The organism is Brucella daejeonensis (assembly GCF_014199265.1).
GTDB classification, from domain to species: Bacteria; Pseudomonadota; Alphaproteobacteria; order Rhizobiales; family Rhizobiaceae; genus Brucella; species Brucella daejeonensis.
The window spans coordinates 1-53322 of record NZ_JACIJG010000002.1 but is presented as its reverse complement, the minus strand read 5'-3'; the positions used below and the strand labels follow the sequence as shown (position 1 = coordinate 53322).

Genomic DNA, 53322 nt, shown 5'->3' with positions numbered 1-53322 from the left:
CATAAGCGAGCATGGCATCGCTGATGCCAATGACCGCCGCAGCGTCGATCGTCACGAAAGAGCCATCAGCACCCTTCCATTGCGTCGTAAAATTGGGATCGTTCTGCGCTGCGACCCGCGCGCCGGATATCATGGTTTTCGACCGGTCATCCGTTGCGACCGTCAAGCCGTTGATTTCGATCCCGCCTGTTTCTTTCAGCCAGCGTTTGTTCGCCGCATAATCGCGTAAAGCGCCGAGCGCCTGTGCCTGCTTCATCTCAGGCGTAATCATCAGAGCTTTATTGAGCGGCATTGTCTTCACCTTCTGCGATGGGTTCGGGTAGCGGCGGCAAATCTTCGGGCGGCGGCGGATAGCGGCCCTCCGGCAGCGCAATCGGCCCGTCGCTTGTGACGGTGATCGGCGCTGGCGCCTCGAAGTAGCCCGGCATGAGGTACGGCAGGATCACAGTAATTTGGATTTCCTCACCCACGCGGGTCACACTGCCTACGATAGACGGATTGTCGATGGCTTCAGGCGGATATTCACCACCGTCTGGCAGATCGGAGAAATCTAGTTCGTCGCCGTTGACGATCAGGACGTTGCCACGCTTTTCAAGCGATAGAATAGCGGTGGAATATTGAGGGGAAAATGAAATCTCGAACATTAGAACCACCTTCCGATAGCAACCAAGCGAGCCGTCAATGATTGAGAGTATGAGAATGGCAAAAAAAACGCCACGCCACCGGATGTTGTATTGCCGTTTGCGACACCACACCAAGCATTTTCTGCGTTCGTGCCTGCGAGAACTAGCGGCGCTTCAATAAAGGATACGGGATAAGTCCAATCTGTTCTACCTGACTTAAATACTGATCCCGTTGCCGTCCAAGTTGAACTCGTTGCAACGCCCGCCCGATAACAAATCTGCGTCCTGTCCGGGAAACGAACATAGGAGCCATTGACATTTGAACCGTAGAGAGGCGTCAAAAGACGCCATGGCCCCCACTCCCCGGTACTACTCCGAACCCTTATGTAAACTACAGGTTCAGAGTTTGAAGTTGTTTGGTAGCGGGTGGCGATCTGTCGACACGGATTATTGGAACCGGAAAACATTCGTTGTGTTTCAACGAACCATAGTCCGTTGTTTTCGGGAAACCCTGCGCCGCCAGCCGTATAGGTATAAAGACCGCGGTTACCCGGAACGAGGTTATTCAGGTTGGTATTTACAGACGAGGGATGATAAACCCCGTAGCTATCCTGCAACATGTCGGCAATTGCGTTGCCGGTTAAACCCAACGTATTGAGCCACGCGGCGGCATCAGCATCATCCAGCACCGTTCGCGAAAACGGGGACAGATCAAACGTTCCGGCAGTTCCCGCACCTGTAAACATGATGCCTTTGTCGGCGGCGCTCGTCAGTCCGGCTAGCGCATGCAGACTGCCGTTCGGGTCTTGGATGCCGAACGAAGATGTGTCGACAAGTTCGTACTCGCCTGTTGGACCGCCGACAGGAGCTTTCCCTTCCTCGACGCCCAGTTCTGCAAGATTGGTCAAAACACCATTGCCGAGCATTTCAATGAGCGTCGTCGTCTGTGCCGTCACGCGGGCACCATCGGGCAGATAGCGCGCCCGGTATGGTGCATCGGTCATGCTTGTGCCGGTCCAAGGCTCGGCCAGCGTCAATTGCGTATTGCTATCGACACTCGCGATCACGGCGGTCAGGTTCTGGATTTGAAGCGTATCGCCTGCACGGAAATTCCCAACATCAAACAGCGTGCCCGTGCCGGTGACGGTGGTTGATCCATTGGCGAGCGAAATCGTCCCAGACGTGTAGTCAGGCAAAACGGCCATGAGTTATCCTTCCTGCGCTGTTGACGCAGATTTTCAGATTTCAATTGTGGTGAGGGTCAGCGCTTCCAGACGAGAGCGCGGGTTAACCACGTACCGCCTTGGTATGTGGTGTTCCCTAATGTTCTTCTGGCTTGCACGGCATAGGTGTTATTGCCCTGAACGGATGTTGGATCGATGAACAGACCGTTGCAAGAAGTGTCGAATTCCACGGCACCGATGTTGCCACGACTCGCCCCATTATCTTCGGTTATAAACACATTTCCTGTAGTTACATTTATAAAACGCAACTGCGCATTGGCAGAACCGCCACCACTCGGAACAGTCGAACGGAAGTGACAAGAAGACCGAACTTCGACAAATGCTGTCCCGGCTTGCGGGTTATTTGTCACCATCGTTCCGATTGTCGTCCAAGATGTAGGAACGCTTGTTCCAGTTGAAGGAAAGCCTCCGTTATTATTATAGTTTTGTGTCACATTATGAAAATCGAGATTGCTGGTTTTTACCTGAAGGTCACCGATCTTGGCCGACGTGATAGCGGCATTCGCAATTTGGGCTGTGCCAATCGACACGTTGACGATCTTCGCCCAGTCCATGACGAAGCCTTCTCCGTACATGACATTGTTCTGGATCACGAACGGCTTGTAATACTGACTGCCATTCGAGAACACGATCTGCTCAGCCATCAATGCGATGCGCGCCTGAGTGCTGGTCACGTCGAGGAACAATCCAGCGCTCTTATAGCTGTCGGCTGTCCCGCCACGCACTTCCATGCCAATGCGGGAGTTCCATCCACCCGGAGCCACATAAGTCCCCATTCTGAATGTCGCACTGGCGCTAACGTCATTGACGGTCGAGGTCAATGCCGTGATGGCATTGGCCTGCGCAGCCACATCACCTTTTACGCCGTCCACGCTGGCTTGCAGAAGCTGGACTACGCTCGCGCCGGTATTATCCCAAAGCTCGGCGTTGATCCGCGTGAGCTGCTGGCCGATGGCACTATTCGGCCCCGTTGCGACGAAGATATCCTCCTGCCACTGTGCTCGCGCCGTGCCGAACGAACTGCTCAATTCACGGCGGATGGCCTGCCGGTCAGCATAGTTGCTGTTGTGGTTGTCCGCCGTGGTCGTGGCCAGTTCCTGCGCTTGCCTGATAATCTCCCGCATCTGCGGACCTATCCAGCCAAGGTAGCTTTTCAGGTCAGTATCTAAGCCCTCATAATCGATGGGACTCTGGTCGCCCCTAGCATCAAGAGTGCGAAATGAGACCGCCGCCGCCCACGCGACCGAGCGGCCATTATCGACGCGCAGGCGGGTGCGAACGAACCAGTCCGTCAGCGAAGTCAGACCTTCCACAATGGGCACATTGGTCACGTCCCACGTCACAAATTTCGTGAATACCTGCGACGGGTCACTCGCCGGCCAATACTCGATATCGACCCCGACGACAGAAATGTCATCAATCGTATCCCACAGCAGCCGAACGCCAGGCAGTTCGCCCTGACCGTCAGCAACCACGAGGATCGGGATGACATCGAAGTTTTGGACCTCTGCCAGATACTGCGGTGGCGGCACAACGATGATGTTCGGCGGATTGGTTTCGTATGCCGTTGGATCGAATACGCCGTTGCTAATCTCTTGCAGCGCAATCGAGATATCGCGGGCACCATCCGTATTGATGCCGCCAAGCTGGCGGGTCAGAACCTGAAACGTCCGATCGCCATACTTGGAGCTGTTCCAGCGTACCCACCGGCCTTCCTTGATCGTGTCGAGGAATTTAGGGTGAACGACAATTTCCGCCGATGCCTGATAGCGTGCACCACGAATGGCAATGTCTGCCAGCCGGTCCACCTGCCGCACGTCGGTGACAGCCGCGTAAGGAATTGCGCTGGCAAGCGTTTCCCGATCTTCGGCCAGGGCGTCAGCGTCAATACGGGTTGCTGCATCCTTCGTCTCGTAAAAGTCATCCGGTGAGATGTACGAAGCGGCAACGGTATTAATGAGTTCTGTGCGCTTGCGCTTGGCACTGAAACGAAGCGGTGCACCACGTTTGATATCGTTATCCGTGACCGTCGCGACAATGGCCTGCGGAGCGCCAGCAATCGGAAACTCGCCGTCAACACGCTCCACCCACGAGCCGCACATGGCCTCAAGGATCGGTGTCAGGTTGGCGTCGTGGTTTGCGCCGGGTCCATCCTTGGCAATCGCGTGGGCACGATACCGCTTCGAACCATCTGGCATCGTCTCATCACAGATGTTCGCCGCCTGGGTATATTCCGCAAGCGGTAGGCGGCCTGCACGAACCGCCTTGCCAACCATGCGCTGAGTGCCGTTAAAGAAACCGCGCTCCAGATTGTAAATCTGAACAGGCGGATTGTCCGAATATTCCCACGTGCTCTGGTCATCCCAGCGATGCGAGCCAGAACCGCCCATCGTGCTGTCCTTGCGCCAGTCGTAAAGCGGAGCGCCAACAACCTCGAACAAAATCTTGGCCGGTGAGGTCAGGCCGTCGCCGTTCTTGCGAAGCTCGGAAAACACGATTGCATAGGCAACACCGGCACCACGATGGTTGACAGTCCATCGTCCAGCGGGACGGGCTTCATTGATCAGCGTCGGCTCGGCCTGCTGATCCATTGTACCGTAGTAGAATTTGACCCGCACATTGTCGTGGTCGTCACCACTCGTGCCTTCGTTCGGCACAAGCCAGTAGCCGTCGGCGTCCTGCTGGACGAGATCGCGCCATTGGCCGTTATAACGAACACGCGGCACGGCTGTAATGCGAAAGCTCGACAGAACGAAAACGTCCTGTATAAGTCGCCCGCCGCTGCCGTAGCTATTGCGATAGATGTGATGACCTTCTGTCGCGCACGTGCCGAGAATGACAGATCGCGGGATATTCGCACCATATTGCGTTTCCAGTTCCGAGGCGCGGCTTTGCGTCTTCGGCGGAAACAGCGCATTGACGGCATATTTGAGCGCGATACCGAACGCAGTTTGCGCAATACCGGCGAGGATCGGGCTTGCTGCGGCCCATGCGGCCACGCTTGATACAAGCCCGCCGATAGCGGTGAAGATAGGCGCAAGAAATGGCATCAGCACATCCCATGGAATAGGCGCAACAAAACAGGCCCGCGATTGCGAGCCGTTAAGCGCATCGAATTGTCAGTATGATCAGTCGCCTACCTTGTAGGCTTGTTCGATCTCTGTGATCGGGAAGAATGTCAGCCCGTGCGGCTGCTTGACCGCAAAACCGGACCCACAAATGAACCCGGCGGTATATTCGCCATTGATGATCATCACGCCGACATCCCCACGGCGGGCGGCAAAACGGTTCACGGGTTCAAGATCAAGATACTTCTCGAATACGTCCCGGACGTTCTCGCATCCATTCTTGAGCATCTTCCGGGCGGCGCCCTTTTCCGTTTTGTACTTGCCGCGGAACTTGGCCAGTGGGTCGATACCGGTCACGGCAAATATGGCGTCGGCAGCGGTCAGCAGGCAATCGGACTTACCCCATTCCGGTGCGATATCGATATGGGCTGTAGCGACGTCTTCGAGTGCCCGATCCCAGCCAGGAACCCTAACCGAATTTAATTTTGAAGAATTCATTCTTAGTCCTCGCTGCGTGCTCGAAAAGCATATCTCCCGGCAGAACAAGCTGTTGGTCCTCGTGCGAGGCGTAGCGGTAGCCTTCGCGAAAATTATCGATGGCACCGGTTTCGATCTGGGCCTCAAGCCAGACATCATCACCTTCCTCCCGGTGATCGATCACGTCCACGTAGCCGTAGAATGTCGCCTCGGCGTGGAGGAATTCGTTCGTATCCGGGTCGAAAAAGAAATCATACAGCGTGACGGGGCGGTTCTTGTAGTCTTCCTGCTCGATAAGGCCGAGTTTGTCCGGTGTCAGGCCGAAATCAGCATGTGCCGGCAATCGCATGGTGATAGGCCGTGCCGACGTTCCGAGCGCATAAGCTGGCTCGTCAATATCGATCAGCGTGTTGCCATTATAGGTCAGCCCACCATAGACAACGCTGCCCTTGCCCGAGAAGAACCCATAAGTGCCCGTGCCGAACTCAAACTTGACGGCAGATGCGATCTTTCCCCTGCCCTCATCGAGCAGTTGCTGTAGGCGTGATGGGAAAGCCATATGGCCTCCTATATATCTGGAGCACTCGACTCGCGCTTGAAACTCGGCTTTGATGCTCGCGTTAATAACGGGAGGCTTGGAATGAGTGAAAATCTGTTGAAGTCACTGACTGATGTCACCAAGGTGCTGGCGGAAACCGCTGAGGCGTCAAGCACTGAAGTCAATGCAAATATGGTTATGCTGGTCGCACTTTACACCGTTTTGCTCAATAAAGGGGTAATTTCACTCAGCGATGTTGAAGCTATCTCCGGGCTAGGGCAAGGAAACGAGCAACTTTCTGAGAGAATTAAAGCGCGTATTGATATCATCAAAAAGAACGCGAATATCTGACCTTAGTGCATCAACATCAAAGGGCGGGTTCATCCCCGCCTTTTCTTTCTGTTTCATCTTTTCTTCCTTCATTTAGGCACCTCAATAAGCTGGAACGACGCATCGGGGAACTTGCCATCGCCAATTTCCCAAGTCTTCGGCATCAGCCGCATGTTCATCACCGGGTTCTTGAAAAGAACCGTCGCGCCGACGGTGATGTAGGACGGTAAGAACGGCTCGATCTCCACCTGCACGCTCGTGCTGGCTGCTGTGGCATCAGCAACGATGCGGGCGATGAAGTTGTAATCGCCGACCGTAAAGCCGACCAAATCGCCGTCCGTCAGTTTCAATCCGACAACCGCACCATTCAGGGTGAGCGCATTGCCGTTGATCGCAGCCAGCGTCGCGGTGCCAGTGATTGCCGGATTGTTGGCATCACCCCAGTAAGCTTGCGGGATGCAAACATGCTTCGGGGTGTAGTGCACCGTAACCTGACCGCCCCGGCATCGATCAATGAACGCCTCGAGCTTTTGGCGGTGCGCATTCGACATTGCCTTTATTTTCGCAGTCCACGTCCAAAAAGGGTCTCCGTTCTCGAGCGCAGAAATCGCCCGATCCCCGTACTGAGACATGGAAACCGGGCGGTTAAGGACGGGAAATGTCGGCTGGTAACGAAGACCGGTCGGGAGAAGTTCAGCCATTACTTCGTATATCCTCTATCATTCACCTGCCGCAGATCTCGCGCCGCGCGAACCGCCCCACCCTTCTCGTAAACAGCCAGCCCCTGCTTGACGTTGCGCTGCGAGATGCGTTCGACCTCGGCCTGCCAGTTGCCGTCGCGATCCACAAAGACACGAACATCGGCAATGCCGGCTTGGGCCTGCTGCGTCGCCGCAGATGACCGCAGGATCGGCATGGATGGCGCGCGCAAAGGCGAGCCGCCGTCCTTAAGTCCGATAACACGCCCGCTGTTGATAGCTTCCAGCAAAGCACGATTGCGCTTTGTGGCTGCCGCATTCACGACGAATTCCTCGTCGCTCAACATCGCCGGGATTTTGTCACCACGTGGACCGCCAGGACCGCGAACGATACCGCCGCCTGCGCGCTTTACCGGTCCACCGTTCTTGCGAAAGATGCCGCCCAGAGCGCCGAATAGGTTGAAGCCGCCCTTATCAGTATCGAAGATGTTCGCGAGGCCGATATCGATTAGCTTTTGTGCAATGCGGCCAAGCGCGTTGGCGAACACGTCCGCAGCGCTGGCGCCATTTATAAAGTCGTTAGCAATCCCGCCAACCAGATCCTTTTGGAAGGCCGCCATGTCTTCAGCGGTTTCCCGAATGCGGTTTTGCGCCTCAGCGAGTTTCGCCGCCTCTGCACTTGCAAGTGCCCACTGGTCCGCCGTCTGCGCAATCTGCGCTCGCAGCTCAGGTGTGAGCGCAACACCCGCCTTTTGCGCCGCATTAAGCAATTCCTGCTCTGTGCGCGCCTTCTCCATGGCATAGCCATAGTCGTTGATCAGTGGGTTAATCTGGCGTTGTGCTTCCGTTTCCGCAACAAGGGCCGATGTGCGGTCGGTTACACGTTGCAAACTCTCGTCGAACCGCTCAGCTGGGGTCTTCTTCTTCCTGCCCTTCTTCTTGTCGTCTGGTGTAGTTGCGATGCCGCCGCCGTAGCCCGATGGGGTTGAGGCGAGGATTTCTTGAGCTCGTTTATGCTGTTTTTCTAACCTATAAGCAGCATCATCCGCAGCCTGAGCTTCCTTTTTAGCGACCGCGGCCCAGGATTCTAGCGGCGAAAATTCCAGCCCCCATTCACGAAGGGCCTGCATTTTAATAAGCAATTTGTCAAATGCGGCATCTGCCGTAGTAGCGGTTGCTCGCGCTGTCTCAAGTTGCAGGCCGATCTGCTTTACCAGTTCAGCTTGATATGCCTTCGACGCCGAAGCCGCACTTTTCAGCGCCTCCTCGTTCGAGTTTATCGCAGAACTAAACGCCTTCGCCGCCCGGTCGCCCGACGACATGTTGTTATAGAGCAAATAAACCGCTCCGGCCGCGGCACCGGCCAGAAGCCCTATCGGGCCGAGAGACGCGCTGAACGCTGCTACAACACTGGTTCCGGTGCGGAGCGCGGTCAGGAACGAGCCCAACGCAACAACGGCCTGACCAAGTCCGACGACGACGCCAGCGATTGCCCGTCCGGTGAATGCGGTAATCAGAACAGTCGCAAAAGCTGCGACTACGTCGGCTATTTCTTTGAAGTTGTCGGCTACGTACTGCAGCGCCTGAACCAGTTGCCTACTGGCGCCCGCTGACTTGTCAGCGTTTCCGATATAAGCGGTAAACTCGTTATTAATCTGCGTGAAGGCGTCAGCAATCGTTGCGTTAGTCGCTTTGAATTGCGCTTCAATACCTTTCTGTGCATTCAGGATAGCCTTGAACACGCGATCAGACGTCAGCTTCCCATCAGCGCCCAACTGCTTCAGGCCAGCAATCGACACCTTGAACTCGTCAGCAATCGCCTTTGCAATAACCGGAGCGTTTTCACGCAGGGATCGCAGTTCGTCACCTTGCAGCACGCCCGATCCGAGCGCCTGACCAAGCTGTAGAATGCCAGCAGCCTGTTCCTGAGCCGATGCCCCGCCTGCCTTAAAGGCTTTTGAGACCAACGACGTTGCCAAAGCAATCTCGTCTTCGGACTTGGCTACTGCGGAAGCCGATCTGATCAGCCGAGCATACAGGTCAGTATAGGCTTCAAGACTTGTCCGTGCCTCATTGGCACCGTCCTTCAACTCATTCAGCGAACGTGCACCGACACCAGCAGCCGTCGCAGACGAACGAATGAGGTTTCCAGCCTGCGTCCAAGCATCCGCATACTGCATCAACTCGCGCGTACCCAATGCGGCAGTAATGCCGGTCAAAGGTGCTGCGAGGTCCCGCATCGTACCCTTGCCGATATTGCCAAGCGCCGCGTTTATGCGCTGCACACTGGCATCTGCGGACTTCTCCATCTGGCGCATCTGCCGCGTGAACTGCCCGCGCTGACGATTGATAGCGTTCTCCAATCGCTTGAAATCGGCAGAAAATTGAACGACAAGAGATTCAAGGTTAGTGGCCATAAGGGGTATCCGATGCGGTGGGGAATTGTTTTAGTGAGCGGTCTGCTTGTGGCGACGGGGGCGCACGCAGAAAATGTAGATCCATCGGCATACACGCCGTACACTCAAAAGGCCTACCCAAAGACATTTAGAACGTGGGGTAAGGCAGGGGTAAGCAAGATCAACAAGTATATGAAGATTGGTGCGTACCGAGCAGCAGAATCACCAAGATGCGACACAGTTGAAACGGCCGACCTTTCCGACAACCGCAGCTCGCCGCCGAACAACATTGTAATTTTCGTGGATTGCGCCAACGGTGAACGCTTCTATTTCACCTCGAAAGAACTGGAGAACAGCGGGTCAGCGCAATCCCAAAAGCAAAAGACTGAGCATGTCGGCGATTCTGCCTACAGTTCTCAATGTGAACATGCGATTCAACAGGAGCTAAAATTCCCGTCCTCAATGGATAAGAAATGGTTCTCGACCAATGTATACCGCGCGCCGCAGGGAAACGTCGTCGTGACATTTGATTTTGATGCAAAAAACGGGTTTGGCATCAATTTGCCCCAACGAGCGAGATGTGTGTTTGACGACCGGGGAATGCACCCGGTCGAAATTGTGAACAGATGAAGTGAGCGCCTAAGCGCTCACCCGATCATCTCTCCATCTTCGCCAATGCGTAACCGTCTGATAGGTCGCGCCAGTCACCTGCGCTATCTGGCGGTTTGACAGATTGGTTTCGTCGATAAGTTGCAGGATTTTATCGCGAAATTTAATTCGCTTGCCGCGATACTGCGGCCCCAGTGCAACTTGTTTGACCGGCTCGTGCTCAATCTGAACTGCCGCTGCGTTCTGTATAGCTGGCTTTTCAGCTCCGATCACCATGCCAATGACGGCAACCGAGTTGCGTGCGGTTCCACCGAATGGTGATTTAAAGCGCTGCCCCAATGCGGTGCGGGCACCAAACGGTTTGAAGTTGATAACTTCCGGCTCGACATCTTGGATGCGAACGCGGCCATCGTGCTCAATAACAACTGCCCGGCCCGCTCCATCGTACTTATTGATGTCAACCCAGACAGGTTCGCCATCAATAATCATAGCGCAGACGTTCTGCGGCTTTGGAGCAATCGTGTCGGCAACCGATTCGAGTCGGTCGATATTGCGCTTGAGCTTGATCGCGTCGTCAATCTTTGTCGATGTGCGACGATCGTGCTCGCGGACGTGGACTGGTTTCTTGGCGACGTACGACCCCGTTTTGCGGATGGCAGGGAGGACTTCGTGGGCCAGCCATCGCTTGAACCGTTCCGCTGCCTCCACCCGACTCGTGAACACTAGGCGGTAGATGCCTGGCTCGTTCACACCCGTTGCATTCTGGCGGTTTTTGCCAAGGGGGTCACTAACGATGACCCCCTTCTTTTCATCTGAATTCAGGCGCGTTAGCGCCTGCTTATGATTGCTCAAGCCAAGGGCGGCGCAAACGTCTTTGCCGACGAACCAAGGCTCGTTGTTCTCCACAACAACGCGCACATGATGATGCTCAAAATTGAATGGCGTGATATAGCTGTTTCTAGCTTGTTCCATAGGGATTCATCCTTTGGTCTGGTTAGGCTTGGTGAACGTGTTCCCGCACATCACCAAGCCGATAAGCATTTAAAGCATATGCCCTATATGGTGGCTAGTCAAGACTGCCCATATGCTCTATGTTGCCTATATGGCCAAAGACACTCAATACCCTGTTCGCAAGCTCGCCTACTTCAGCGAAGATATGGCTGAAGCCATCGCAGATTTTCGTTTTAAAAACCGTATCACTTCTGAGAACGAAGCCATCCGACGTCTCATCCATACCGGCCTTGAAGCGCGGCCAATTTTGCTGGATATCCAGAAGATGCTCGTTAAGCTGCGCCCGCTTGGTGGCGAAAGCGAACTCGACGAGCATATTGAAGCTATTCAGCGGGCGTTAAAGCCGGAATGACCAAGCCCCCGCCAAAGCGGGTCTTTTTGTTCGGTCACGCATCCATATCGTGCGTGATTCGCGTGTTTTATGCGGAAATTATTCTAGATGCGTGTCAGTATAGTATTTCCGTATGTGGTTGGTTTTATTATATTTTTTCTAAAAACATGTTGATACGCAACTATTTTGATGTGCCGAGGCTTGCCCTTTTCACAATGCTTGATGACATATTTGACTTGTTATGTAATGGGTCGCTCAGCATTTGGGAGCGGAGTGGGTAAATGCAAATATTTTGCGATGAAAGCGGGGGGTGCGATAGGGGAACATTAATCGTAGCTTCTGTTACCATTGACCCGATCATTGCTGATCGATTTGTGAAGGATTTCAAGAAGAAACGGCGCGTCATTGGAGAAATAAAGGGTAGCAGCTTCAACCATGATGACCGCCTATACTTTTTTGAAATGCTTGACCGGATTAACGATGCCGCCAGCGTTATAGTTGGATGCACAAAGACCGTTGACGCTGGGGCGTGGTTGATAAAATCACGACATGAAAAAGAAATATACGAAGAACTAATATTTCAGTCATGTTCTACCCACTTGAAACAAAATGCAGCGATTTCAACGATTAGACCTGATGGCGGCAAATATGCCGCCAACGTTATGCGACAAATGGAAGTAAACTTACAGAGCCGATTCACGGATACATTTAATTCCGGTTTTTTTGTACAGTTCTCCGAGAGTCACAAAACAGCAGGTGTGCAAATTGCGGATGTTATTTCAAACACTGCATATAAGGAAATAGCCGGCGGCAATTTTGATCTAGCAGAAAATCCATACTGCGGAAATATGTGGAAGTCCGGGCGGATCAGGTTCCAGCACGTAGACCTTGGAAAAGATCGGCCTGTGTGGCTGTCAGCTGCAGAATAGAAAAAGGGCCGCACAACGCAGCCCTTTAAAAAAAAGCGTCGGCACGTTACCGTAATTCCCGCTTCGAGTCACTAACGGTGCCTCGGTGGGCCCCTCCTGGGCGGGCGGTAGGCGCGGCCACCTCAATTGGTGATCACTTTCCTTGACGCACTCCTTAGATATTCCACGGAGCACCTTTCGTCAACGTAAATGTTGTAAAAAACACAACGCTCCGCCCCTACCCCTCGCTCACCCACGCCCAAAGCTCGTCTTTTTCCTGCTGGCTCAGACCACCATCGTCAGTTGAGTTAGCTTTGACGTAACCGTCAACGGCAGCCATAAACTGCCACATGGACATTCGTCTTACTTCTTGCGGCGTGAAGCCGAGCGCCGCACCGTTGCCGTAGACCGCGGCAAATCTGACTTTTCCGTTTGGGAGGCTGTCGAGTTGCTCTCCGTCTGATTTGCCGCCGCCCGCTCCCCCACCGGCTCCTCCGGAACGCCTTGAATGCCAGCCTGCAGGATGATGGTCGCGAAGACGATATTCTCGGCAGGCGGGCGCTTTTCGACGTAGGTGCGCACGAGTTTCGTGGCGGTGGTCGGCTCCAACCCTCCACCTATCAGTCCCTGCCGGATAACATGAGCAATATCGCCGACGCGGCACTGTTTGGTGAATAACCGCTCCAAAATGACCCAGGGGCCAGCGTCGCAAGCCTCCTGCAAGGCTTCCAATTCACCCCAACCGAGGCGGAAGGTATAAGTACCATCCGCCCAGTCTAGTTCAACTTTCGCGTCCCTGCTCATTACGAGGCCGTCGGAGCAGAGGTGCGGACCATCTCGCCGTCGGATTGCAGCGACACATTGAGTGTAGCCCGCTCGCCGTTGTTGGCGCCGATTTCGAGGCTCTCAGCGTGCATTTTGCCAGTATAGGTGTAGGTCGTGGCAGGAAACTCGATTTCAACCTGTACCGGGATGGAGTCGATGCTCTCACCTGCATCCAGCCAATCCTCAACGGATTCTGAAGCTAGCACGCCTTCGCCGCTAATGCTCATTGAGAGCGATGCGGCGTCACGACCGATCCAGTCGACCTTGTCAGGATTTTCACAATCCGGGATCGAGACTTCATTGAGGTTCTTGGTTAGCGTAATCGATCGCTGGGTAAAGCCACATGGTGCTTTATACACGATCGGCGTTGCGTCATTGCCGATCTTAACGCGGACCTTGCCGCCTTTGATCGTCGTAGCTTGAGCCATTGCGGTCTCCATACGAAAAAGACCACCCAGAGGGCGGCCTATAGATAGATTTTTGGGGTGGTCGGCGTGGAGGCTCTAGGGCTGCTCGATGATCGCCGTGTAACGGATCGACGCATGATTGATCGCGCCGTCCTGTATGTAGTCAGTTCGCCAGTAGTCGAATGTCACGAGGGCATTAGATGCCAAAGCAGGCTCCCACCCTCGCGTTGCGAGACGCACTGCGTTTGCGATGTCGCGCATCTGCTTTTTGGCTGGCTCAATCGACCAGACATCCAGTTGGAAAATGATATCGTCAGCGAAAATGCAGTCGGCGTTTGCCTGTTGAGCGCTCGACGCGCCGATGCTGACATACGGAAAGATCGAGGGTGAGACCTGACCTTGGTCATTCGTCGGCGGGTTATCGTAGCTGCGCTGACCAATCAGTGAGACAAGCGCGGGAAAGCTGCGCAATCGCTGAATAATTGCGCCTTGAAGTTCTAAAACCGGGTCCATTAGCGGTCCGCCGCAATCTGTTTGGCTGCCTTGGTGATAGCGCGAGACACTCGAGCCCTAGCGCTACGTCGCTTTGCACGAAAACTCACAAAGAAGAACGGCTGTGCCTTTGATCCGGGATTGAACGTACCTGGATACATGCCGCCATTCACGTGCGGAGCGCTGCCGAACTCGACCAGATGCGCGTAACGCACTTTGGAATTGCCGGCGTAAATCGTGATTGTCAGCTTGCCGTCATTCGACGTAACGCTGCCGATGCGCTGGCTATATTTTGGGGCTGTGCCCCACGTCCAGCCGATGCTTTCCATCAGCTCTCCATCATCAACGGGAACCAGGTTTTGCATCATGTTGACGATTTCCTGCGCGCCTTGCTCCATCGCTGCTCTGACAAGCTTTTCAGCGGCTTCCGGGAACTTCTTTAATTTGATCTGCAGGCGATCCAGACCTTTAATCTTTGCCGCCATCACGTTTCCTCGCCTTCAACAACAAGCATTTCCAAATAGGCATTGCGCTCGTCAGGATTGACGACAGTCTTGATTCCGAAAACCCGGTTAGGCTTGTCCCCAGTCTTCCCCGCCCTAGCGTCGTAAGCCCGCCATGACGCCGTTACCTGCCTTGCCGCGGTGCTGCCGCGAATGGTCAGATTGTACGGCTGCATGGACTGCATTCGTGCGGCCATGAGGCTTTCGGAATTGCTGCCGTATCGCGGTTCCAACCTTCCCGGCACGGTGAACTGGTCAACCCACTCACCGCGAGTACCGCCCCATTCATCGCTTATCTGTTCGCGACGCTGAAACGTCAAACGGCAGTTCAGGCTGCCGGCACCTGCGCGCTTCGCCATGCTTCGGCCTCGTCTTTCGTAGGGGTTGGAAGTCGCTCGGCTTTGCCAGCGGCAACAGCGCGATTAGCGCAAGGTGTGGTCACTAGCCCGACGTAGCCCGCCGGGTAGCGGATCGTTACCGCAGGCTTGGGGATGAAGTCGTAGGTGGCTGTGAAGTGGAGCCAGGGCATTATTCTTCCACCGGCAGCGTGCGCCACACCCGATATGGTGCCAACAGCGCCCGAACGTGACGCGGCAGAACGGCATTGCCTTCGGCATTCATGTCAGGTTCGCGGTTCTCATACAGATCAGCCGCAACCAGCAAGATCGCTGCTGTGATGGGCGGGGTTAACTCAATGCCATCAGGCAAGGTGGGCGTCGCGCCGTTAGCCACGATCTCACGGTCGACATATTCGATGACGATTGCCTCTGCCGCAGCCAGATAGACTTCAAGTTCGGAATCTTCGTCGTCATGAAACACTCGAAGGTGTTTCTTCAATAGCTCCAGGTCAACCAGTGCCATCGCCACCACCCTCCGGCGGCGTTTCAGACTCTGGTTCTGGCTCGGGAGCCGGATTTGGATCGACGATTCCCGCCCCGATGTAGCTCGCCACCCGGCGCTTGCGTGTCTTCGTGTCGGCCATCGCCAACCTCCGTAAACTTCTCGACATAACCAAGCGCCAGAAGCGGTCCGGCTTGCCAGTTTGGCAGATCGGCGACCATACCTTCGTCCAATCGGCCGTAATTGCCGACCAAGGTTTTCAGCGCTTTGATTTTCATGATTTCCTCGTTAAAAGGGGCGCCGAAGCGCCCCATCAGCGATTAAGGAGTTACAGGCGGATTGACGTCGCCGGTCACGAAGGCCTCTGGACGGTAAACCGCCAGCGCGAGACGCTCTTCGATACGGATCGTGAACATGTTGTTCTCGAAGTCCTTATCGTTCTCGCTGGACAGAAGCACTTCGACGCCCATTCGGTCGAAGATCTGCGCACCGAGATTGAACGCGCCGGTCAGGAACTTGCCCGCAGAAATTGCCTGGGTCTGAACGACCGGCAGATTCCACAGCGAAGGACCGATCGGGGACTGCGCATTCCCGACGATGTAGTTGCCGCCAAGATCCTTGGTCAGCTCAATCTTGGTCCAGTCCGTCGGATGCAGAACGAAGCCGCTCGCCGGGTACTCGGCCAAAATGACCTGCAGGATTGCCAGTCGCAGGCGGTCGATTGCCGTTTCGTTCTCCGGAGTGAACGCCGGAGCGAAGGCAGATGCCTGCGGGAGAATGCCGTGCAGGTTCTGACCAGTACCGTCACCGTTCAGAAGCTGGCCTTCTTCGACGAACTTAAGCCCGTACGTGCCGCGAGCGTTGATATAGCTTGCAAGGCCCGGAGCATCATCGAGGATCTGACGGCTTGCCTTGAAGATATGGGCCAGCGTGCGAACAGGCGTGGTTTCCATATCGAAGGTCAGGTCAGACTTGGGCTTCTGCGTGCCTTCAGCGACCGGCGCAGCGCTGTTCGTAAAGCCTGTTTCCTTGACGAACTCGACACTTGCGGCCGAGGTCTGGCCCGGCGCAATAAGATCGCGGATCGTCAGCTGGCGATTAGGCGGGGCAATGATGCCTGGCACGCGCTGTCCAGGGACAAGCGAGGTTCCAGCCGAACGACCGGCACCGACAGTGGTATTGCCGGAGGTAATGTCAGCGCGCTCCATGCCAACACGGATCGAACCGCGCCATGCGCCGGACACGTCGGTCGACTTGAACTTTTCGGACGCCACGACGATATCGCCGACGTCCTGCGGACCCTGCGCGACGTCTTCACGTTCACGAGCGGCGCGCTTTTCCAGCTCACTGATGCGGGTCGTGGTGTCGCCAAGCTCGGAGAGCGCCTTGTCGACCTTGCCGGTCAGCTCGGTGGAAACAGTTCCGTGCTGCTGGAGCTGCGTGGTGAAATCGGTCGCAAGATTGCCGACCTTTTCCTTGATTGAAGCCAAAGACTGGCCAAGCTCGCCGATCTTCTCGGCAAGAGAAACTTCGGACATATGTCCTCCTGATACTAAATGGTGAAAGTGCGTGTTTCGGCTAAAAGCCGTTCGAGGGCCGCCGAAACAGCGGCGTTTTCCGCATCAGCATCAGGTTCCCCCTGATGTTCCTTGAAGTAGAGCGATGCGGCCCGCTCTGCCTCCGAATTCGAAAGACCAAGAAGACCCTTCATGCCGTTCTCGAATTCGCGTTTGGTGATTTCTTCGCCGGAGGCCATTTTGTTGGCCAGCAATTGCGCGGCTTCTGCCTTTGCGGCGTTGGACGCCTTTACACGGCGGACATATTCCGGCTCGGTGTTCGCGCCCAATCGGGCCAAGGTCTCGTCAAGTGTGGCAATACGGTCTGCCATTCCTCTGTCCATGAGCGCTTCTGCATAGAACACCCTCCCCTGACCAAATCCGTCTTCGACTTTGGATTTCGTGACGCCGCGCCCATCGGCAACGCTCTGCAAAAAACGGCCATAGGAGCGGTTTACGCTGTCCTGAATGTAGGCCAGCGTGTCCTTGCCAAGCGGTTCGGTCTCGTTGCCTTCGACCTTGTGCTTGCCCGCCGAAATGTAGGTGCGCTTGACGCCAGCCTTTTCCAGTGCGGCAGAAATATCGTCGTGCGCCGTATAGACACCGATCGACCCCGCACGTCCTGACGGCGTGACAACAATTTCGTCGGCAGACGAGGCGATCCAGTAGGCGGCGCTCGCTGCGAGCGAATTGACCTGCGCTATGATCGGCTTTTCACCGCCGCGCAGTTTGCGAATTTCCGTTGCGAGTTCGTCCGTGCCTGGTACCGAGCCGCCAGGACTATCAATATCAAGAACAACCGCCTTCACATCCTCGTTGGACAGCGCCTTGTGTAGCTGACGCTTGATGCCGGCATAGGACGTGCCACCACTCATCGCGGAGAACAGGTCCATTCGGTCGGCCAATACGCCGTAAACCGGGATCACAGCGACCTTGCCGTCAATTTCGGCGATTTCCTTTGCGCGAGCATCAGAAACAGCCGCTGCAAATTCAGCTGTGACGAGCTTGTCGCCCGCCACACGTGCCGCAAGCACATCAGCCAAAACGGCCAGTTTTTCGCGCTGAATCGCCCACGGTTCGGCCTCGAAGGCCGTCAAAATGTGTTCGAATTTCATGATTTTCCCTTATCCAGCGCTTGGCTGTGTATCATCCAGCGGAGGCTCGCCGTTGTGTCCGACCATGGACAGAGGCTGCATGGTGCCATTGACGATCAATTCGTCGCCGCCATCCATCTTTGGCTTGTTCTCGTAAGCTCTGGCCTCGTTCGGCGTGTAGATGCCGTTCTGAACCATCTTCTGCAGGAACTCCGCCCTCGCCTGGCTATCGCCGCGAAGCAGGCCTTCCATGTTGAACTTTACGACGGTCGTTTTGCGGGTCTTTGCATCAAGCAAGTCGCGGTAGATTGCCGATTCGATGCTTCTCAGCATGGGAGTGAGGCAGGTCTTGGTGAACTGCAGGATCAATTGTTCGATCCCACTGCCCCAAGTCGTCGTGCCATTTGCGGCATGGCCAATCATGACAGGCGGCACTCCGAAAATGCGGCAAATCTGCTCGACGCTGTACTGCCGCGTCTCAAGCATCTGCGCATCCTTGGGATTGATTGTGATCTGCGACGGGGTCAAACCCGCCTCCAGTACCGCGATCCCGCCTGCCTTGTCGGCACCGGCAAATGCCTGCAACGATTCCGCAATCTGCTTGCGCTGATCGGGCTTCAGAACCTGTTCTGACGACAAGACGACCGAGGCCATCATGCCGTTTTTGAACATACGGCCAGACGTTTTTTCGCCAGCCATGGCGTTGCCGATCACATTGCGCTGCGCGGCAATAGGCGAAAGGCCACGATCACATCCAGGCATGACCAATCCGCGGACATGAAGCATGTCTTCTTCGCGGATTTTACGGACACCACCCTTCTTGCCGTTTTTGTACTGCTCGGTGACCTCGTAATAGCGGTTGTTCCGGTCATCCCGCTTCACATCAACGCAAAGCGGATTGAACGGGTTCAACGCTACCAGGCGACCGCCATTTTTCTTCTTCTCCGCAAAGAAATTGCCATCAAGACAGAGGCAAAGGGCAGCCATACCCCAGAAATCTGACGCACTATCGTCCAAGTTCGGCAAGTCGTGCAGCAGTTCGTACAGCGGATTCTCATAATCGACGTCAACGCCATCGCCCTTGTAGACATTGCAGGGCAGCGTTTTTACGGCATTCGAAATCAGGTTCACGCACGCCCAGACAGCATCAAGCTGCATGGCGTGCTCATAAGTGACCGTCTCGCCGCTTGTCGTCGACATTCCAAAGAATGCGCGCCATGGGCCGGAAAGAAGCCCGAAAGGCTTCCCGACCCAAGTCAAAAGGCCCATGGGCACTCCTACCAGGTTATAGTGATCATGTTGTTGACGAAGTCGTCGATGTCGGCTGGCTCGATCGGTGTATCCATCGCCACACCAACCGCCATTGCCAAAGCGACAGCAGCGTCGATGCGCACTGATGCCTTCGTCTTGACGAACCATCGGTTGTCTTGCGGGTCATGATCGAAGGTGGCGCCCATCAGGGCGGTCATAAGTACCGGATTCCGCCGCAATCGAATGCGACCGTCGATAATCATGTCTTCGAGCGCCAGAACCGAGCCCGGCATCCACAAGCCTTGCGGCGGCGGTAAGCCAGCAGCTTTCGCCGCTTCTACCTTTGCTGGCTCGGGACGTGCCCGAACCTTACCGCCCTGCGGGTGTGCGACATGTTCAATGTCCAACCCGAGCGCTTCGACTTCCTCGCGGAACTTGTCGTAGGCATATCGGTCGTAGGCGATGGCCTTGATATCGAACGCCTGATCGAGTTGCTGGACCCGAGAGGCTACGAAGTCATATCGAATTCGCTTGCCGGGCGGGGCATTCAACCAGCCCTGCTTTACCCAAAGCGCATATGGCGCCTTGTCAGCCTGTTCTCGCGCTTCCAGCGTATCGGCTGGCGTCCAAGCCTCAACCCACGCATCAAACGTCGGCAGATTGACGGTAGATCCGTCTTCCCGCTCCATTTCCTTGAAGCCAGTAGGAACAACACACGCGAGCACAGTCATATCCTTGCTACCGGACAGGTCGACGCCCATGAAAACGGGTTTGTCAGCGTGTTCAACTTCAGGATCGAAATCGTCCATTACGCTTTCGACGGTCTCGCGCGGCATCCATGCCTTGTCGGCATCGGTCCAGCAGCAGAAATGTAGGCGCAGAATGCCGTTCAGCTTGCCCGGCATTTGCTTTGCCTGCGCGACAACACCGGCCAGATATTCCTGCGTCAGGATAACGCCCAAAAGCGGGTTAGCCTTCTTCCAGCAGGTTTCGTCCTTGAGCGGATCGTCGCCCTTGTCCAGCGCGCAGACGTAGGAAAACGTCGTGTCATCGATCACCTCGCCGACATAGGTAAAATCCTCATCCGGCGTCTGTGTCCCTGCTGCAACCTTGACGGCATGCTCGTGCTCTTCCCAGCAAATGCTGTTTCTGTCGCTGCCCGAGTTCGTAATCATCAGGAGCAGAGGCTGACGACGAAACTTGAAGCCGCGCTCAAGCATTTCCATCGTCGAGCGGTCAGGATGCTCGTGCACCTCGTCACAAAGCGCAAAATGCGGACGCGGACCAGAGCCGGACTTGCCGGAATCCTTCGAGATCGGACGAAAAAACGATTGCGACTTGTGATGCGCGATATTGAATTCGCGCCCGATACCGCCGCTGAACTTCAGTCGTTCGACCAGCGCAGGTGCTGCGCGCACCATTTTAACGGCGTCCTGGAAGAGAATTCCCGCCTGTTCTTTCTTGGCGGCCGCAGCATAAATCTGGGCGCCGGCTTCCCTGTCGGCAATCAGGCCATACAGACCGACTCCGCCAGCAAACGGTGACTTACCGTTGCCTTTGCCCTCTTCGATGTAGGCGCGACGAAAGCGGCGCGAACCGTCGGCCCGTTTCCAGCCGAAGAGCGACCCAAGCTTGAAAGCCTGTGAGGCATGCAGCTTGAACGGCTTGCCTTCAAACTGGCCTTCGGAAAGCTTGAGTCGCCCTTCAAAGAACCGAAACACGCGGTCGGCAGCATCGTCGTCCCAATATAGCCCGCGCTCGTGCCCATGTTCGAGATCGTCGAAATGGCGGCGGCAGGCATTGCGAACGTGAGGGCCGGCAACTTCTCTGCCATCAATGACAGCTTGCGCATAAGCGCTCACACGCTCAAGCGCAGGCATATCAGTCAAGCAAATCATCCTTTTCCTCGCCCTCGTCAGGTGTCGCCACCTTGGAAGCATCAGCAGGCGTTGCGCCCATCTGGCCAAGCATCTGGCGAAGCAGATTCATCGCCTGTACGCCAACTTCCTGTCCGGCCATGATGCGGCCCTGAATAGTCGAGGCCATGCCGACAAGCGTGCGGTGCGATTCATTCAGCCACGGCAGCTCTTTCGCGAACAACTTCCAGGCTGACTTCGCCTTGATTTCGGCACCGTCCTTCAACCAGACGGGAGGAGCGCCAAGCGGGCCGTTTGCGGCGGGGTCTGCGCGGTTTTTGAAGCGCTGTGGGTCTTTCTTGTCTCGCCCCTCGACTTTGGCCTTGCCGAGGGGATTTCTCGGCTTTGCCATGGAATGAAATCCTTATGGGGTCATATTTTCAATTGCGGATGCGTGCGCTGTGGGTCCCCGCCGGTCCGGGGCGGACGGCCCTCTGGATTTTTCGATGCCCCCCGGAGGCGGGGTCGAGAGGGTGACCCTCCATGATATCACATCGGTCGATGGTCGTCAAGCAAAATGTTCAAAAAAGTGATATTTTTCAACATTTTTTCGACTTTTCTTCATGCATCACTTTAATCAATCGGCCATCCTGACGCATCGAAGGTGACGATCTTTTGACCTAGATCTTCTCGTTGACCGCGAGATGAATGGCATGACTTACACGTGCTAATGAACGGTCCAGACCAAAATTTATTGACGTCGCCTTTATGCCCACCATCGGTGTGATGCACTTCGGTCGCAACTTCCACAATCTCACGCTCCAAGCACCATTGACATAATGGATGTTCAGATAGTTGGCGTTCGCGCAGTCTAGCCCACCGAGTAGTCTTATACAGCTTTCGGTACGATGACGCCTTATCGCTGCGTCTGTCTACGCCCATGTCTTGCCTTGAATTACTTGGGCTATCGTCGACGACGCAACTCCATATCTATTTGCCAATACCGAATAAGACGACCCTGTTTGCTCTCTGTCTTGGCGTATATCAGAAGCCAATCGTTCATTGAGGACGTTACGTCGCCGGTTTCTCGATTGTGTGCGTTTATCTGCCCACCTGCAATTGCTCGGCTCGTAATTCCCATTTGGATCAATACGATCTAATGTAGCGCCATCTGGGCGCTCGCCCATATCCGCAAGAAAGCAATCAAAACCCGGTAGACCACTTTCGCCATTCAGCCATCTGTCGCAAACGGATATTCCTCGACCGCCATACTGTTGATAGGCAGGGTGTTTCTCATACATGGTACGGCGTTTCATCGCCATCCAAGATGAATATGTAGGTGACGGAGGTTTATGTTTCCAAGTGTGACCATGCCTCCGTAGTGTGTCGCCAATTTTTACATTGGCTTCCTCCGACAGGCATCCGCAACTTTTGGTATTTCCGCTCCGCAGGTTGCTTCCTTTGGCAATCATCTCACTGCCGCAGTCGCACACACAAAGAAATCTCGATCCCCTCCCGTTAGAGGGAAGCATCTCCTTTGCTACAAGTCGAGAAAAACGCAATCCGGTAACGTCTATGATTTTGTTTCCCATGGCTTGACTCCATTTTTGGGGATTGACCTCAAGTGAAAACAGCGGGGAGCCGTCGCTCACCCGCTGCCAAACATCTGCAAGAGGTCAAGAATTGCAGATGCCATTCTGTTTTTGATTGGTTGCGGCAGGTGGGATTTGCACCCACGATCTCCGGTTTATGAGACCGGCGAGATAACTACTTCTCCACTCCGCATGAAATCAGCTGGCGGGGAGCCACGTTCGCCGTGCTGTTACACACGGTGTAGGCTCAACCCGCCGAACCAGCAGCCGGAGGAGAAACGGCGCTGGATGAAGGCAGCAAACGAACGACCCTGCAGTGGCCTTTTCAGCATCCGGGTGTCCATGGTTATCCCGACCACGATGTGACGGTCACCGTCCCTGCGCATAATGCAGGCGGATCGCGTTCATCCGTATGATGATGCTGCGTTTGCTGTGGAAGTGGCAAGGAACGGCCACGAACGAACCGCAACCTTCTCAGCTATGCTGCCTTGCCGATAGTTACGCCCGGTTCAGCGGTTGCACCCAACTGCAACATGACCGAGCGTCCGTCGCCTCGCGCACGGAACAGTGCGGGGCAACCGCATAGCGGTTGAACCCCTTCACTATACTCTCCGTGAGATCGCAAAAAGCGGCGCTTACGCCGCAACTTTTTTTATGGCGGCCATAAGATTGTCGTTTGCGGCTATCAGCCGACGCTTTCCTCGGCGCTCTTGCGTCCGCTTGTGTCCTTGGCCTCCTATATCTGCCATATTGTCCGCCGACATAGCTGCGTCCAGAACTTCCCTGTCCTTATCTTTCAACTCCTGCAGGGCATCAAACCAGACTTTCCTGTCAATCATGGCAGAAAGGGTATCCTCCCACGATTCACCGCCACCACTGGCACATGTTGTCTTGCGCATGCCCAAGAAACTGTCAGCGACGCGTGGCGATCCGCAGGGCAGGCCTTTCGGATAATGAGTATAAGTCACCTTTTCCATATCGGTATTCGCGTAGGCTTCTGCCAACATCTTCGCGGATTCTTCTGACGTGTAGCTTTTGCCGTTACGCCGTTTGCCAGACGGGATGTATCGGTGCGGTAGGGTTCCCAGCACCTCCTCGAAATATTGATTGCTGGCCTTGATGTCGCGATGATCGGGCGATGATCCTGATTGCAAATCAGATTTGTCCCGCGTTTTCAGCATGCCGCCAGTGGGGACGCGTATATCTGCCTGAATAACATCCCCGTCGATGCCTAGAACATATCCTTTTTCCGTCTGCGCCCCGTCGCTGAATTCAAGGCGACCTATGGCAACGATCTGTCCCTTGTCGTTACGCACCACGGGGCCGGACTTAACACTATCCATGATTGCCTGCACTGATGGCGTAACCAGCCTCTTGCGCTCGAACCCCATTTCAGCGACTTCTTCAGGATCATTATCGTTCATCGCCGGAGCTACAGACCAATTTGTCTGCATCGGCTCGTATTCACCATCCGGTCGATTGCGATAAGCCATCAACATCTTAAGCTGGTCTGCGATAGACCCGTGTCTAGAATTTTTCCCCATTAGGCGGCGTCCTCGAAATAATCGTGGGTTTCGTAATATTTCCAACCGGGCGCTACAGCCTTCGCTGCTCCGCGCTCTGTCGTGTGCCACTCGACACACCATGTCCCTGTCTGGTGTCCGTTTTCATCGCGGGGAACTTTGGCGGCCACGAAATACTTCTGTCGGTCGTTGCCCTTAACCCGCAAGAAGTATCCTCCAACCGGTTCCATGCACTCCTCCGCCATAAAACGTCTCATATGGGACGACGGTAAAAAGCGCTGTGTGCCAACAATGGCAAACTCTGACGGTATATTATCGTTCGCTACGATCATAATCATACTCCTCGTGTTTTGGTTTGGTTGGTTAGGCGGCCTTGGTGGTGTGCGTCTCTGCCAGCCACTCCAGAACCGCCGTAACGGCGCGCTCAGCGGCTTCTGTCGTTGTGGTGGCCCGAATGACCAGAACCGTGTAGCCCAGCCGCTGTAGGGCAGCGTGGCGGTCTTTCTGGGCCGGCGACAGTCTTCCCTGCCCGACCTTGTTCTCGATCATCAGCAGGCGACCGTATTCGCCGTAGATGCGGAGGTCAGGTTCGCCGCTGGTCATTCCTGTTGCGATTGCCTGAGCCTGGGCTCTTGGCCCGCGCTTGCTGGCGTTCATGTCACCCGCCAGCAGGAACTGGCGCTGGTACTGTGGCAGTCGGCGCAGGCTGGCTACTTGTGCCGCCTGTAATTCCCATTCGAGCGGCAAGGCGGGCTTGGTAGTAACGCGGCCATTGCGGGTGGTAATCTTGACGCGAGCGCCGTTGATGCGGACGGTTTGTGTTTTGGTGGCGGTCGTGGTCGTAGATGAAGGCGCGCGCGTGCGGTTGCGTGCCATGTGAGCTCCTCGTGTTTATTGCGGTATGCCGTTGGTAGCGGCAAGAGGAGTGTGGAATGCCTCAATAAATGTCGTGTTAATGGCCGACATAGCCCGGCAAATATTTTGGGCCATCCTTGAATCAGGTTGTATTCTGGAATTGGCAAAAATCAGGAAGAGTGCGCACTTCTCAAAATTCGAGAACTGCGCGCCGCGCGCTTTGTGCGTAAGTTTCTATATAAGAACTCTTACGCACCAAAAGCAGCGTGCATCTGCGAACTTCTTTTAGGGTTTTTCGAGAAGTGCGCAAAAAGAAGTACGCAGTATCAGAAGTTGTATTTTGATTGTGACAGCCGGTTGTATGGAAGGGCTGGAATCTACGATCCAAAGATCTAGAAGCATTATTTTTTTGCCGTGTATTATGTCAGTCAGAGATTCGATTCGTGCTCCGGGATTGCGATGAAGTCTAATGACGACCTGCAAGATATGTTTAAACTGCGAAGCATTTTCGTGCCACATGAAAGCAAACGGCGCGATGACCTTTTTCGGTTAAACAAACGATTGATTCACTATACATCTGCAGCCGCAGCCATTTCGATCATAAGGAATGGCAACGTTTGGATGAGAAACGTGCGATGCATGAATGATTTCATGGAAATCGAACATGGTTTCCAGCTACTGCAGCGGTCAGTCTCACCCCCGGTCGATACCGAGGCTGAAAAAGGACTTATTGCGGTAGGGAAAGCTCTGGATTCTATATTCACTGAGCTTACGTCGGAATGCCTTAAATGGTTCGACGGATGGCTTTTTCAGTTACGAAACAAAACTTACGTTACATGTCTTTCGGAGCATGACATTACAGAAAATGATTATGGTCGCCTTTCCATGTGGCGTTCTTACAACGCAAACCAAGTCGGAGTGGGTTTGGTAATTAATCCTATCCCATTGTACAGCCTAAATGACAAGTTCGGCGCGTTCAGCTCACCGGTATACTATTTTGATGACGGAAAACTACGCGATGTACTCTTCACCATTGCCGAAAACATCGATTCCAATCGTGTTTATCTGAGCAAAAAGGACCGAGAATCTATAAAGGGATACGTTTGTTTGCTACTTCGTGGCGTAGCGATGTGTACTAAGCACCCAGGTTTTCACGAAGAAAAAGAATGGCGTATCATGCACACAGAGAAATTGGATGAACGTGGAAACTTGGGCCTAGACGTTGAGTGTATTTCCGGGATTCCACAACCAGTATACAAGATTCCTTTAACTGATGACGTTTTGAACGGGACTACAGGTATCTCTATTCCCGATCTGCTAGAACACGTATTGATCGGACCAACTCAGTTCCCTATTCCGGTTTGGGATGCCATCGTACTAGAGCTGGAAAAAGCTGGCGTAAAGGACGCAGACAAAAAGGTCTCTTATTCAAACATCCCCTTACGAACTTAAATAATGGGAATTTCACGCCGATTATCTCATTGCTCCTTTCGCTACGAAAAAAGCGGAGCCTAAGCCCCGCTTTTCTTTACCTTGCGCTGCGTAACCGGCGCGCCTAAACCGCCCTCACAAACGATGTCGTTTTCCGCTGCACCGGGTCGCGCTCCTCGACCTTTGCCAAGAAGCCTTCCTTGAATAGCGCCTTGGTAATGAGGCCGGTCCGCTTCTTCTGCACCTCGTCGTCGATGTCCAGCCCAAGCGCATAAGCCACGGCGTGCCCAACCCAATCCTTGGCCTGCGGCGCCTGCTTATACATGCCGCCGTTTACAGCGCCGCGGATTGCGTCTTTCTGTTTGTCCGTCAGTCCTTCGGCCACTTCCTCGCTGGATGGCCAATGCCATTCGGTCACAACAGGCGCATGGTCCTGCGGCTGCGTCAGACCTCGACCGTTGCCCAGCGCCACGCTTTCGATATGCCTCCAATCCAGCCGATGCGACAGCGGTGTAAGATTTGACTTGCCATATGTGATTGAGAAATAGCCGAACCGATCCATGCCGGGAATACCGGCCTCATTCGCTTGCCCTTCCGACATTCGGTTCAACACCCGCACCGAACGCGCTGCGCCAATCAGCGCCACGGCACCGCGAGCATCTTCGACGGTTGCTTCACGGTCGCTCACCTTGCGCAGGTGGTGCACAATGTCGATGGAGCAATTCGTATAGTCCGCGATCTGCGCCCAGAGCTTCGCGACCTTGTCGATTGCACCGTTGTCATTTTCATTGACCTGGTGCGTCGAAACAAACGGATCGACGATCATCACGTCAATACCATTGGCAAGGATGGTTTCGGCAACTGCCTCGACGATCGGCTCTTGGATTTTAACGCCTTTCTTGTCGTCGATAGCAACGACAAGCTCTTGCTCGCGGCCACTGTCGAGGAACAAATGACCGTCGATGTCCTCCGGTTTGAGATTGAAGTGAATGCACGCGGCCATGATGCGTCGCTCAAGTTCGTCGCGCGGATCTTCGACGTTAAAGAGCCAGACCTTAAGTCGACGCGGCGGCTTCACGCCGTTCAGAGCCTTGCCCGACGCCATGGCCAGCGCTTCCACGATGCTGTTCGCGGTTTTGCCAAGCCCACCCGGCGCAACGGTCACAGAGACGTACTTGCGGATGAAGTGCCGACCGAAAGCAAACTCGCGGCGGGGCAGTGTCGACGGGTCTTTCCACTGGAACGGCGTGGCTGCGAGGATAGGTTGGTCCGTGGGGTCATCTTCGACGGGCGGCGCCTCTGAATCGTCGTTGTGCGCTTCGGGTTCACGCTGCTCATCAACCTTCGCCCGTGCATTATCGAGCATACGGGTGATGTCCACGAGCTTGGTATTGTCGTTGACCGCTTCCGGCGCCTGACGCGGATGCATCTTGCCAGCCTTTAGCCCGTTGTCGATTGTCTTGCAGCAACGCGGGAAGTCCCTGCCCCAACCACGAGCCACATCCTGTAGCAAGGCCCGCGCTTCGGATTCCGACAAAGCTCCAGCGCCGACGAACGTGCCCATCCGGAACGCAGCGTCGTTCAGACGATTGTTGCGGTTGCCCATTGGTTCCATGGCGAGGTCGTCCAACTCGGACTGTACCGCGCGCTCGACATACCGATCGTTGATCGTGCCCGAGACCGATGGTGCCTGGTACATGGTCGTGCTGTCGTATGACCGTGGCAGGACAAGCTCCAGCAGCCAGTCCGGCGCATCGACCGGCTCCATATCGACCAGCCAGCGGTAAGGCTGGCCAACAGCAGGCACGCTGCCAGCCGCAATGACATAGCCACCGTCGCCGCGAACATCGATGCCAGCACCAAGTGCGCCACGGTTGCGAACGCCAGCCTTGTGTTTGAAGAAATAATGTCGGCCGCCGCTCGTGGTTTCAGCTGTGAGCGTGGCAGGCAGAGCACCATGCTCGGCCTCCAATGCTGTTAGGGTGTCCGGCCCGCCGTGCTTCGGGTCAATGTCCAGCACCCACGCGCCAATAGGCGCGCCGGTCGGTACGCCGATCATAGCACCGGGATTGCGGCGCCAAAGCTCACGCACAATGCGCTCATTCAGCGTCGCACCGCGGAAACCATTTGAGGTCAGCGGAGTTTTGGTGGCGAGAATTTCAATGATGCCGTCTTCGTCGACGAACTCCTCGTCGGCGGCACGGCACGGGAATACAGGCCAGATGCGTGCCATGTAGGACAGGGCAACGTCGAGCATGGGGTCGGTATTGAGTTCCTGCGAAATTTGCATAAAGTCTCCCTGAGAAATAGGGGGGATGTATGTTTCTTGACGGATCGCTTCAGCCATTGTCGCATAAGGCTGAGCTTTCACTGGCTTTTTTGAGAAGCAAGCTTATCCAGCACTTCAGCGATATTGATGGTGCATTGGTTGAGCAGCGGATTTTGGTGCATGACAAACCAATCCCACCGCTACCAAGAAGCCAGAAAGCTATTTACTCATTCCACTTACGGGATAGCTTGATTACATTGAAAGTGGGCCAAGCAAGTCAAAGGAACCAGTCGCGTTATAGCTATCACCATTATCACTTAATCCCATCTGTACCTAGTACTCTCGCTAGGAGTATTTGCGCTGCGTCACCACTCGACGGCGCGCCAATCACCCCTGAGAATGTTAAAGATTGGATCTGGACTAACACTGTACGCATTGACTTTTTACTTCCTGACACAACACCCCAAAGAGTAATGAATATCCTCGAAGCGGCACTCATCGGAGAATGGGCGCCGCTTTACGAAGGGAGAAGAGGTGCGTAGAGCTTCACGCTACACGACTGTTATCAGTATTATTGTCGTTGGCGGGCATTATCTCGGTCTCTAAGTACGCTTCGATGAACGCATGCGCTGCGGGCGCAACGATTGCATTGCCGTAACCGCGCAATCGTCCCACTCGGGCGGCAGCCCCATGAGCCAGCGGGAATGTGCCGGGTTCAACTGGCCGCCACTTTCCATCCCGGCAGAAGAGCCAATCAGCATCTCGCCAGTGGCCGTTAGTCGGGCCGGGCTGTCTGCCGCCCATGCTTGTACCTGCATATTCAAGTCGGACAGGCTCACCCCCATCGACTGCGAACCCCGTGCCATACTCTCGCGCTTGCGCTCCAGAAATCGCTCCGGCGTCCCGTTCGCTTGCTGTACGACTGGCGTCGCCCATCCCGCTAGCGCACCCGCATGGTTCAAAGTGATGTTCGGAGTTGTGAAATCCGGTGACGGATGGCGCAAAGCATCCGTCGTCGTGGTCGTGGGCCAGCCCGCCAAATTCGCTTGCCTCGGCAACTGGTCGAACCGATCCTTGCCCGTGTCCGAACGTGGACGAATGTCCGCCCCGCTGTCCTTCCAGTCCCGCGAAGCGGGCGTCACCCACGATGCCAAAGCCGCATCCGATGTCAGCGCGCCACCCGCTTGGTTCGGCCCGCCGTTCGAGCCGTCCGACGCCCTCGGCGTATTCCAACCTTTTTCCAACCCAATAGAGCCGCTGTCTGATATGCGGCGCGCCGAAGCCCGCAGCGCAGGTATCGACCGCCCCGCTGGCGTAGCCCGATCCTTCCAGGTCAGCTTGTACAAGGTCGAGCCAGCCAAGTCCGTCCTTGCTCGCAACCTGCTCGCCAAAGACGACTGGAGGGCGGCAGTTTTCAATAAGCCAGTGGAAGTGCGGCCATAGGTGCCGCTCGTCAGTAAACCCTGCTCCTTTGCCTGCCGCGCTGAAAGGCTGGCATGGGCAGGAACCGGTCCAGACGGGGCGGTCGTCTGGCCATCCTGCTCTACGGAGCGCATATGACCAGACACCGATCCCGGCGAAGAAATGGCATTGCGTGTATCCGATAAGGTCGGAAGGTCGAATATCGACAATTGAACGTTCATCAACATCTCCCGGTGCGATGTGGCCAGCCTTGATTAGCTCGCGCAACCAAGCCGCCGCTTTCGGGTCAAACTCGTTGTAATAGGCTGTCATGGCTACCTCAGAATGGAGCTTCACTAAGGGCCGCACGCATCCCTCGCCCGCAGCCTTCCCACGCGGCTTTGACGAGCATCCGTGCCTCTAGTTCGTCCATGTCCTTAAGGTCGGTCTTTCCCAACTCTTGCAAGTATTCCCCAACCGCCTCGACGCCCTTATCAAGGGCGCGCAGCTCGTACGGATCCAATCGCCGCCGATGTCGGATATGTTCGGCAATGTCGGCACATTCCTTGCACAGCCAGCGGATCGGCTCGCGGTCTGCTTGCACGCCGAGGCCTACGGCGTGTCTCTGGCAAACAGCACACACATCGTCAGGCTGCATTTGCAATCTCCGCGTTGTTGTCGTTGGCTACGTCGAAGATGTTGTCTTGCCGGTTATCAAGCGCCGCGATGTTCCGCACCGCCTGCGAGAAGTAGGACGGCTTTAGCTCGAACCCGATACCCTTACGCCCGGCAGCAACCGCGCCGTATACCTCGCTACCGATTCCGAGAAATGGCGTCAGAACGACGTCGCCGGGATTGCTCCACAGTTCGATGCAACGCTCGATAACGTCCAACTGCAAAGGCGAAATGTGCTGTTCGTCCTTCTCGTCGCGCGCTGATCGATATTGCAGGGTGCGTGTCTGGTTAATGTCCATCCAGACCGGCGATGCATAACGCTGCCAGACTTCAATCGAGAACCACTTCTCTGCCCTCGCCCGATCTTCGCCAGATGCCAGCCGATCCGCGAGTGCCGTCGGTTCGTTGCCATAGCCGACATAACGATCGAACATGCCATCAACCGGGTCAGGATTATCGCCCGGCTTACGGAACATCAGCATATAGTCAGCAAGTCCCTGCCCGCTGATCGTGCTATCCTTGGTGATCTGCTTATGCAGAAGACGGATGGATTTCGTGCGCTGCTGCGCGACAACTGGATCTTTCCAGATGCAAACTTCACTGTGGAAGATCCAACCTGCATCTTCGTATGCGCGCACCACTTCACCGCGGAAGTCGCGCATGCCGATATGGCCATGTCTGATCTTGCTGGTTGGCAACTGCATGCAATGCACTGCGTGGATTCTGCCCGGCATGGTCACGCGTAGCAATTCTTGGATCAGGTAGGCGTAGTGCTCCCAAAAGCCATCGCCATCGTTGTTGCTGATGTCTCGGTCGGAATTACTGAACCGATAAAGGCCCTCGAAAGGCGGGCTATGGATGCCGAAATGCACCGTTCCCGTCGGTACTCCACGAATGAGCTCGCAAGCGTCGCCTTCATAGATGGCGTAATTTTCAGTGACGACTTGGCTGACGGCTTTCACCGCGGCGGTTTTCGTTTCGATAGATTGGTCGGTAAGTCTCTTGCTCATGAAATTCTCCTCGTGTCGGTTAGTGGGCTACGGCGTTGGTGGTGAGCCACGCCGGTATTTGCATAGGCTGTTGCGGGTTGTAGTTCGGCTTGTCGCGTACAGCGCCCCGAACAGCCTCGCTGGATAGATCGGCCATATGCATGACCATCGCCGCAGCCATTCGTTCGGCGTCGGCTTCCTTGCGGCGCAGGTTGGCGACGATCGCGCCTTCGGTTTCTGCCGCGATAAAATGGACGTTCACAGGCTTGGTCTGACCGAACCGCCAGAAGCGACGAACGGCTTGGAAGATCTGCTCGAAGCTGTCATTCAGGCCGACGAAGCCGGTATCAGCGCAGTGCTGGAAGTTGAGGCCAAAGCCACAGATCGAAGGCTTGGACACTAACACTCGCGCCTTGCCGGATAGGAAGTCAGCAATCTTGCGTTCCTTGTCGTCGTCCTTGTCCGATCCAGACAAGTTGACAGCGCCCGGTATAGCCTTTGCAAGTGCATCAGCCTCGCTATTCAGATTGCACCACCATACAAATGGCCTGTCATTTGGCGTCAGACGGGCAGCAAGCGCGACGCGTTCGCCTACGCTGTCTTTCCTCGCCGAAATGCGTTCCTGCATCGTACGGGCTTCCATAGGGAAAAGTAGCCCTGTCTCGACGCTCGGCGCATATTCCACCTGCACCGTATGCTGGTCATATGTCAGCGGCGGCAGATCGTATCCGGTGTTGTCATAACCAAGATCGGAAGGCCTGCGCAGCATCACAGACCATGACGCCATCCACTTCCAAAACTCGGTTTCAGCATGGCCCTTCAGACGCCATTTCTGTGTCTCGCCGCCATCGTGGATGAAGAACGTGGCCAGCATGTCGGTATATGACATGACGCCGAGAAATTCCGCGTGGTTGCCAAGCTCCATAAAGTCGTTTGGTGCAGGGGTGGCAGTCGCAGCGAGACGAAATGGTATTGCCGCGCACTCCTCAATCAGTCGATTGCGATACTTTCCGTCTGTGGACTTTAGGATTGAGCTTTCATCGATCACAACGCCACCAAATTCTTCTAGCGAGAAATGATCCATCTTCTGGTAATTTGTGACGTTGATGCCCTGCCCAACGTCCGACTGCGATGCAACAATACGCGCCGGGATGCCAAACTTCGCGGCCTCGCGGATATGCTGTGCTGCAACTGCCAGCGGTGCGAATATCAGCACTGGCTTGCCGGTGTAGTCCGAGACATGCTCGGCCCATGTCAGTTCCATTAATGTCTTGCCGAGACCTGTGCCAGCGAAAATAGCAGCACGCCCACGGCGCAAAGCCCACCGCACGATATCACGCTGATGTGGCTTTAGCGTCTGGCTTAGTTCCGGAATGTCGGTCATCCCAGTCACAGGATCGGCAATAGCCTTCCCTTGCAGGAAACGCGCGTAGGCGTCCATCCTCATCTCCTCGTGTTTCATGGTGGTAACCCGCCAGTTGGTGGCTGGCGGGGTGTTGGTGTTAAGAGGCCAGCCAGTAGCCCAGCCATGTGAGAGACGCAGCAGGCCAGACCAAAGCCAGAAACACCGCCGCGACAGCGGCATTTGCGCCTAACTTTGCCAGAACAATACCTAATGCGATTGGCACACCAATGATGTACGCCATCACCATTCCGCCGAGGACGGTATCGCCGCTATCCATGGTTTGCACTCGTCGCAATCTGCGGATCAAATTCCCCATATGCCCCGACGTACCAGTTATAAGAATTTGGTACGTCTTCGATATATCCAGATCGAGTGAGCCACCCCGCAAAACCGTGCTCGTCAAGTTCATCCCATTCATCTTTCGGGACAAAACCGGCCCTATATGCATCAACGACCACTTGCTGGTCGAAGTCTTTAAGGACGGTGAATGGGCGCGTAGTCCACTTGTCGCTCCATTCACCGCCGCAAAAAGCAAGGATGGTTCCAGCTTTAATGATAGCCATCAAGCAGCTCTCCTATTATCGCCGCCTTCCTGCACAGCAGCAATCGGGCTGTCGGAGATGATTGCAAGATGAGCCTCACAATATGCCACCCGCTTGTGCGCCTCTTTTATTTGCCCCTCCCAATGTTCGCGTTCTGAGGCTTTACGGGCTACGGTTTCTTCTGGCGTTTCTGGGCGATCATATGCGACTATGAGTTTGGGTGTGCCGTCGTATTCATCGACTTCGATATACGCATCGCCCCAATACTCTTGCGGGATTTCAAGGCGCGCCTGCATCAATTCATTAATGAGGTCATCAAGTTTTCGCGGTATGTATCCGTTCGGCGCATCGCCAAAACCCCAGTGGCGGACGACTTTCTCTATTGTATGGTCCATCACCTGGCCACCCGCTCGTCCCAGACCTTAAATCCCGGCACCTGACGCATACCGGCGCGCACTGTTTCTTCGGCCATCGACTGCACCAATTCCTTGAAGCGCTCTGGCGCTCGGCCATATGCCCAGTCGAGTGCCTTGCCTTCATCTTCCAGCGTACAGCGCCAGATAGTGCGCAGCCCGGTGCCGGTCGTTGCTGACCGATCTTCGCGCTTGGCCCATCGGTCGGCTTTCTTGGCCTCGGCAAGCAGCTCTTCGGCTTTCTCGCGCTCTTCGAGGTTGCCTGCGCTGGCGCGGATGGCTTCCTGTGCTTCTCGCGCAATGCGGTCAGCCTCTTCACGAGCGGCGCGTGCTGCCGCTTCCTTCTCCGCGGCAACCTTATTGCGCCATGGCGTGAGCAAGGACTGCAACGTCTCCTTGCCGAGAACAACCTTGCCTTTGACAGACTTTGTATTGCCGATCAGCTTGTTGTAGCGGTCCTGAATTTCTGTCTTCGCATCGTCATGTGGCTTTGCTTCATCCTTGCGAGCCTCGTCGGCGCGCTTTCCGGCCTCATGCAACTTATCGTGCAGTTCGGTGATCGCATCGGCCAACTGTTGATTGTCGATTGCTTCGCCGTCCGCGAAATTCTTAGCCTCATCGAACAGGTCTTCGATTTCCTGTTTGATGGTCTCGTACGCAGTAAGTGGCGGTCTATTGTGACCAACAGGCGCCGGGTTATACGGGTCGTAATTGTCCGTCATTGTTGCTCCTCGTGTTTCAGTGGTTGGTTTTGTTGCGATAAGCAGCGGTAGGTAAGTTAACACGCCTCACAGCGCATCCCGTTAACGGGGTGTCAAAATGGTATTTCGTCATCCAGCATTTCGGCCAGCCCAGCAGATACCCGCCCATAGTTTGTTGCCGGCACATTGTCGTTGCTCGCCTCCGGTGTGTTGTCGTTCGCAACGCCCGCAATAGCGTCGACCACTTCCCAGTATTTGCCGTTCGGCTTCACTACAATCTCTGCGGTTGCCAGCAATTCGTTCTGGCGTTCCATGAATTCCAGCACTGTTTTGGGGAACGGTGCCTGACCGCCGTGCTTTCGCCACCACCTGTCTGACTTCGACTTAAAGAAGCCGGTATGAGCCGGTCCCAGCCATTCGTTGATCGGTGACATGCCCACCCAATAAGACACCTTCACACTGTCCTGCTTGCCGCCCTTGCCTTCGTGGTATGCGAAGGTGCGGCGCTCCACCTGGCGGGTGCTGGCGTTGTCCTTCGACAACATCGGCACGTCTTCGGCCTGCGCAGATATCTTCGGCGTTTCATCGACCGGGAATTCATATCCGCAGTCGGGACAGGTATGTAGCGAGGCGTGAATAAGCGAGCCGCAGCCGACTAGACCACGATCGTCAGGCTCTTGCGGGCATTGCTTCACCGGCGCCTCCCCGTCGCACCTCTTCATCCCCGGAGGCGTGACCGCATCAATCGGACCGTGCTTGCGGACGACGCCTGCAAAGTCGAGAAACAGGCAGTTCTCCTTGCCGGGATAGAGGCGCAGACCGCGCCCCGCCATCTGGACATAAAGGCCCGCTGATAAGGTCGGGCGACAAAACGCGACCAGATCGATGATCGGCAGGTTCGTGCCGGTCGTAAGCACCGAGTTGTTCGTCAGAGCGCGGATCTTGCCAGCCTTGAAGTCAGCCAGAATCCGGTCGCGCTCACCGGTTGGGGTGTCGCCGGTCACCGTCTCACAGCTAAATCCCCGGCTGCGAATTTCATCCCGCATATGCCGGGCATGTTCGACGCCACTGCAAAAGCAAAGCCAAGCCTTGCGCTCTGCACCGGACGCCGTACCATACGTGACGATCTCATCGACCACCGAGGCAGTGATGTCGTCCTTGTCGATAGCAGCCTGTAGCGCATTCTGCTTGTAATCACCGCCCTGCTTGCCAACGCCGGACAGGTCGAAGGCAGTCGCCATGCCCTTTGAGATAGGACGGCAGAGATACCCCTCCTCGATCATCTCGCCAATCGGCTTTTCAAAGCAGATGTCGTCGAAAAGCGCGCCGTCACCTTCCGTCAAAAGCCCCTCGCCCATTCGATAAGGCGTAGCTGTGAGTCCGACCAGTTTCAGGTCTGGATTGATGGCGCGCAGACCTTCGATCAGCTTGCCGTACTGTGTTTCCGAATTGCGCGGCATCAGGTGGGCTTCATCGACCAGAACGACGTCGATGTGGCCGATCTGCTCCGCCTTGTTTGCGATCGTCTGCACACCACCGAAAACAATCTGTGCCTTCGCATCCCGCCGGCCTACGCCGGCCGAGAATATTCCCGCTGGGGCGAATGGCCAGATGTTCAGAAGCTCCTGATAGTTCGAGAGAATGAGCTCGCGAACATGCGTTACGACAAGCACGCGCATGTCCGGCCAACCTTCGATCAGTTCCTTGCAGATCGTTCCGAGCACTAAGCTCTTGCCGCCGCCGGTAGGCAGGACAATAAGAGGCGATCCCTGATTGTCGCGCCAATATTCATAAAGCGCATCCACAGCGGCACGTTGATAGTCTCTAAGCTGCAACATTGTTTAAACCCGCCTTTATCTTATCAACCGCCGCAGGCACCTTGGCCGCCATTTCCTTTGACATCATGGCCATGTGGCATGACTTCTCGCTGATGTTCCGCACTTGACGCAGATGACGATACGCCTCCGATCTGGACAGGGTGCCCGATCTCCATAGCGGGTCAAACGCGGCATGCGCCGCCTTCCTCGCTTCGTGGGTGGCGGCATCAACTAACTTCTTGCCGCCCCAACTCCACAGACCGCAACAGTCGTTTCGCATGCCCCATATGGTATTTGTTTGCAGCGCGGGCTGTCCGCATATTGGGCACATTACTTTCACGCCGCCCTCGCTTTCTTGGTGTTATCGTTGGCCCCATCGATCCACCGAGTGCCGTCGCGCAATTCATACGTAATCGTTTCGGCGGCCTCGTCGACGTCGATCTGCTCGCCCGGCACCAAGCACGGGAGCGTCAAATGGGCAGGGCATGCATCTTTTTGCTCGGCCAGCGACAACGGCTTGTTAAACCGGCCGCAAGACCATGCACCGCCCGGTTCTGGGCTGCTGAAAATGCACGTCCGGCAGTTTGTCCGCGGCCATGCACCCTCGTGGCAAATCGCGTGGTGCTTGCACCACTTGCACGAAAAGAACTCCGGGTTGTCGCTGATACGTGGCGGCAGATCGTTCGCTTGAATAATGCGTTCGGCCTTCGCCAGTAGCCGCGCCACATATGCCGCGTCGTAATGCACCCGCTCGGTGTATAGCTCGTCGTTGTCCTTACAGACGGCGAGATAAATCGCCCTATCACGCCCTCGCGCATGCATGTAGATCTGCATCTGCCCAAAATGGAGCGGCTTACTTTTCTGGACTCCTTCCTTTTTCAACGCTGTGAAGCTTTTTAGGTTGTGCGACTTGATTTCGCCGACATGCCAAGTCTTTGGCGATTCAGGTAGGCCGAGTATTTCGCTGTCGAGGTAGCCACCAACATGGCCGTCGCACAGATCAACGCGGATCTGCCGACCATCTGGGCCATAATCAACGACTTCGCATCCGATCATGCGAAGGTTTTCAATCCAGCGCGTTTCTTCAAGGTTACCTGTTTCGAAGATGCGTAGCGTTCGGCCGGGGATGGATTCATGCGGCGTTGTCCATCGAAAGTCATAGAATAGCTTGCGGCTGCATTCTTCCGCCACCTGAGAGGCGGGAATTGTCTTCCCGTCTCTCTGTTCGTTGGCAGCCTCGTAAGCTGCGTAGATGGCCGACACCGTGGATGAGGTGGGCTTGGGAATGGGTGCCATTATTCGTCACCACGAGCCAAAGCGTCGGCATATTCCTGCGCATCGGACTGAAAGTGGAATGCACCAGAACAAATGCGCGACCGATACCCTTCGCTTGTCACATAAGTTTCTAGAACCCGAAATGGACGCGGGGCATCTTCTGGCGAAACCTGTTTGACGACTATGAAAACGCTGTTGTGTTTCATGTTAAATCCTGACTGGCATCAGCACGGCGGTCCACTCGCCCTCGCCCTTGACGATGGCAGGCGAGCCTGCATCGCCGAGAGCAAAGCGCACGTTTGCTTCATCCAACGCGCCAAGCATGTCGTTGACGTACCGGGCGTTAAAGCCGATTTCCAAAGGCTCGCCCTCGAATTCAATCGAAACTTCATCGCTAGCCTTGTCAGCCAGCATCAGTCGCAGCACATCGCCGACTGCGAATTTCACGGCTCGCGATTTGTCATCCGCAACCGCGGCGACACGCTCGACCGCCTTCATGAGTGCCTGCCGATCAACGGTAAGCACGTTGCTATTGCCGGTTGGAATGACGCGCACGTAGTCGGGGAACGTGCCGTCAATCAGCTTGCTCGTGATCACCGTCGAGCCAGAGGTGACGCGCACCTTGTTCTGGGACAGTTCGACCGTAACCGCACTTTTCGGCAGCAGGCCTACCAGCTTTCGCGGCAGGATCACGCCGTAGTTCAAGTCGCCGGCAGGGCCGACATTGCGCATCAGCCGGTGCCCGTCGGTTGCGACAGCAACCAAGCGGCCGTCAACGGCATGCAGATAAACGCCAGCCAGATAATAACGTGTCTCGTCCGTCGAAATGCAGTGCACACACGGCGCGACAAGCGTAGCCAGATCAAGCTCAAGCGTCGTGTCAAACTTACCGGCGCTGAAGGACGGAAAGTCTTCAGCGGGCAAAACGTCGAGTTTATACCGGCTGCGACCCGACGCGACGGTAAGGCGGCCTCCACCGCTAGCTGCATCCAGTTCAAGGGTGATGTCTCCCGTCGCGCGCTTTGCAATGTCCGCAAGCATCTTACCGGGAACTGTCACGCTACCGGGCTGGCAGTCGAGCACCGGCAGGCTGGTCGTTATCTCGACGTCCAGATCGGTGCCTGTCAGGCGCAGCTTGCCGTCCTCGACTGCCAAGAGCACGTTGGCAAGAATAGGAATCGTGTTGCGGCTTTCGATGGCACGGTTGACAGTTGCCAAGGCGTGCGCGAGCTCTGAGCGGTCAATGCTGACTCTCATCAAAATCTCCTCGTGTTCGGTGGTAGAAGGCGCGGCTGGCAACCGCGCCTGTTGTTTAGCTTAACCCCAAGGGCGTTTCTTGCCTGCCGCAGCAGCCGTTGGCGCCGGTTTGTTACTGTTAGCCGCAGCCGGTCGGTTGTCATTGGCCGGGCGGGCCTGCGCTACAGGCTGGTTGGCATCGATCGAAGGCTGGGGGACGTTACCTTCGTCAGGAAAGTAGTATTTTTTTATTTCCGCGCGAGCCGGGTACTGGCCGTCTTTTGAGGGCTTGCCGAGGCCAATCTTTGCCGTGAACGCTTTGAAGTGCAGTTCTTCGGAATCCTCGACTTCCGAAACACCAATTGCGCGGCAAAGGCTCGCGAACTGGCGCTGGCCGATCTCTTGCGCCTGAGTGCTTTTGTTTTCGAGGTTGTAATTGTTGAAGAGCTTGCGCTTCGCGTACTCTTCCGGGCGAATAACGACCATCGTCGTCTTCAGGATGGTGCCCGTGCCGTCCTTCGTGGCGGCCACTTCACTGGCCTCGATTTCAAGCTCATAGTCGCCGTTCGGCAGTTCCGAGTAATCGGACTGCGTCGTGTCGTGTTTGGTTGCGTCAAATGTTGAGCCAAGTCTGGCCATCTATAAAATCCTCGTGTTGTTGGTGGTGTGGTTCAGTGAGCCGACTGTGGCGGCTCATGTTCGACGATCCAGTCAAGGTCGGCTGGATATCGCCAGTCCTGCATATTTTCGGCGTCGGACAGCCATAGTGATGGCATACCGTCAATCATCTCAACCCGGCAGACCATATAGGCCACATCCCATGACTTGAGCCTTACATGGCTGAAGCGCTTCGGAATGTTCGCAGCGCGGTCCTTTGGCGATAGCCAGGTCATGCCTTCGCCCGATGAATAGCTGGGCGGAAGAACCCGCCGATAAAGCCAAGCGAAGCGCCGATCTGCCACATCGCAAGGCCTGCCGCGTTGATGCCAACGGCGGCAAGGAAGGCGTGGATTGTTTCTGCGAAGAGCAGACCAACGACCCAGCCGACGAACGCGCCGCCGAGAACGCCGATCAGCGGAGCGAAGAAAAGAATGGCTGCGATTGCTACAAGGCCAGCTAGATCTTTTTCCATTAGGCGACGTCCCTCTGGTCGTTGTCGTTCGAAACCGGCCAGTACTTGGCAATGTCGGCAAAGCCCTGCCCTTTGCGGTAAACGACGCTGTCCGGCATCGAATAACGGTTCTTGGCGTTGAAACCCGCCGCCTCGTTGAAGTGCACCTGGCGCTCTTTGCCGCCTTCCGCGTGGCTAACCTTCGTCTGGCGCGCCACTTCTTTTTCCTTGATGGAGATGCGGTAGTTCATGAACGCGACAATGTCGGACTTCTCACGAACCAGTGCATTCGACCTTTTATGCAACTTAGGCTGGTATCGACTATATGGATCGGTAGTCGGGCTGTCGAAGCGAACGATTTCAGGGTGCGCCAGCATGACGACATACATGCCAGCACGGGATAGCGCCGACACCGCCGCCATGAGCTCGTTCCATTCGGTGTCGGCTTCCACGTAGCCTTTCCCGAACCCGGCCTCCTCGATGCTGTTGATACCGAGGCGGGCCGAGGTCGCACGCCAGACAAGAGGTTCCAGCCCGTCGAGGCTGTCTATAATAACGGTGCGCCGGTCGTGTTCTTCAGTCAGCAATTCGCCGATGACGTTCAGGAGGTCGTCGAAGGATTCAATCGTGCCGGGCGTTGCCATTTCGATGTCAGACGGCGGGCGCTCGCCTTCGGTTGCCAGATAGATCGGGTCAGGGAATTCTGCCGCGAGCGACGTTTTGCCGATGCCGTCAACGCCGTAGAGAAGGATCACAGGCGGATCGTTTCTCTTGGTCGACTTCAGGCTTGAAAGAGATAGAGCCATAGGTCTCCTCGTGTTCAGTAGGTGTGGTGGGTAACGGTGATTGCGGCGATGACGGCCGCAAGTATGAGCCAGCCTACGAGCCATGCCGGCGGGCTTGTAAGCAGCCATGTGCTTGGTGGTCTGAGGGGCATCATTCAGAAACCTGACGCACCATCATGGGCTCCTGATTCAGCGCGAGCGGCTGATCGGAGAACAGATAGTCGCCAGCCCATTCGACATACGCGTTCGTGTCTGCTGTGAAAAAGAATACGCCATCGGCGTTCTTCCCATATGCCCCGTCGAAGTCAGGCTGTTCCATAAGTAAGGATTGCCGACCGTCCATCGTTCCATTCGGATCACGAACAGCTTGTTCACTGCCCATGAGGTAGGCATTGAGCGAGGTAACCTTCCCCCGGATTGGATACGAAGCGACGACACGCCCGTATGACAGCAGGTAAACGAACCCGCTCATATTTTGCTGGTTGATGCGCTCCAAGCGCTCAGCCAAATTCTTTCGTTCCAGAGAAGTCTGCAGCGTTGGTGCCGGGATGTCTTGGATAAGACGGGCTTGGTTGACCTCTACGGCCCGGTTTTCGATTTGCTTGCTCGTTGGCGCTGCTGGCTCGCAGCCAGCAAGCATCACCGCGGCTGCTGCCACGATCATGATGTGCGTCTTCATGATTTCTCCTCAATGAATAGATGGAGGTAGGTCTGATGTGCGGAATAGGTCGCGGTTCGCCATCTGCGTGCGCGCATTATATTCAGCGACCATGCTTGCTCGTTGACTACGTAAACCAATCGCTATTGCGTTGAGCCTGTTCCACTCTTGGCGATCTTCGAAACGCCAAGATGCACGATCGCCGGCCGATTTTTCGAAGCCGACCCGGCCGCTTTCTGCAGCGATAAGTTTTTGATCGATGGCAAGGACGTCATGATACTGACGTTTAAACCACTCGTAGTTGGCGATAACATTGTCAGCATCGATCGTTTTCTCAACAATCCGCCCTGCTTGATGAATGGGGTTGAGGACGAAACTAACCGCCCATCCCGCTACGCTTAGTCCAGCGACAATGACGATTGCCGACAGGCCAATTCCGAACAGTGTGCGCCGAGGCCGCTCTTGCAGTCGTTGCTCCAAGTTCACGCCGCACCCCACAGATAAAGCAGCCCGTAGAACGGCAACAGCAGGTTCCAGAACAGGAAGGCTGCAATTATCGTGGCGATTGCCAGCGCGAACGCTGCAAGCGCCAAGGACTGTCCGATGCGTCCGACACCTGGCTTTCGCCCGGGATCAATGTGCGGCATGTCAGCCGTGGCTTTTGTGGCAAACGAGATCATGCCATCACCCATGTATAGAAGCCGACTGCCAGTGCGACGGCCACTACAACGAGCAGGCCGTGAACGAACTTGTCACCAAAGCCGAGCGTGGTTTCCGGCTCATACAACGTGTCGCCGTCCGCGTAGTCTTTGGGCGCATAGTTGCGCGTGTGGCTGTACGTGGTGGAGGTCATGCGGCCTCCTTAATTTCGTTGACATGCGCAACGACGGGTTGCTTCTTGCCGGTATCAACCCAGACGTAATCGCCATATCGGGCCAACTCGAAACCATAGCCTTGGTTGATTTTAACAAGCCGTCCTTTTGCCAAGTGCAGCTGTGAAGGGTCGGCCTTGGACACGTCGATAAAAACGGTTCCCGCCTGTTGCTCCGCAACCGGTTGGTTGTCATTGCTGGCTGGCTCGTCGACCCATTCGGCGATGAGGTCGCCATCTAAGGATTCGCTACTGTTGAACATGTACTTGCCATCGGTGCGGTAAAGGAACTTCTCGCCAAGAGAAAACCGTTCAGCACACCCATTTCCCACTGCCGGCCCAACTTTGCGTCCATCGCGGGTACGATAGAATTTGCCGGTCTCGATGGTGAGGGGTGCTAGAGCGAAATACTCGGCAAGCCAGCCATCAGCCTTGCCGTTCTCTTTACGGATTCTAATATGATCCCCATCCACCCGGATCACGGTGGAAATGCTTCCCTTCTTGATACTGTAGGCGCTGTCTTTCAGTGCAACAACCCGATCACCGACCTTGAAAGCAGGCTTGCCGGTTGCGTCAGCAACTGGCAGGAGTTCGAATTCATCATCAGGACGTAGGCGACTATTGCCGTCGTTATCGACGAACATAATCAAATCGCCGTCTACTGCGGTGATCGTAAAGATATCACCAGTCTTAAACCCACCAAATGGACAGTCTCGATGCGATCGTACCTCGTCGCCTTTTTTCAATCTCATATTTTCTCTCCTTTTTGCTGTATGCAGGCAGCGAATCCCCTCTGGGCTTCGTAGCGTGATCGGCCGCCCGGGTTTCCGTGGGCTGCTTAAGCAGTTCCCCTCGTCTTGGTGTTTTTCGTAAGCTTCACCTTCTTGGTGAAATCGACCGGGATGACGTTGTCCTCTTCAGGCTTGTCAGCCTCGACGCCGCCGCCATCCTCTTCAAAATCTGGCTCGACTTCGAAGCGCGAGACCTCAAGTTGCACAAGGCCCGTGCCGGGAATCATGAAACGCACAGTCAGCCAGCGGAAGCTGTCGCGCTCCTCGATGATGATGCCCTTCCACTTCCAAAGCCGATGGACGACGATTTCGCCGGGTAAGTCCCAGCATTCACCGCAATCGCAGGTCATGCGGCACCTCTTTTCGGTGCGCGGTGGTAAGTGACCGGCGCGCTGGAAACGTAGCGGCCGTCCTTCAATAATGCGTACTGCCGCGCCTCAGCTTTTTGCGCAGCCGTCCGGTAAGGCTTGCGGTTTGTCATGTCCCGCTCGCCAGTTCGTGTGTATTTCGTTTTCAAGATGGCCTCCTCGTCGGGAGGTTGGTCGTCGGCCCCGTCATCCTCGCGGTCGGCCTGCCTCAAAAAGGCTAGTGGACCGTGCCCGTAAATGGCCCGTCCAGAATGGTTATGCGGGGCAGCGAGACATAAATGTCCATGCATCCTCCCGAATAACCGCCGTTAAAAGTTGTGCGCCGCACAACGGTCTTCTCTGTTGGCTCTGGCGCCGGTAGCGTGGGCGTTCTTTCCGAAAGTAACGACCAGGCGTGGCCTCTTGTGATCCCCATCAATTCCGCAATCTGCCCAAATGACGCGCCCCTCTTACGGTGCGCGGCGGCAGTTGCCTGCAGTTCGTGCCTTGATGATTGCTGCATGTCTCCTCGTGTGGTTGGTAGGTGGTTGACAAGCGCCGCTGGCAACGGCATCTGTCTGGTTGCGTGGGGTGGTACTGGGCAAGGAAAGCTGGACTTTGGAAGCGGGCTTTAGCCCCTCCTCGTGTGGTTTGGTTAGTACGGGCGGGACGTGGTAACAGGTGGTGCTGACCGTAAAGCGTCCCGCATATATTACCCTGCCATCTGGCGCAGGGCGTTTCCCTCGTGTTTGGTCACATGCCAGATCATGCGTTCTGCTGGTGAGGCAGAATGGACTAGTTCGTCCAAATCTTGCCTATGCTAGAGAATGCATCCTTGAAGCGTTCGCCATTGGGGCCGAAATAAAAGAATGATTGTCCCATCGCTGGCGAGTTACCGTTTCTGGTTCTACTTTCAAACCGGATACGCCCGCGAGTAATGCACATAGCTTGGCATGCAACTTGAAGATCTTGGTGCCATCCAGTGTCACCGCTATTATTGGTGAGAATGATAGCTTCGGTCACACGACCAGAAAACACTTCACCAATAGCCTTGGCAACGAAGTTTTGAATTTCGGGATTAGAGTACGGAGGGTTCATCCATACAGTACCAATCCAGTCTTTATCCAAGCCGCTGTTGTCTTCCGTATAATAAACTCCGGCCTTTACGGTTTTCTGTGCAAATTCATTGCTGGCGGGATCTATATCAATCTGACCCATAACTTCGCGCGCCATTTCAATGTATTTGGCGGGCGTGTACCATTCGTTGTCGCCGGAGAATGAATTAAGGCGGGTGTTTATTTCGCGGCCGAGCGCGGCTTTCGTTGGTTCGTTTCCGTCCGATAGTATTTTCTCGATTGATTTCTTTACGATGCCTGGGTCCCGCGATTCAGCATCGCGAACGGAACGAGCAGAGTGGATCTCGTCTTTGCGTATCCCCAAATCAGATAAAGTCGCTTGGTGGTTGGCGTCTGCAACCACCTTTCCCATCCACCTGACAGATTGCTCCCCTACTTTCGCGACTTCACCTCGTTCCTGCGCTGCATCATATTCATCAGCCAATCGCCGCTTCGCCATGGCCTCGATTTCTAGTGCGTCAGCTTGAGCGCGGTATACAGCGCCTATCACGTCCTCATATGCGCCCTTCGCCTTGGCGAATCGTGCGGTTGCCTTCGCAGCATCGTATGCAAGGCCGGCAGACGCTTTCGCCTCCAGCACCTCCGCTGCTGTGGTTGCGGCGGCAAGCTGGTTTGCTGCCTTGAGTACCAAGGCCGGGAGGCTACCAGCAATAACTTCGTTGCTGGCGATATCGTTTTCGCTGCGAAGTGCAAGCATGTTCATGCCGCAAGCCTTTCTGCCGCAACGTTGTCGTTGGAAACTTCAAAGAATACGGGAGCCGGAACTTCTCGGCGCGTCTTCAAGTCGCGCACACCAAGATGGCGCGGGTTGATATCGAGATAGTCTCCGAAAAGCGGAAAAACTTCGAATTGTCGCGACAGTTCTCGACCGTAGGTCAGGAACAAAATGATGCGGTGCGCAAATTCTGAATTGTGAATTTTTGTCTGCGGATATTCATACCGGTCTTCTAATTTAAAGACGCCATAATCGTATGATGCGCAGTCAACCGTATTGTGATTGTTATTTGTAGCGCCGAGCCATTTCCACGGAGAGTTGTCGCCGCCGGAACGGTCTACAAGGCGCCAAAAATCTCTTTCAATCCCCGCCTTTGCTACGGTTCTCTTTTTCAAAAGTGTCATGGAAATCTCCTCGTGGTGTGGTTGGTGGTATTCTCAATTTATCCTAGTGCCCGCTTTTCGACCAATCAGCGCGGCCACACGCAAAACCGCCAACCGCATTTCAGCGGTCAGCGCTCCTCGTTGACTATGGCGGGTATTTTTCGTTGACGGCGAAAAGCGTTCTGGTCGAATTGGTCATGGGGTCTCCTCGTGTTTTCTGGTCAGTCAGTCTTGGGTTGGTACTATCTGTCCGGTCGCGGAAGCTCCGGCTTCTCTTTGTGCAACTCATTCTCCTTTTCTGGGTCCGCTCTTCTTTGGGGCGGTTGATGATTTCAATATGCGATAAACACATAAATAAGTCAACAAAAATTATTTGATAATCGCAAATGATTTTCTGTGCGGATTATGCGAAAAGGCCATATGAAGAAAATTGACTGGTCAGACTGGATGGAAAAGGCGCGCAAGTTCGCGCACATGACGCAGGTCGAATTGGCTGACAAAATCGGGCTTAGCCAAGACAAGATCAGCAATGTTAAGCGTGGAACTCGCAAACTATCCAGCGATGAATCGACACTTATATCTCAGGTGACAGGATATCCCCTGCCCGGAGAAAACGCGTCATTGAACGTATTGGGGTATGTAGGCGCTGGCGCTGCAGTCCACCCGATCGACGATGGCGACCCTTTATATTCATTGAATATCGAATACCCACTACCACCAGGTACCGTAGGGGCCATTGTCCGCGGCGACAGTATGTTCCCCATATTCGAGGACGGGGATCTGGTCGCCTACTCTGGCGAAACTGTATTACCAGAAGACGCGCTTGGGGAGACTTGCATCGTACAGGTTTCCGACGGCCGGCTATTAATCAAAACAATCCGCCGAGGATCTGAAGATGGCCTCTATACCCTTACCAGCTACAATGCTCCGGATATCATTGATGTGCCAGTAGATTGGGCGCGGATGTTCTACAGCCGTATTTCTCGAAGGGTTTGGCGCAAGTTTGTGCGTTAATTCTTGCCCTTATGGACGCAACTTGCCAATCTGGCGCCGTTACAACCATAAGGGGTTATAGGAATGGGGAATTTTCCTGATCTGCCGCCACTGGATAGAATACCGGCAATTATCGGTGTGCATCGGCTGTTATTGCAACACCTTTACGCTAATGCGATCCATCGCGGACTACTGAATCAATCAGACATTGATAAAATAATTGGGTCCATTAAAGACGACGCGATTCGGCAGCTTGCCGAGGGGTTCTTTGATCCATTTAAAAAAGTCGACAAGTGACTCATTCATCTCGTCGATATTGAGAGGATCAGCATCCGGCCCGCGAAAGTGGGCCGTTTTTTTATTGTCAATTCTCTGCATGTCATTTCTCTTTCTATAGCGCCCGCACCATTGCGTGGCATGATGCTATTATGCGGTATTCAAAACTGGCCGCAACAATTTTTATTTGATTTTCGCATTTTTAACGCTTGACGCCTTTATTCGATTATCGCATATTCTTCCTCACAAGCAGCACGAAGAAGCGACCGACGCCGATCTGCTGACCATCCAAATACGAGGAGAAACCCATTATGAGCCCCAGAAGATCAGCAAAACCGAGACGGAATGAAATCATCGGCGGCGGATTCTTTGTATTCCGCCGCGGCAAGAAGACTGGCCGCGTTGGCGTCTTCACCACCATGCCATACGAACACGGCTCGTTTGAGCAGGCCTTGGCCGAGGCGACGCGCCTCGCTGCCCTGTGCCCCGGCGAGACGTTCGAAGTTTTCCAGACGAGCGGCGCCGTAGCCTGTTGCTCGCCGGTTGAGCTAGCGGAGGCTGCGTAAAATGGAGCGCAACCCAGCCACGGAACTCGAAGCCGCGCCCCTCCCGCGCGGACAGAAGAATATCGTCGATGCGCTGACAGCTATTTATCCGCGTCGCATCTACATCGACGATCTCGTTGACCACGTTTACGCTTTCGACCCGAACGGCGGCCCAGATGGCGCCCAAAACGTTGTGCGAGTGCAAATCAGTCGCCTCCGCAAGCGCCTGCCTTCCTATGGCTGGACGATCCCGATGAACCATCGGGGCGCCGGAAACCACGGGTATTACCGCCTTGAGCCCATCGCAAACGACAACGTACTGGCGGCGGAGCGGGCCGCAACAAACCGGAGGGCTGCAGCATGAACCGCGCACTCCTGGAAATGCTCGCCGATGATGAGTTCGAAACGGAAACCGACGCACCCAAGGCCGGCAATGTCGAGCCTATGCGCCGCCCTGACTACAAGGCTAGGAAACATGGTCGCCCGCAGCCGTGGCTGCGCTATGCGGCACGAGAAGCGGTCGAAATGACCGTTGTTATAGCCTTTTGCGTTGCCGCGTGCGGCGTAGGATTGGGGATGGCGTGATGGAAGATGAGCGCAAGCCTAACGCCATGTGGGCCGACGAGTTCGGCATCGTAACCGGCTACATGTGCCTGACGGACTTTGAATGCGAGCTTGGCGGCGCAAGCGGTGGGAACTGTATTCTCCCATCCTTGGAGGACTTCAAGAAGGCACGGCCATCCTGCGCCAGGGAATGTGGGATCGTTGAAGTAAAAGTCTATGGCGTTCGAGTTGTGCAGGAACCGGCAGAGATAGAAAGATAGCGCCGCAAGGCGCGGGGTGGGCCACAGATGTAGCGAAAACCAGACGGTCGTCGCCACACCCCAAACTTTAGCAGGAAGGCCAGGACTACACTGCAACCCACGAGCTGGGCGCCTTCCTGCACACCAACGAATTCGGCGAGAGCCGAGGACGGGCCAGGTGAAAGCCGAAAACCAGTCATAATTCGCCCGTCCAATAATCACAGCGGCGCTGAATAGCGACGCAAGACGAAATGCAGGGAGGCCATCGGGAAGACATAAACCATATGAGTCCCGTCCTGCCCTGCATAACAATTCTGCGAAGCGTGGCCAGTTGGAGATCGCAAACCAACGCCACCGCGCCGCGCTTCGCAGAAAACAATTCCCCGAAAGGGGCGGCTGACCGGCCTGCTTCTTGTCGAAACCCAGTGGTGGGACGCCGGTCAGCCAAACACGTTTAGCCGCTTCGGCGGCATGAGGACGGGCCAGAGGGGATACGGAATCCAGACCTAGAAAGCCCGCCCTCAATGAATAGGCAAGTGCGGCCATGCGCTCGGCGTATCCCATTGGATTTACGCCGCACTTGCCAACCCAATACCGAGCGCGGGCCAGAAATGCATTGCAACCCAAGGCCGCCACGCCCACGTTCGGCCCTTTACCAACCGCAACCCACGAGGAGAATAACGATGAACGTAGCAGCAAGAAGAATTACCGGCGCTAAGGCGGTCAGCCTGCAGCAGACCGCTCAGGACATGCTTGCTAAGGCCGACGGCGACATGAGCCGCGCCGCTGAAATGCTGGCGAACTATGCCGACAACATCGCCAGCTACCGCGCCGAGCTTCTCCGCATTGGAGCCCGCAAGCTTCTGAATGAAGTGCCCCAGGTACAGCGCGCGGCGATATTCCGCGAGCGAGCTGCCAGCTCATCCGCGCCATTCATCAAAGCTCCCCACCGCATGTCGGCTGGCGCAAAGGCTGCGCAGGCCCGTTTCAAAGCTGCTGGTAGTGCGATCAAGTCAGCTCTGATGGAACTGCCATACACGATCGGCGGGCTGACCAAGCCGTTGCGCGAATGGACCGGCACTGAAATTCACGGCCACGCTGAAATCGAACTCGCTAAGGGCGCGACTGCCGTTCGCAATGCTCGCTTCTTGCTCGCAGTCGGTACTGCTGCTGGCGGCAAGAAGATCGGAGAGGCTGTTTCTCCGGGTGATCTTGAGCGGATGAAGGCCGACGCGGAATCTAGCGAAGTTTAATAGTTTCGGGGTGGCCATGAAAGGCTCGTAACCCATACGTCAAACGCCGCCCCACTCAAACAGGAGAGAGTTATGATTGAAGCTATGATTGCAGATTTTGCCAAGTTGTACGTCAAAACATCCATCGCCACCGAATTCAACCACGATGGGTCAATCCAATATACCATTCGCATCAACAATGATGATGGCCGATACAACCGTCCATCTGTCCGGCTTGCGATGCAGGGTTCTGATCTGGCTAAACTTATTGCATCCATCCGCGAGCACTTCGAAGATCTGCGCCCATCGCTAGTTGCTGGCCTAGAGCGCGCAGATCGCCGTAGTCGAGAAGAACGATATCTCCGCGAGCAAGCAGGCAAGCCAAAGGCAGCGTAACTAATTCGGGGCGGCCACTGGCCGCGTGTAACCCATTTCCCCTCCGCCGCCCCACCCTTTCCTACCGCAGATGGGCCTCTCACCAATCGAAACCCATTCACCTCGCGCCCATCTGCACCCCTTTCACCCACGGGCCATACCAACCTTGTAACCCACAGCCGCAACGCCCGTAACACGAGGAGAATTACCATGAACGTATCGCTCAATCCCGCCAGCATCGCAGCAGCAGTCGCCATCGGCCACAACTCGCAGGCCGTATGGTCTTCTGGCCATGTGCCGCTTGCGCCTTACGAGCCAACCGACGAGATCGCCGCCACAGTCGCGGAAATCGTCACACTGCACCGTTTGCGCCAAGACATGATCCGCGCGCAGACGAAGCTTTCCTTGCAAGGACAGGCAGCGATCCGCTTTATGTTCCAGTCGGACGACGACTTCGCAAATGACGAGGCGAAGGAAAAGGCACGCAAGCGCACGGAGTCGCTTTACAAAACGATTGCCGCCGATCCATCCCACGAACTGCATAGTTATGTCGCCCCGTACCTATTGGCAGGAAAGCCACTCGACGAACAGCGCGCAGCATATGAAAAGCGTCTCGTGAAAGCCGCCAAACTACTCCCTGTCTATGACTGGGTGAAAGGCGTTAAAGGGTTCGGTGACATTTCATTCGCCACCATCGTCGGCGAATGCGGCGATATCGGTACTTATAAATCAGTGTCCGCTGTGTGGAAGCGCCTTGGTCTCGCTGTGATCGACGGCAACCGTCAGGGTAATCCCGGCAAAAGCGCATCCGCTGACGACTGGATCGCACACGGCTACAATCGCCAGCGCCGTTCGGTTAGCTGGAATGCTCGCCAGCATGTAATCGGAGGCATGGGAAAGTGGCGCCCAGCATACGGCGCAGACGTTCGGGCCGATCTGGACCTTACCTATTATCAGCAAGTTTACGCCGAGCGCGCCCGCTACGAATCCGAAAAACTCGGCCTGCCTATAGCCGAAAGTGCGACCGGCAAGGAGAGCTACAAGATGCACGCCGCGAACCGCGCGCATCGCTACGTCGAAAAGCGTCTTGTGAAGCACCTCTATCTCGAATGGCGCAGGGCTGCCGCGTAAGCACAGCCGGCGCACACCTATCACCACCCACCAAAACACGAGGAGACCCTATGTCCAGATCCATCACGCACGCCGCTATGGCGCCTACCCTGACCGCCACTGAATTTCAGCAACAAGGCACAACCGCCGCGCAGGTCTTGTCGATTTCAAAGGCCGTGCGCGCTCTTGGCTACCACACTGAAGCCGAGACGCTACGCGACACCGCTTTCGAACTGGCGCGCATTACCGGCGTTCGGTTCCGCTATGGCGATCCACGCCAGCGTCGCAATCCAGCCAATGACAACCGCCGCCGGCAGCGGAGGGCGGTGTGATGGTGGTGGGTGACAAAGCCGTAAGGGCAGCACAGAAAGCGTATAGAGAATGCGAAGGTGATAGCACGGAAAGCCACCGCGCCGCCCTCACCGCCGCTCTCCCCTTCCTCCCCGTGCAAGGGGCTGTGAATGCTGACGCCATCAAGCGGATCGAGCGGATGGCGTTTGGTTATGAAGTCATGTTCGAGAATCTCTGCCATATTTCAGGAACATCAGGGGTGGATCAGTCTTGGTATCGTGCGAAGGCTCGTGAAGCTACGGAACGTCTTTCTCCGCTGCATTCCATCACCACAGAAAGCAACAAGTCTGTCCCAGGTGATTGTAAGCGGCAGTATCAGGACTTCATGTCTCGCATCCTCTCCGCGCTTGAGCCATCCGCAGCGCGTGAGCTGGCGTTGGAGGAACACCTTCAGGCTATAGAACAGCAGCTTGCCATAAATCTTGGCTATTTCCACGACGAAAATCGCTTCCTGCTTGAAACGCTTCAAGCTCACATCACCACGCGCATCGTAGCCATCCGCTCCCTATCCTCCCCGGACCATGCCGACGCCGTTCACGCGCAGGCGCGGGACGTGCTGGCCCGTTTCCGTGACTATGTGATTGAGGGCATCACTGCCGGTACAATCATGCGCGGCGGCGAACATCACAACCCGATTTGGCAGGAAGTTGCCAGCGTTCTCCATGCCGACTCCGGTAAGGTCGAGGGGGATGGGTGGCTGCCGATTGATCTTTCCACTCCAGACAACACTTGGCTGCTGATTTACGTAACCGGACACGGGATTGTTACGGCTCGCAGAAAGCCGTTTTATGGATGGATCAGCTTAGATGGAAAGCTGATTAAGCGTGCCACCCACTGGCGACCTTTACCCACACCGCCCGTAGCTTCGGAGGGCGCGGAATGAGCAAGCTGCGCGCACTTTCGCTGTTCGCCGGAATAGGCGGGTTTGATCTTGGCCTTGAAAGAACGGGCGGCTTTGAAATCGTTGGCCAGTGCGAGATTGAGCCGTTTCAACGCGCCGTGCTTCGCAAGCATTGGCCCGAAGTACAGCATATCGAAGATATCCACGATATCGAGCGGTTTGACTGTGACGTGATTTGTGGCGGCTTCCCTTGCCAGCCGTTTAGCACCGCTTCACGCGGTCGCCGTGTTGCCGTCGACCTGTGGCCAGAAATGCGCCGGGTGATCGATGGTTCCGATCCGTCCTATGTCATCGCGGAGAATGTCAGTGAATATGCAATCGAAATTGCCGCAGATGACCTGCGGACACTCGGATACAACATCGCAATCAGAAATATATCGGCTCATGATTGCGGGGCACCGCATGGAAGAAGCCGTTGGTGGCTTGTTGCACACCCCCACGAGGAAGGCAAATTTCAACGCGCCCTCGATGCAGAAGTGGCCAAGCTGCCGGAACTATGTGCGGGCCTTTGGAACGCAGAAGCCTACGCCGGAGCAATTCGAGTTTCTGATGGGCTATCCCATCGGGTTCACAGAGTTGAAGCACTCGGAAACGCTGTCCTTCCCCAAATTCCACAAGTAATCGGGCTGGCCATTCTCGCCACCCACCCATCAGGAGGCGACAGTCATGGCGAGTGAATTGGAACTGTTCAGCCTTCTCGTCTTCGGTCACATGCTGGCGGACTATCCTTTGCAGGGTGACTTTCTCTCAAAGGCCAA

Annotated in this window: 68 protein-coding genes and 1 tRNA gene (1 of these 69 only partly in view); 17 read left to right on the top strand and 52 right to left on the bottom strand. The window is 55.5% G+C overall.

Annotation, left to right across the window (positions count from 1 at the left end; all coding sequences use genetic code 11):
- From FHS76_RS02575 to FHS76_RS02550, 6 genes are all read right to left on the bottom strand, one after another.
- Positions 1-292: the 5' portion of a DUF4376 domain-containing protein gene (locus FHS76_RS02575; protein ID WP_183647665.1), read on the bottom strand. Its footprint begins 98 nt before the window's first position; only the first 292 of its 390 coding nucleotides appear in the window; it begins with the start codon at positions 290-292; its stop codon lies off the left edge, out of view.
- Complete coding sequence (locus FHS76_RS02570) at positions 279-644, bottom strand: hypothetical protein (protein ID WP_183647661.1); 366 nt, start codon at positions 642-644, stop codon at positions 279-281. The genes FHS76_RS02575 and FHS76_RS02570 overlap by 14 nt, the downstream gene beginning before the upstream one ends.
- The gene (locus FHS76_RS02565; RefSeq protein WP_183647658.1) at positions 644-1828 is read right to left on the bottom strand and encodes a pyocin knob domain-containing protein; all 1185 of its coding nucleotides are present in this window, start codon (positions 1826-1828) and stop codon (positions 644-646) included. The genes FHS76_RS02570 and FHS76_RS02565 overlap by 1 nt, the downstream gene beginning before the upstream one ends.
- 56 nt (positions 1829-1884) lie before the next feature.
- On the bottom strand, positions 1885-4866 hold the full coding sequence (locus FHS76_RS02560) for a phage tail protein (RefSeq protein WP_328700430.1): 2982 nt from the start codon (positions 4864-4866) through the stop codon (positions 1885-1887).
- 129 nt (positions 4867-4995) lie between these two features.
- A complete protein-coding gene (locus FHS76_RS02555; protein WP_183647652.1) occupies positions 4996-5433 on the bottom strand; it encodes a DUF6950 family protein in 438 nt (145 codons plus the stop codon).
- Entirely contained in the window at positions 5405-5971 is a 567-nt protein-coding gene (locus tag FHS76_RS02550) for a hypothetical protein (protein WP_183647649.1), read from the bottom strand. Before FHS76_RS02550 ends, FHS76_RS02555 begins: the two co-directional genes overlap by 29 nt.
- Between FHS76_RS02550 and FHS76_RS02545 the strand changes: the two genes are divergently transcribed.
- Positions 5972-6301, top strand: a complete 330-nt coding sequence (locus FHS76_RS02545; RefSeq protein WP_183647646.1) for a hypothetical protein — start codon at positions 5972-5974, stop codon at positions 6299-6301.
- Positions 6302-6369: 68 nt separating this feature from the next.
- On the opposite strand, the gene FHS76_RS02540 is transcribed toward FHS76_RS02545, so the two are convergent.
- Positions 6370-6981 carry a hypothetical protein gene (locus FHS76_RS02540; protein ID WP_183647643.1) on the bottom strand — a complete coding sequence of 204 codons (612 nt, stop codon included), beginning with the start codon at positions 6979-6981 and terminating at the stop codon, positions 6370-6372.
- The gene (locus tag FHS76_RS02535; protein WP_183647640.1) at positions 6981-9395 is read right to left on the bottom strand and encodes a tape measure protein; all 2415 of its coding nucleotides are present in this window, start codon (positions 9393-9395) and stop codon (positions 6981-6983) included. Before FHS76_RS02535 ends, FHS76_RS02540 begins: the two co-directional genes overlap by 1 nt.
- A gap of 33 nt (positions 9396-9428) precedes the next feature.
- Between FHS76_RS02535 and FHS76_RS02530 the strand changes: the two genes are divergently transcribed.
- The gene (locus tag FHS76_RS02530) at positions 9429-10004 is read left to right on the top strand and encodes a hypothetical protein (RefSeq protein WP_183647637.1); all 576 of its coding nucleotides are present in this window, start codon (positions 9429-9431) and stop codon (positions 10002-10004) included.
- A gap of 9 nt (positions 10005-10013) precedes the next feature.
- Here FHS76_RS02530 and FHS76_RS02525 read toward each other — a convergent pair whose 3' ends face one another.
- On the bottom strand, positions 10014-10955 hold the full coding sequence (locus FHS76_RS02525) for a BRO-N domain-containing protein (protein WP_151682557.1): 942 nt from the start codon (positions 10953-10955) through the stop codon (positions 10014-10016).
- Between the two features lie 112 nt (positions 10956-11067).
- Here FHS76_RS02525 and FHS76_RS02520 point away from each other — a divergent pair, with 112 nt between their 5' ends.
- Positions 11068-11346, top strand: coding sequence for a hypothetical protein (locus tag FHS76_RS02520; RefSeq protein WP_183647634.1), 279 nt, complete (start codon positions 11068-11070; stop codon positions 11344-11346).
- 260 nt (positions 11347-11606) lie between these two features.
- Positions 11607-12254, top strand: a complete 648-nt coding sequence (locus FHS76_RS02515; protein WP_183647631.1) for a DUF3800 domain-containing protein — start codon at positions 11607-11609, stop codon at positions 12252-12254.
- 342 nt (positions 12255-12596) lie between these two features.
- Here the strand turns inward: FHS76_RS02515 and FHS76_RS02510 are convergent, their stop codons facing one another.
- The 16 genes from FHS76_RS02510 to FHS76_RS02435 form a co-directional block, all read right to left on the bottom strand.
- A complete protein-coding gene (locus FHS76_RS02510) occupies positions 12597-13037 on the bottom strand; it encodes a gene transfer agent family protein (protein WP_183647628.1) in 441 nt (146 codons plus the stop codon).
- The gene (locus FHS76_RS02505; protein ID WP_183647625.1) at positions 13037-13486 is read right to left on the bottom strand and encodes a phage tail tube protein; all 450 of its coding nucleotides are present in this window, start codon (positions 13484-13486) and stop codon (positions 13037-13039) included. The genes FHS76_RS02510 and FHS76_RS02505 overlap by 1 nt, the downstream gene beginning before the upstream one ends.
- Positions 13487-13561: 75 nt before the next feature.
- Positions 13562-13978 (bottom strand): DUF3168 domain-containing protein, encoded by a 417-nt coding sequence (locus FHS76_RS02500; protein WP_100652363.1) that lies wholly within the window; start codon positions 13976-13978, stop codon positions 13562-13564.
- Positions 13978-14442 carry an HK97 gp10 family phage protein gene (locus FHS76_RS02495; protein ID WP_183647621.1) on the bottom strand — a complete coding sequence of 155 codons (465 nt, stop codon included), beginning with the start codon at positions 14440-14442 and terminating at the stop codon, positions 13978-13980. Before FHS76_RS02495 ends, FHS76_RS02500 begins: the two co-directional genes overlap by 1 nt.
- Positions 14442-14819 carry a head-tail adaptor protein gene (locus FHS76_RS02490; RefSeq protein WP_183647618.1) on the bottom strand — a complete coding sequence of 126 codons (378 nt, stop codon included), beginning with the start codon at positions 14817-14819 and terminating at the stop codon, positions 14442-14444. The genes FHS76_RS02495 and FHS76_RS02490 overlap by 1 nt, the downstream gene beginning before the upstream one ends.
- A 169-nt stretch (positions 14820-14988) precedes the next feature.
- Positions 14989-15321 carry a head-tail connector protein gene (locus tag FHS76_RS02485; protein WP_183647615.1) on the bottom strand — a complete coding sequence of 111 codons (333 nt, stop codon included), beginning with the start codon at positions 15319-15321 and terminating at the stop codon, positions 14989-14991.
- A gap of 23 nt (positions 15322-15344) precedes the next feature.
- Positions 15345-15578 carry a hypothetical protein gene (locus FHS76_RS02480; RefSeq protein ID WP_183647612.1) on the bottom strand — a complete coding sequence of 78 codons (234 nt, stop codon included), beginning with the start codon at positions 15576-15578 and terminating at the stop codon, positions 15345-15347.
- Between the two features lie 42 nt (positions 15579-15620).
- Complete coding sequence (locus FHS76_RS02475; RefSeq protein ID WP_144897278.1) at positions 15621-16838, bottom strand: phage major capsid protein; 1218 nt, start codon at positions 16836-16838, stop codon at positions 15621-15623.
- A 14-nt stretch (positions 16839-16852) separates the two neighbouring features.
- The gene (locus tag FHS76_RS02470; protein WP_183647608.1) at positions 16853-17971 is read right to left on the bottom strand and encodes a S49 family peptidase; all 1119 of its coding nucleotides are present in this window, start codon (positions 17969-17971) and stop codon (positions 16853-16855) included.
- A 9-nt stretch (positions 17972-17980) separates the two neighbouring features.
- On the bottom strand, positions 17981-19219 hold the full coding sequence (locus FHS76_RS02465; protein ID WP_183647605.1) for a phage portal protein: 1239 nt from the start codon (positions 19217-19219) through the stop codon (positions 17981-17983).
- 8 nt (positions 19220-19227) lie between these two features.
- Positions 19228-21081 carry a terminase large subunit gene (locus tag FHS76_RS02460; RefSeq protein ID WP_183648419.1) on the bottom strand — a complete coding sequence of 618 codons (1854 nt, stop codon included), beginning with the start codon at positions 21079-21081 and terminating at the stop codon, positions 19228-19230.
- A 1-nt stretch (position 21082) separates the two neighbouring features.
- A complete protein-coding gene (locus FHS76_RS02455) occupies positions 21083-21469 on the bottom strand; it encodes a hypothetical protein (protein ID WP_183647603.1) in 387 nt (128 codons plus the stop codon).
- Between the two features lie 1296 nt (positions 21470-22765).
- Positions 22766-22842, bottom strand: a tRNA-Met gene (locus FHS76_RS02450).
- Positions 22843-23284: 442 nt separating this feature from the next.
- Positions 23285-24142 carry a hypothetical protein gene (locus FHS76_RS02445; protein ID WP_235992542.1) on the bottom strand — a complete coding sequence of 286 codons (858 nt, stop codon included), beginning with the start codon at positions 24140-24142 and terminating at the stop codon, positions 23285-23287.
- A 50-nt stretch (positions 24143-24192) separates the two neighbouring features.
- Positions 24193-24504, bottom strand: a complete 312-nt coding sequence (locus tag FHS76_RS02440) for a hypothetical protein (protein ID WP_183647598.1) — start codon at positions 24502-24504, stop codon at positions 24193-24195.
- Between the two features lie 31 nt (positions 24505-24535).
- Positions 24536-25048 carry a VRR-NUC domain-containing protein gene (locus tag FHS76_RS02435; protein WP_183647596.1) on the bottom strand — a complete coding sequence of 171 codons (513 nt, stop codon included), beginning with the start codon at positions 25046-25048 and terminating at the stop codon, positions 24536-24538.
- Between the two features lie 630 nt (positions 25049-25678).
- On the opposite strand from FHS76_RS02435, the gene FHS76_RS02430 reads away from it, so the two are divergent.
- Positions 25679-26479 (top strand): DUF2971 domain-containing protein, encoded by an 801-nt coding sequence (locus tag FHS76_RS02430; RefSeq protein WP_183647593.1) that lies wholly within the window; start codon positions 25679-25681, stop codon positions 26477-26479.
- 103 nt (positions 26480-26582) lie between these two features.
- Here FHS76_RS02430 and FHS76_RS02425 read toward each other — a convergent pair whose 3' ends face one another.
- Positions 26583-28805, bottom strand: coding sequence for a bifunctional DNA primase/polymerase (locus FHS76_RS02425; protein WP_235992541.1), 2223 nt, complete (start codon positions 28803-28805; stop codon positions 26583-26585).
- On the opposite strand from FHS76_RS02425, the gene FHS76_RS02420 reads away from it, so the two are divergent.
- Positions 28778-29269, top strand: a complete 492-nt coding sequence (locus tag FHS76_RS02420) for a hypothetical protein (RefSeq protein WP_183647590.1) — start codon at positions 28778-28780, stop codon at positions 29267-29269. The two genes, FHS76_RS02425 and FHS76_RS02420, sit on opposite strands and share 28 nt — an antisense overlap.
- 4 nt (positions 29270-29273) lie before the next feature.
- Here FHS76_RS02420 and FHS76_RS22495 read toward each other — a convergent pair whose 3' ends face one another.
- The 25 genes from FHS76_RS22495 to FHS76_RS02295 all read right to left on the bottom strand — a co-directional run bounded on the left by FHS76_RS22495 (position 29274) and on the right by FHS76_RS02295 (position 45999).
- Positions 29274-30461, bottom strand: a complete 1188-nt coding sequence (locus FHS76_RS22495; protein ID WP_183647588.1) for a DNA cytosine methyltransferase — start codon at positions 30459-30461, stop codon at positions 29274-29276.
- A 7-nt stretch (positions 30462-30468) separates the two neighbouring features.
- Positions 30469-30786 (bottom strand): DUF6511 domain-containing protein, encoded by a 318-nt coding sequence (locus tag FHS76_RS02410; RefSeq protein WP_183647585.1) that lies wholly within the window; start codon positions 30784-30786, stop codon positions 30469-30471.
- Entirely contained in the window at positions 30776-31813 is a 1038-nt protein-coding gene (locus tag FHS76_RS02405) for a DNA-methyltransferase (RefSeq protein WP_183647582.1), read from the bottom strand. The genes FHS76_RS02410 and FHS76_RS02405 overlap by 11 nt, the downstream gene beginning before the upstream one ends.
- A gap of 19 nt (positions 31814-31832) precedes the next feature.
- Positions 31833-33233 (bottom strand): AAA family ATPase, encoded by a 1401-nt coding sequence (locus tag FHS76_RS02400; protein WP_183647580.1) that lies wholly within the window; start codon positions 33231-33233, stop codon positions 31833-31835.
- A gap of 61 nt (positions 33234-33294) precedes the next feature.
- A complete protein-coding gene (locus FHS76_RS02395) occupies positions 33295-33474 on the bottom strand; it encodes a hypothetical protein (protein WP_183647578.1) in 180 nt (59 codons plus the stop codon).
- The gene (locus FHS76_RS02390; RefSeq protein ID WP_183647576.1) at positions 33467-33760 is read right to left on the bottom strand and encodes a hypothetical protein; all 294 of its coding nucleotides are present in this window, start codon (positions 33758-33760) and stop codon (positions 33467-33469) included. Before FHS76_RS02390 ends, FHS76_RS02395 begins: the two co-directional genes overlap by 8 nt.
- Positions 33760-34134: a hypothetical protein gene (locus FHS76_RS02385; RefSeq protein ID WP_183647574.1), complete on the bottom strand. Its 375-nt coding sequence runs from the start codon at positions 34132-34134 to the stop codon at positions 33760-33762. The genes FHS76_RS02390 and FHS76_RS02385 overlap by 1 nt, the downstream gene beginning before the upstream one ends.
- Complete coding sequence (locus tag FHS76_RS02380) at positions 34134-34874, bottom strand: hypothetical protein (RefSeq protein WP_183647572.1); 741 nt, start codon at positions 34872-34874, stop codon at positions 34134-34136. The genes FHS76_RS02385 and FHS76_RS02380 overlap by 1 nt, the downstream gene beginning before the upstream one ends.
- 92 nt (positions 34875-34966) lie before the next feature.
- Positions 34967-36691, bottom strand: a complete 1725-nt coding sequence (locus FHS76_RS02375; protein WP_183647570.1) for a DEAD/DEAH box helicase — start codon at positions 36689-36691, stop codon at positions 34967-34969.
- Positions 36678-36950 carry a zinc-finger-containing protein gene (locus FHS76_RS22840; RefSeq protein WP_183647567.1) on the bottom strand — a complete coding sequence of 91 codons (273 nt, stop codon included), beginning with the start codon at positions 36948-36950 and terminating at the stop codon, positions 36678-36680. The genes FHS76_RS02375 and FHS76_RS22840 overlap by 14 nt, the downstream gene beginning before the upstream one ends.
- A gap of 56 nt (positions 36951-37006) precedes the next feature.
- Positions 37007-37966: a PDDEXK family nuclease gene (locus FHS76_RS02365; RefSeq protein ID WP_183647564.1), complete on the bottom strand. Its 960-nt coding sequence runs from the start codon at positions 37964-37966 to the stop codon at positions 37007-37009.
- A 186-nt stretch (positions 37967-38152) separates the two neighbouring features.
- Positions 38153-39202: a DNA polymerase III subunit beta gene (gene dnaN / locus FHS76_RS02360; protein ID WP_183647561.1), complete on the bottom strand. Its 1050-nt coding sequence runs from the start codon at positions 39200-39202 to the stop codon at positions 38153-38155.
- 60 nt (positions 39203-39262) lie between these two features.
- Positions 39263-39820: a DUF669 domain-containing protein gene (locus FHS76_RS02355; RefSeq protein WP_183647557.1), complete on the bottom strand. Its 558-nt coding sequence runs from the start codon at positions 39818-39820 to the stop codon at positions 39263-39265.
- Between the two features lie 32 nt (positions 39821-39852).
- Positions 39853-40074 carry a hypothetical protein gene (locus FHS76_RS02350; protein WP_183647554.1) on the bottom strand — a complete coding sequence of 74 codons (222 nt, stop codon included), beginning with the start codon at positions 40072-40074 and terminating at the stop codon, positions 39853-39855.
- Entirely contained in the window at positions 40071-40313 is a 243-nt protein-coding gene (locus FHS76_RS02345; protein ID WP_183647551.1) for a hypothetical protein, read from the bottom strand. The genes FHS76_RS02350 and FHS76_RS02345 overlap by 4 nt, the downstream gene beginning before the upstream one ends.
- The gene (locus FHS76_RS02340; protein ID WP_183647548.1) at positions 40313-41098 is read right to left on the bottom strand and encodes an ATP-binding protein; all 786 of its coding nucleotides are present in this window, start codon (positions 41096-41098) and stop codon (positions 40313-40315) included. Before FHS76_RS02340 ends, FHS76_RS02345 begins: the two co-directional genes overlap by 1 nt.
- A 130-nt stretch (positions 41099-41228) precedes the next feature.
- Positions 41229-41756, bottom strand: a complete 528-nt coding sequence (locus FHS76_RS02335) for a hypothetical protein (protein ID WP_109367064.1) — start codon at positions 41754-41756, stop codon at positions 41229-41231.
- Between the two features lie 9 nt (positions 41757-41765).
- Complete coding sequence (locus tag FHS76_RS02330; protein WP_183647545.1) at positions 41766-42221, bottom strand: hypothetical protein; 456 nt, start codon at positions 42219-42221, stop codon at positions 41766-41768.
- Entirely contained in the window at positions 42218-42415 is a 198-nt protein-coding gene (locus FHS76_RS02325; protein ID WP_235992539.1) for a hypothetical protein, read from the bottom strand. Before FHS76_RS02325 ends, FHS76_RS02330 begins: the two co-directional genes overlap by 4 nt.
- A complete protein-coding gene (locus tag FHS76_RS02320; RefSeq protein ID WP_183647541.1) occupies positions 42412-42588 on the bottom strand; it encodes a hypothetical protein in 177 nt (58 codons plus the stop codon). Before FHS76_RS02320 ends, FHS76_RS02325 begins: the two co-directional genes overlap by 4 nt.
- The gene (locus FHS76_RS02315) at positions 42585-43358 is read right to left on the bottom strand and encodes a hypothetical protein (protein WP_183647538.1); all 774 of its coding nucleotides are present in this window, start codon (positions 43356-43358) and stop codon (positions 42585-42587) included. The genes FHS76_RS02320 and FHS76_RS02315 overlap by 4 nt, the downstream gene beginning before the upstream one ends.
- 86 nt (positions 43359-43444) lie before the next feature.
- Positions 43445-43747, bottom strand: a complete 303-nt coding sequence (locus FHS76_RS02310; protein WP_183647535.1) for a hypothetical protein — start codon at positions 43745-43747, stop codon at positions 43445-43447.
- Entirely contained in the window at positions 43744-43914 is a 171-nt protein-coding gene (locus tag FHS76_RS02305) for a hypothetical protein (protein WP_183647532.1), read from the bottom strand. Before FHS76_RS02305 ends, FHS76_RS02310 begins: the two co-directional genes overlap by 4 nt.
- 625 nt (positions 43915-44539) lie before the next feature.
- On the bottom strand, positions 44540-45583 hold the full coding sequence (locus FHS76_RS02300) for a DNA N-6-adenine-methyltransferase (RefSeq protein ID WP_183647530.1): 1044 nt from the start codon (positions 45581-45583) through the stop codon (positions 44540-44542).
- On the bottom strand, positions 45580-45999 hold the full coding sequence (locus FHS76_RS02295) for a hypothetical protein (protein ID WP_183647528.1): 420 nt from the start codon (positions 45997-45999) through the stop codon (positions 45580-45582). Before FHS76_RS02295 ends, FHS76_RS02300 begins: the two co-directional genes overlap by 4 nt.
- Positions 46000-46398: 399 nt before the next feature.
- Between FHS76_RS02295 and FHS76_RS02290 the strand changes: the two genes are divergently transcribed.
- Positions 46399-46992 (top strand): LexA family transcriptional regulator, encoded by a 594-nt coding sequence (locus FHS76_RS02290; RefSeq protein ID WP_183647526.1) that lies wholly within the window; start codon positions 46399-46401, stop codon positions 46990-46992.
- A 180-nt stretch (positions 46993-47172) separates the two neighbouring features.
- On the opposite strand, the gene FHS76_RS02285 is transcribed toward FHS76_RS02290, so the two are convergent.
- Entirely contained in the window at positions 47173-47349 is a 177-nt protein-coding gene (locus FHS76_RS02285; protein WP_183647524.1) for a hypothetical protein, read from the bottom strand.
- A 209-nt stretch (positions 47350-47558) separates the two neighbouring features.
- Between FHS76_RS02285 and FHS76_RS02280 the strand changes: the two genes are divergently transcribed.
- From FHS76_RS02280 to FHS76_RS02235, 10 genes are all read left to right on the top strand, one after another.
- Entirely contained in the window at positions 47559-47813 is a 255-nt protein-coding gene (locus FHS76_RS02280) for a hypothetical protein (RefSeq protein ID WP_183647522.1), read from the top strand.
- 1 nt (position 47814) lies between these two features.
- Positions 47815-48156, top strand: coding sequence for a helix-turn-helix domain-containing protein (locus FHS76_RS02275; protein ID WP_183647520.1), 342 nt, complete (start codon positions 47815-47817; stop codon positions 48154-48156).
- Entirely contained in the window at positions 48153-48377 is a 225-nt protein-coding gene (locus FHS76_RS02270) for a hypothetical protein (RefSeq protein ID WP_183647517.1), read from the top strand. The genes FHS76_RS02275 and FHS76_RS02270 overlap by 4 nt, the downstream gene beginning before the upstream one ends.
- On the top strand, positions 48377-48616 hold the full coding sequence (locus tag FHS76_RS02265) for a hypothetical protein (protein ID WP_105529218.1): 240 nt from the start codon (positions 48377-48379) through the stop codon (positions 48614-48616). Before FHS76_RS02270 ends, FHS76_RS02265 begins: the two co-directional genes overlap by 1 nt.
- Before the next feature lie 662 nt (positions 48617-49278).
- On the top strand, positions 49279-49848 hold the full coding sequence (locus FHS76_RS02260) for a hypothetical protein (protein WP_183647513.1): 570 nt from the start codon (positions 49279-49281) through the stop codon (positions 49846-49848).
- Positions 49849-49920: 72 nt separating this feature from the next.
- Positions 49921-50223 (top strand): hypothetical protein, encoded by a 303-nt coding sequence (locus FHS76_RS02255; RefSeq protein ID WP_183647510.1) that lies wholly within the window; start codon positions 49921-49923, stop codon positions 50221-50223.
- 189 nt (positions 50224-50412) lie between these two features.
- The gene (locus FHS76_RS02250) at positions 50413-51333 is read left to right on the top strand and encodes a hypothetical protein (protein ID WP_183647507.1); all 921 of its coding nucleotides are present in this window, start codon (positions 50413-50415) and stop codon (positions 51331-51333) included.
- A 50-nt stretch (positions 51334-51383) separates the two neighbouring features.
- Positions 51384-51644, top strand: a complete 261-nt coding sequence (locus tag FHS76_RS02245) for a hypothetical protein (RefSeq protein WP_183647504.1) — start codon at positions 51384-51386, stop codon at positions 51642-51644.
- A complete protein-coding gene (locus FHS76_RS02240) occupies positions 51644-52546 on the top strand; it encodes a DUF551 domain-containing protein (RefSeq protein ID WP_183647501.1) in 903 nt (300 codons plus the stop codon). The genes FHS76_RS02245 and FHS76_RS02240 overlap by 1 nt, the downstream gene beginning before the upstream one ends.
- Positions 52543-53241: a DNA cytosine methyltransferase gene (locus tag FHS76_RS02235; RefSeq protein ID WP_183647498.1), complete on the top strand. Its 699-nt coding sequence runs from the start codon at positions 52543-52545 to the stop codon at positions 53239-53241. Before FHS76_RS02240 ends, FHS76_RS02235 begins: the two co-directional genes overlap by 4 nt.
- Positions 53242-53322: the final 81 nt, after the last annotated feature.

Coding starts and splice junctions, on each gene's coding strand:
- FHS76_RS02570 (WP_183647661.1), bottom strand. CDS start 644: ATGTTCGAGATTTCATTTTCCCCTCAATATTCCACCGCTATTCTATCG.
- FHS76_RS02565 (WP_183647658.1), bottom strand. CDS start 1,828: ATGGCCGTTTTGCCTGACTACACGTCTGGGACGATTTCGCTCGCCAAT.
- FHS76_RS02555 (WP_183647652.1), bottom strand. CDS start 5,433: ATGAATTCTTCAAAATTAAATTCGGTTAGGGTTCCTGGCTGGGATCGG.
- FHS76_RS02550 (WP_183647649.1), bottom strand. CDS start 5,971: ATGGCTTTCCCATCACGCCTACAGCAACTGCTCGATGAGGGCAGGGGA.
- FHS76_RS02545 (WP_183647646.1), top strand. CDS start 5,972: ATGGCCTCCTATATATCTGGAGCACTCGACTCGCGCTTGAAACTCGGC.
- FHS76_RS02540 (WP_183647643.1), bottom strand. CDS start 6,981: ATGGCTGAACTTCTCCCGACCGGTCTTCGTTACCAGCCGACATTTCCC.
- FHS76_RS02535 (WP_183647640.1), bottom strand. CDS start 9,395: ATGGCCACTAACCTTGAATCTCTTGTCGTTCAATTTTCTGCCGATTTC.
- FHS76_RS02525 (WP_151682557.1), bottom strand. CDS start 10,955: ATGGAACAAGCTAGAAACAGCTATATCACGCCATTCAATTTTGAGCAT.
- FHS76_RS02520 (WP_183647634.1), top strand. CDS start 11,068: ATGCTCTATGTTGCCTATATGGCCAAAGACACTCAATACCCTGTTCGC.
- FHS76_RS02515 (WP_183647631.1), top strand. CDS start 11,607: ATGCAAATATTTTGCGATGAAAGCGGGGGGTGCGATAGGGGAACATTA.
- FHS76_RS02510 (WP_183647628.1), bottom strand. CDS start 13,037: ATGAGCAGGGACGCGAAAGTTGAACTAGACTGGGCGGATGGTACTTAT.
- FHS76_RS02505 (WP_183647625.1), bottom strand. CDS start 13,486: ATGGCTCAAGCTACGACGATCAAAGGCGGCAAGGTCCGCGTTAAGATC.
- FHS76_RS02500 (WP_100652363.1), bottom strand. CDS start 13,978: ATGGACCCGGTTTTAGAACTTCAAGGCGCAATTATTCAGCGATTGCGC.
- FHS76_RS02495 (WP_183647621.1), bottom strand. CDS start 14,442: ATGGCGGCAAAGATTAAAGGTCTGGATCGCCTGCAGATCAAATTAAAG.
- FHS76_RS02490 (WP_183647618.1), bottom strand. CDS start 14,819: ATGGCGAAGCGCGCAGGTGCCGGCAGCCTGAACTGCCGTTTGACGTTT.
- FHS76_RS02485 (WP_183647615.1), bottom strand. CDS start 15,321: ATGGCACTGGTTGACCTGGAGCTATTGAAGAAACACCTTCGAGTGTTT.
- FHS76_RS02480 (WP_183647612.1), bottom strand. CDS start 15,578: ATGAAAATCAAAGCGCTGAAAACCTTGGTCGGCAATTACGGCCGATTG.
- FHS76_RS02475 (WP_144897278.1), bottom strand. CDS start 16,838: ATGTCCGAAGTTTCTCTTGCCGAGAAGATCGGCGAGCTTGGCCAGTCT.
- FHS76_RS02470 (WP_183647608.1), bottom strand. CDS start 17,971: ATGAAATTCGAACACATTTTGACGGCCTTCGAGGCCGAACCGTGGGCG.
- FHS76_RS02465 (WP_183647605.1), bottom strand. CDS start 19,219: ATGGGCCTTTTGACTTGGGTCGGGAAGCCTTTCGGGCTTCTTTCCGGC.
- FHS76_RS02460 (WP_183648419.1), bottom strand. CDS start 21,081: ATGCCTGCGCTTGAGCGTGTGAGCGCTTATGCGCAAGCTGTCATTGAT.
- FHS76_RS02455 (WP_183647603.1), bottom strand. CDS start 21,469: ATGGCAAAGCCGAGAAATCCCCTCGGCAAGGCCAAAGTCGAGGGGCGA.
- FHS76_RS02445 (WP_235992542.1), bottom strand. CDS start 24,142: ATGGCTTATCGCAATCGACCGGATGGTGAATACGAGCCGATGCAGACA.
- FHS76_RS02440 (WP_183647598.1), bottom strand. CDS start 24,504: ATGATCGTAGCGAACGATAATATACCGTCAGAGTTTGCCATTGTTGGC.
- FHS76_RS02435 (WP_183647596.1), bottom strand. CDS start 25,048: ATGGCACGCAACCGCACGCGCGCGCCTTCATCTACGACCACGACCGCC.
- FHS76_RS02430 (WP_183647593.1), top strand. CDS start 25,679: ATGGAAATCGAACATGGTTTCCAGCTACTGCAGCGGTCAGTCTCACCC.
- FHS76_RS02420 (WP_183647590.1), top strand. CDS start 28,778: ATGTTTCTTGACGGATCGCTTCAGCCATTGTCGCATAAGGCTGAGCTT.
- FHS76_RS02425 (WP_235992541.1), bottom strand. CDS start 28,805: ATGGCTGAAGCGATCCGTCAAGAAACATACATCCCCCCTATTTCTCAG.
- FHS76_RS22495 (WP_183647588.1), bottom strand. CDS start 30,461: ATGACAGCCTATTACAACGAGTTTGACCCGAAAGCGGCGGCTTGGTTG.
- FHS76_RS02410 (WP_183647585.1), bottom strand. CDS start 30,786: ATGCAGCCTGACGATGTGTGTGCTGTTTGCCAGAGACACGCCGTAGGC.
- FHS76_RS02405 (WP_183647582.1), bottom strand. CDS start 31,813: ATGAGCAAGAGACTTACCGACCAATCTATCGAAACGAAAACCGCCGCG.
- FHS76_RS02400 (WP_183647580.1), bottom strand. CDS start 33,233: ATGGACGCCTACGCGCGTTTCCTGCAAGGGAAGGCTATTGCCGATCCT.
- FHS76_RS02395 (WP_183647578.1), bottom strand. CDS start 33,474: ATGGATAGCGGCGATACCGTCCTCGGCGGAATGGTGATGGCGTACATC.
- FHS76_RS02390 (WP_183647576.1), bottom strand. CDS start 33,760: ATGGCTATCATTAAAGCTGGAACCATCCTTGCTTTTTGCGGCGGTGAA.
- FHS76_RS02385 (WP_183647574.1), bottom strand. CDS start 34,134: ATGGACCATACAATAGAGAAAGTCGTCCGCCACTGGGGTTTTGGCGAT.
- FHS76_RS02380 (WP_183647572.1), bottom strand. CDS start 34,874: ATGACGGACAATTACGACCCGTATAACCCGGCGCCTGTTGGTCACAAT.
- FHS76_RS02375 (WP_183647570.1), bottom strand. CDS start 36,691: ATGTTGCAGCTTAGAGACTATCAACGTGCCGCTGTGGATGCGCTTTAT.
- FHS76_RS22840 (WP_183647567.1), bottom strand. CDS start 36,950: ATGCGAAACGACTGTTGCGGTCTGTGGAGTTGGGGCGGCAAGAAGTTA.
- FHS76_RS02365 (WP_183647564.1), bottom strand. CDS start 37,966: ATGGCACCCATTCCCAAGCCCACCTCATCCACGGTGTCGGCCATCTAC.
- dnaN (WP_183647561.1), bottom strand. CDS start 39,202: ATGAGAGTCAGCATTGACCGCTCAGAGCTCGCGCACGCCTTGGCAACT.
- FHS76_RS02355 (WP_183647557.1), bottom strand. CDS start 39,820: ATGGCCAGACTTGGCTCAACATTTGACGCAACCAAACACGACACGACG.
- FHS76_RS02350 (WP_183647554.1), bottom strand. CDS start 40,074: ATGACCTGGCTATCGCCAAAGGACCGCGCTGCGAACATTCCGAAGCGC.
- FHS76_RS02345 (WP_183647551.1), bottom strand. CDS start 40,313: ATGGAAAAAGATCTAGCTGGCCTTGTAGCAATCGCAGCCATTCTTTTC.
- FHS76_RS02340 (WP_183647548.1), bottom strand. CDS start 41,098: ATGGCTCTATCTCTTTCAAGCCTGAAGTCGACCAAGAGAAACGATCCG.
- FHS76_RS02335 (WP_109367064.1), bottom strand. CDS start 41,756: ATGAAGACGCACATCATGATCGTGGCAGCAGCCGCGGTGATGCTTGCT.
- FHS76_RS02325 (WP_235992539.1), bottom strand. CDS start 42,415: ATGATCTCGTTTGCCACAAAAGCCACGGCTGACATGCCGCACATTGAT.
- FHS76_RS02320 (WP_183647541.1), bottom strand. CDS start 42,588: ATGACCTCCACCACGTACAGCCACACGCGCAACTATGCGCCCAAAGAC.
- FHS76_RS02315 (WP_183647538.1), bottom strand. CDS start 43,358: ATGAGATTGAAAAAAGGCGACGAGGTACGATCGCATCGAGACTGTCCA.
- FHS76_RS02310 (WP_183647535.1), bottom strand. CDS start 43,747: ATGACCTGCGATTGCGGTGAATGCTGGGACTTACCCGGCGAAATCGTC.
- FHS76_RS02300 (WP_183647530.1), bottom strand. CDS start 45,583: ATGAACATGCTTGCACTTCGCAGCGAAAACGATATCGCCAGCAACGAA.
- FHS76_RS02295 (WP_183647528.1), bottom strand. CDS start 45,999: ATGACACTTTTGAAAAAGAGAACCGTAGCAAAGGCGGGGATTGAAAGA.
- FHS76_RS02290 (WP_183647526.1), top strand. CDS start 46,399: ATGAAGAAAATTGACTGGTCAGACTGGATGGAAAAGGCGCGCAAGTTC.
- FHS76_RS02285 (WP_183647524.1), bottom strand. CDS start 47,349: ATGCAGAGAATTGACAATAAAAAAACGGCCCACTTTCGCGGGCCGGAT.
- FHS76_RS02280 (WP_183647522.1), top strand. CDS start 47,559: ATGAGCCCCAGAAGATCAGCAAAACCGAGACGGAATGAAATCATCGGC.
- FHS76_RS02275 (WP_183647520.1), top strand. CDS start 47,815: ATGGAGCGCAACCCAGCCACGGAACTCGAAGCCGCGCCCCTCCCGCGC.
- FHS76_RS02270 (WP_183647517.1), top strand. CDS start 48,153: ATGAACCGCGCACTCCTGGAAATGCTCGCCGATGATGAGTTCGAAACG.
- FHS76_RS02265 (WP_105529218.1), top strand. CDS start 48,377: ATGGAAGATGAGCGCAAGCCTAACGCCATGTGGGCCGACGAGTTCGGC.
- FHS76_RS02260 (WP_183647513.1), top strand. CDS start 49,279: ATGAACGTAGCAGCAAGAAGAATTACCGGCGCTAAGGCGGTCAGCCTG.
- FHS76_RS02255 (WP_183647510.1), top strand. CDS start 49,921: ATGATTGAAGCTATGATTGCAGATTTTGCCAAGTTGTACGTCAAAACA.
- FHS76_RS02250 (WP_183647507.1), top strand. CDS start 50,413: ATGAACGTATCGCTCAATCCCGCCAGCATCGCAGCAGCAGTCGCCATC.
- FHS76_RS02245 (WP_183647504.1), top strand. CDS start 51,384: ATGTCCAGATCCATCACGCACGCCGCTATGGCGCCTACCCTGACCGCC.
- FHS76_RS02240 (WP_183647501.1), top strand. CDS start 51,644: ATGGTGGTGGGTGACAAAGCCGTAAGGGCAGCACAGAAAGCGTATAGA.
- FHS76_RS02235 (WP_183647498.1), top strand. CDS start 52,543: ATGAGCAAGCTGCGCGCACTTTCGCTGTTCGCCGGAATAGGCGGGTTT.